General features: G+C 46.1%; 64 protein-coding genes and 2 riboswitches (2 of these 66 running past the window's edge). Of the genes, 5 read left to right on the top strand and 59 right to left on the bottom strand.

Translation table 11 applies throughout. The features are described 5' to 3' along the window. From trpD to BZ167_RS18525, 19 genes are all read right to left on the bottom strand, one after another. Positions 1-397, bottom strand: the 5' portion of a protein-coding gene (gene trpD, locus BZ167_RS18615; RefSeq protein WP_033574724.1) for an anthranilate phosphoribosyltransferase. 620 nt of this gene lie to the left of the window's left edge; the window shows 397 of its 1,017 coding nt (coding positions 1-397); its start codon is at positions 395-397; the stop codon falls past the left edge of the window. Continuing rightward, positions 369-1,916 (bottom strand): anthranilate synthase component I, encoded by a 1,548-nt coding sequence (gene trpE, locus BZ167_RS18610; RefSeq protein WP_061860672.1) that lies wholly within the window; start codon positions 1,914-1,916, stop codon positions 369-371. Before trpE ends, trpD begins: the two co-directional genes overlap by 29 nt. Before the next feature lie 223 nt (positions 1,917-2,139). Next, entirely contained in the window at positions 2,140-2,523 is a 384-nt protein-coding gene (gene aroH / locus BZ167_RS18605) for a chorismate mutase (protein WP_003153463.1), read from the bottom strand. After that, entirely contained in the window at positions 2,520-3,608 is a 1,089-nt protein-coding gene (gene aroB, locus BZ167_RS18600) for a 3-dehydroquinate synthase (protein WP_015417725.1), read from the bottom strand. Before aroB ends, aroH begins: the two co-directional genes overlap by 4 nt. Then, a complete protein-coding gene (gene aroC, locus BZ167_RS18595) occupies positions 3,608-4,780 on the bottom strand; it encodes a chorismate synthase (protein WP_003153459.1) in 1,173 nt (390 codons plus the stop codon). Before aroC ends, aroB begins: the two co-directional genes overlap by 1 nt. A 71-nt stretch (positions 4,781-4,851) precedes the next feature. After that, positions 4,852-5,622, bottom strand: a complete 771-nt coding sequence (locus BZ167_RS18590) for a protein-glutamate O-methyltransferase (RefSeq protein ID WP_007409457.1) — start codon at positions 5,620-5,622, stop codon at positions 4,852-4,854. 189 nt (positions 5,623-5,811) lie between these two features. Further along, the gene (gene ndk / locus BZ167_RS18585) at positions 5,812-6,258 is read right to left on the bottom strand and encodes a nucleoside-diphosphate kinase (protein ID WP_015417727.1); all 447 of its coding nucleotides are present in this window, start codon (positions 6,256-6,258) and stop codon (positions 5,812-5,814) included. Between the two features lie 120 nt (positions 6,259-6,378). Further along, entirely contained in the window at positions 6,379-7,341 is a 963-nt protein-coding gene (gene hepT, locus BZ167_RS18580) for a heptaprenyl diphosphate synthase component II (RefSeq protein WP_003153454.1), read from the bottom strand. A 28-nt stretch (positions 7,342-7,369) separates the two neighbouring features. After that, entirely contained in the window at positions 7,370-8,071 is a 702-nt protein-coding gene (menG, locus tag BZ167_RS18575) for a demethylmenaquinone methyltransferase (protein ID WP_003153453.1), read from the bottom strand. 5 nt (positions 8,072-8,076) lie between these two features. Then, positions 8,077-8,832 carry a heptaprenyl diphosphate synthase component 1 gene (hepS, locus tag BZ167_RS18570; protein WP_007409455.1) on the bottom strand — a complete coding sequence of 252 codons (756 nt, stop codon included), beginning with the start codon at positions 8,830-8,832 and terminating at the stop codon, positions 8,077-8,079. 156 nt (positions 8,833-8,988) lie between these two features. Next, positions 8,989-9,216 carry a trp RNA-binding attenuation protein MtrB gene (gene mtrB, locus BZ167_RS18565; RefSeq protein ID WP_003153449.1) on the bottom strand — a complete coding sequence of 76 codons (228 nt, stop codon included), beginning with the start codon at positions 9,214-9,216 and terminating at the stop codon, positions 8,989-8,991. Between the two features lie 20 nt (positions 9,217-9,236). Continuing rightward, positions 9,237-9,809, bottom strand: a complete 573-nt coding sequence (folE, locus tag BZ167_RS18560; protein ID WP_003153448.1) for a GTP cyclohydrolase I FolE — start codon at positions 9,807-9,809, stop codon at positions 9,237-9,239. 186 nt (positions 9,810-9,995) lie between these two features. Then, on the bottom strand, positions 9,996-10,274 hold the full coding sequence (gene hbs / locus BZ167_RS18555) for a non-specific DNA-binding protein Hbs (protein ID WP_003153447.1): 279 nt from the start codon (positions 10,272-10,274) through the stop codon (positions 9,996-9,998). A gap of 374 nt (positions 10,275-10,648) precedes the next feature. Continuing rightward, positions 10,649-12,127: a stage IV sporulation protein A gene (spoIVA, locus tag BZ167_RS18550; RefSeq protein WP_007409454.1), complete on the bottom strand. Its 1,479-nt coding sequence runs from the start codon at positions 12,125-12,127 to the stop codon at positions 10,649-10,651. 185 nt (positions 12,128-12,312) lie between these two features. After that, positions 12,313-13,047, bottom strand: coding sequence for a YphF family lipoprotein (locus BZ167_RS18545; protein ID WP_003153436.1), 735 nt, complete (start codon positions 13,045-13,047; stop codon positions 12,313-12,315). Positions 13,048-13,066: 19 nt separating this feature from the next. Then, entirely contained in the window at positions 13,067-13,270 is a 204-nt protein-coding gene (locus BZ167_RS18540; RefSeq protein WP_003153435.1) for a DUF2768 domain-containing protein, read from the bottom strand. Positions 13,271-13,588: 318 nt separating this feature from the next. Beyond that, positions 13,589-14,626, bottom strand: coding sequence for an NAD(P)H-dependent glycerol-3-phosphate dehydrogenase (locus tag BZ167_RS18535; protein WP_061860673.1), 1,038 nt, complete (start codon positions 14,624-14,626; stop codon positions 13,589-13,591). Positions 14,627-14,643: 17 nt separating this feature from the next. Further along, entirely contained in the window at positions 14,644-15,954 is a 1,311-nt protein-coding gene (gene der, locus BZ167_RS18530) for a ribosome biogenesis GTPase Der (protein WP_003153433.1), read from the bottom strand. Positions 15,955-16,146: 192 nt separating this feature from the next. After that, the gene (locus BZ167_RS18525) at positions 16,147-16,749 is read right to left on the bottom strand and encodes a YphA family membrane protein (protein WP_015417729.1); all 603 of its coding nucleotides are present in this window, start codon (positions 16,747-16,749) and stop codon (positions 16,147-16,149) included. Between the two features lie 76 nt (positions 16,750-16,825). On the opposite strand from BZ167_RS18525, the gene BZ167_RS18520 reads away from it, so the two are divergent. Continuing rightward, entirely contained in the window at positions 16,826-16,957 is a 132-nt protein-coding gene (locus BZ167_RS18520; protein ID WP_003153429.1) for a YpzI family protein, read from the top strand. A gap of 34 nt (positions 16,958-16,991) precedes the next feature. Here the strand turns inward: BZ167_RS18520 and fni are convergent, their stop codons facing one another. The 17 genes from fni to BZ167_RS18440 all read right to left on the bottom strand — a co-directional run bounded on the left by fni (position 16,992) and on the right by BZ167_RS18440 (position 32,844). Beyond that, positions 16,992-18,041: a type 2 isopentenyl-diphosphate Delta-isomerase gene (fni, locus tag BZ167_RS18515; protein WP_061860674.1), complete on the bottom strand. Its 1,050-nt coding sequence runs from the start codon at positions 18,039-18,041 to the stop codon at positions 16,992-16,994. Positions 18,042-18,055: 14 nt separating this feature from the next. Further along, positions 18,056-19,204, bottom strand: a complete 1,149-nt coding sequence (rpsA, locus tag BZ167_RS18510; protein ID WP_003153426.1) for a 30S ribosomal protein S1 — start codon at positions 19,202-19,204, stop codon at positions 18,056-18,058. Between the two features lie 227 nt (positions 19,205-19,431). After that, entirely contained in the window at positions 19,432-20,106 is a 675-nt protein-coding gene (gene cmk / locus BZ167_RS18505) for a (d)CMP kinase (RefSeq protein ID WP_033574730.1), read from the bottom strand. A 78-nt stretch (positions 20,107-20,184) separates the two neighbouring features. Continuing rightward, positions 20,185-20,361, bottom strand: coding sequence for a YpfB family protein (locus tag BZ167_RS20375; RefSeq protein ID WP_003153420.1), 177 nt, complete (start codon positions 20,359-20,361; stop codon positions 20,185-20,187). Between the two features lie 46 nt (positions 20,362-20,407). Continuing rightward, the gene (locus BZ167_RS18500; protein ID WP_060674342.1) at positions 20,408-21,064 is read right to left on the bottom strand and encodes a flagellar brake protein; all 657 of its coding nucleotides are present in this window, start codon (positions 21,062-21,064) and stop codon (positions 20,408-20,410) included. An 87-nt stretch (positions 21,065-21,151) separates the two neighbouring features. Further along, positions 21,152-22,501: a germination protein YpeB gene (gene ypeB / locus BZ167_RS18495; protein ID WP_007409448.1), complete on the bottom strand. Its 1,350-nt coding sequence runs from the start codon at positions 22,499-22,501 to the stop codon at positions 21,152-21,154. A 24-nt stretch (positions 22,502-22,525) separates the two neighbouring features. Next, positions 22,526-23,395 (bottom strand): spore cortex-lytic enzyme, encoded by an 870-nt coding sequence (gene sleB / locus BZ167_RS18490; RefSeq protein ID WP_007409447.1) that lies wholly within the window; start codon positions 23,393-23,395, stop codon positions 22,526-22,528. Positions 23,396-23,525: 130 nt separating this feature from the next. Beyond that, a complete protein-coding gene (gene prsW, locus BZ167_RS18485; protein ID WP_003153415.1) occupies positions 23,526-24,182 on the bottom strand; it encodes a glutamic-type intramembrane protease PrsW in 657 nt (218 codons plus the stop codon). Positions 24,183-24,278: 96 nt separating this feature from the next. Next, positions 24,279-25,262 carry a YpdA family putative bacillithiol disulfide reductase gene (locus BZ167_RS18480; protein WP_015417732.1) on the bottom strand — a complete coding sequence of 328 codons (984 nt, stop codon included), beginning with the start codon at positions 25,260-25,262 and terminating at the stop codon, positions 24,279-24,281. 105 nt (positions 25,263-25,367) lie between these two features. Then, a complete protein-coding gene (gene gudB, locus BZ167_RS18475) occupies positions 25,368-26,642 on the bottom strand; it encodes an NAD-specific glutamate dehydrogenase (protein WP_003153413.1) in 1,275 nt (424 codons plus the stop codon). Positions 26,643-26,802: 160 nt separating this feature from the next. Continuing rightward, the gene (locus BZ167_RS18470) at positions 26,803-27,387 is read right to left on the bottom strand and encodes a genetic competence negative regulator (protein WP_003153412.1); all 585 of its coding nucleotides are present in this window, start codon (positions 27,385-27,387) and stop codon (positions 26,803-26,805) included. Between the two features lie 151 nt (positions 27,388-27,538). Further along, positions 27,539-28,327 carry a metallophosphoesterase gene (locus BZ167_RS18465; protein ID WP_012117876.1) on the bottom strand — a complete coding sequence of 263 codons (789 nt, stop codon included), beginning with the start codon at positions 28,325-28,327 and terminating at the stop codon, positions 27,539-27,541. Positions 28,328-28,413: 86 nt separating this feature from the next. Then, complete coding sequence (locus BZ167_RS18460; protein WP_007409443.1) at positions 28,414-28,872, bottom strand: YpbF family protein; 459 nt, start codon at positions 28,870-28,872, stop codon at positions 28,414-28,416. Positions 28,873-28,940: 68 nt separating this feature from the next. Further along, positions 28,941-29,723 (bottom strand): LysM peptidoglycan-binding domain-containing protein, encoded by a 783-nt coding sequence (locus BZ167_RS18455; protein ID WP_060674344.1) that lies wholly within the window; start codon positions 29,721-29,723, stop codon positions 28,941-28,943. Further along, a complete protein-coding gene (locus BZ167_RS18450) occupies positions 29,701-30,288 on the bottom strand; it encodes a CPBP family intramembrane glutamic endopeptidase (protein ID WP_007409441.1) in 588 nt (195 codons plus the stop codon). Before BZ167_RS18450 ends, BZ167_RS18455 begins: the two co-directional genes overlap by 23 nt. 14 nt (positions 30,289-30,302) lie before the next feature. Then, complete coding sequence (locus BZ167_RS18445; RefSeq protein WP_060674346.1) at positions 30,303-31,793, bottom strand: RecQ family ATP-dependent DNA helicase; 1,491 nt, start codon at positions 31,791-31,793, stop codon at positions 30,303-30,305. Beyond that, entirely contained in the window at positions 31,786-32,844 is a 1,059-nt protein-coding gene (locus tag BZ167_RS18440; protein ID WP_060674349.1) for a YpbB family protein, read from the bottom strand. The genes BZ167_RS18445 and BZ167_RS18440 overlap by 8 nt, the downstream gene beginning before the upstream one ends. Positions 32,845-33,112: 268 nt before the next feature. Here BZ167_RS18440 and BZ167_RS18435 point away from each other — a divergent pair, with 268 nt between their 5' ends. Continuing rightward, positions 33,113-33,361 (top strand): ferredoxin, encoded by a 249-nt coding sequence (locus BZ167_RS18435; RefSeq protein WP_003153403.1) that lies wholly within the window; start codon positions 33,113-33,115, stop codon positions 33,359-33,361. Positions 33,362-33,502: 141 nt separating this feature from the next. Here BZ167_RS18435 and BZ167_RS18430 read toward each other — a convergent pair whose 3' ends face one another. Beyond that, positions 33,503-34,075 carry a riboflavin transporter FmnP gene (locus BZ167_RS18430; protein ID WP_015417737.1) on the bottom strand — a complete coding sequence of 191 codons (573 nt, stop codon included), beginning with the start codon at positions 34,073-34,075 and terminating at the stop codon, positions 33,503-33,505. A 147-nt stretch (positions 34,076-34,222) separates the two neighbouring features. Beyond that, positions 34,223-34,357: riboswitch (FMN riboswitch) on the bottom strand. 206 nt (positions 34,358-34,563) lie between these two features. Between BZ167_RS18430 and serA the strand changes: the two genes are divergently transcribed. Continuing rightward, a complete protein-coding gene (gene serA, locus BZ167_RS18425) occupies positions 34,564-36,141 on the top strand; it encodes a phosphoglycerate dehydrogenase (protein WP_007409437.1) in 1,578 nt (525 codons plus the stop codon). A gap of 45 nt (positions 36,142-36,186) precedes the next feature. On the opposite strand, the gene BZ167_RS18420 is transcribed toward serA, so the two are convergent. The 14 genes from BZ167_RS18420 to BZ167_RS18355 all read right to left on the bottom strand — a co-directional run bounded on the left by BZ167_RS18420 (position 36,187) and on the right by BZ167_RS18355 (position 49,147). Further along, on the bottom strand, positions 36,187-37,248 hold the full coding sequence (locus tag BZ167_RS18420; RefSeq protein ID WP_060674351.1) for a hypothetical protein: 1,062 nt from the start codon (positions 37,246-37,248) through the stop codon (positions 36,187-36,189). Beyond that, a complete protein-coding gene (sigX, locus tag BZ167_RS18415; protein WP_003153399.1) occupies positions 37,223-37,807 on the bottom strand; it encodes an RNA polymerase sigma factor SigX in 585 nt (194 codons plus the stop codon). Before sigX ends, BZ167_RS18420 begins: the two co-directional genes overlap by 26 nt. 190 nt (positions 37,808-37,997) lie before the next feature. Further along, positions 37,998-39,779: an ATP-binding protein gene (locus BZ167_RS18410; RefSeq protein WP_007409435.1), complete on the bottom strand. Its 1,782-nt coding sequence runs from the start codon at positions 39,777-39,779 to the stop codon at positions 37,998-38,000. Further along, positions 39,776-40,498 carry a DNA-binding response regulator ResD gene (resD, locus tag BZ167_RS18405; protein ID WP_003153397.1) on the bottom strand — a complete coding sequence of 241 codons (723 nt, stop codon included), beginning with the start codon at positions 40,496-40,498 and terminating at the stop codon, positions 39,776-39,778. Before resD ends, BZ167_RS18410 begins: the two co-directional genes overlap by 4 nt. A gap of 81 nt (positions 40,499-40,579) precedes the next feature. Continuing rightward, positions 40,580-41,755, bottom strand: coding sequence for a c-type cytochrome biogenesis protein CcsB (gene ccsB, locus BZ167_RS18400; protein ID WP_060674353.1), 1,176 nt, complete (start codon positions 41,753-41,755; stop codon positions 40,580-40,582). 18 nt (positions 41,756-41,773) lie between these two features. After that, positions 41,774-43,402, bottom strand: coding sequence for a cytochrome c biogenesis protein ResB (resB, locus tag BZ167_RS18395; protein ID WP_061860675.1), 1,629 nt, complete (start codon positions 43,400-43,402; stop codon positions 41,774-41,776). Continuing rightward, a complete protein-coding gene (gene resA, locus BZ167_RS18390) occupies positions 43,399-43,938 on the bottom strand; it encodes a thiol-disulfide oxidoreductase ResA (protein ID WP_003153391.1) in 540 nt (179 codons plus the stop codon). Before resA ends, resB begins: the two co-directional genes overlap by 4 nt. 84 nt (positions 43,939-44,022) lie before the next feature. Continuing rightward, positions 44,023-44,757 carry a 23S rRNA pseudouridine(2605) synthase RluB gene (gene rluB, locus BZ167_RS18385; protein WP_007409432.1) on the bottom strand — a complete coding sequence of 245 codons (735 nt, stop codon included), beginning with the start codon at positions 44,755-44,757 and terminating at the stop codon, positions 44,023-44,025. A 93-nt stretch (positions 44,758-44,850) separates the two neighbouring features. After that, complete coding sequence (locus BZ167_RS18380; protein WP_033574735.1) at positions 44,851-45,387, bottom strand: spore maturation protein; 537 nt, start codon at positions 45,385-45,387, stop codon at positions 44,851-44,853. A gap of 4 nt (positions 45,388-45,391) precedes the next feature. Then, positions 45,392-45,982 carry a nucleoside recognition domain-containing protein gene (locus tag BZ167_RS18375; RefSeq protein ID WP_003153385.1) on the bottom strand — a complete coding sequence of 197 codons (591 nt, stop codon included), beginning with the start codon at positions 45,980-45,982 and terminating at the stop codon, positions 45,392-45,394. Continuing rightward, positions 45,970-47,121 carry a D-alanyl-D-alanine carboxypeptidase family protein gene (locus tag BZ167_RS18370; protein WP_077392173.1) on the bottom strand — a complete coding sequence of 384 codons (1,152 nt, stop codon included), beginning with the start codon at positions 47,119-47,121 and terminating at the stop codon, positions 45,970-45,972. The genes BZ167_RS18375 and BZ167_RS18370 overlap by 13 nt, the downstream gene beginning before the upstream one ends. 112 nt (positions 47,122-47,233) lie before the next feature. Further along, on the bottom strand, positions 47,234-47,719 hold the full coding sequence (locus BZ167_RS18365) for a DUF3907 family protein (RefSeq protein WP_033574737.1): 486 nt from the start codon (positions 47,717-47,719) through the stop codon (positions 47,234-47,236). A gap of 89 nt (positions 47,720-47,808) precedes the next feature. Further along, a complete protein-coding gene (scpB, locus tag BZ167_RS18360) occupies positions 47,809-48,402 on the bottom strand; it encodes an SMC-Scp complex subunit ScpB (protein WP_007409428.1) in 594 nt (197 codons plus the stop codon). Further along, on the bottom strand, positions 48,392-49,147 hold the full coding sequence (locus tag BZ167_RS18355; RefSeq protein ID WP_060674357.1) for a segregation/condensation protein A: 756 nt from the start codon (positions 49,145-49,147) through the stop codon (positions 48,392-48,394). Before BZ167_RS18355 ends, scpB begins: the two co-directional genes overlap by 11 nt. A gap of 207 nt (positions 49,148-49,354) precedes the next feature. On the opposite strand from BZ167_RS18355, the gene BZ167_RS18350 reads away from it, so the two are divergent. Together BZ167_RS18350 and BZ167_RS18345 are read left to right on the top strand one after the other, a co-directional pair. Further along, on the top strand, positions 49,355-49,444 hold the full coding sequence (locus BZ167_RS18350; protein WP_003153376.1) for a YjcZ family sporulation protein: 90 nt from the start codon (positions 49,355-49,357) through the stop codon (positions 49,442-49,444). A gap of 87 nt (positions 49,445-49,531) precedes the next feature. Then, the gene (locus BZ167_RS18345) at positions 49,532-50,053 is read left to right on the top strand and encodes a DUF309 domain-containing protein (protein WP_003153375.1); all 522 of its coding nucleotides are present in this window, start codon (positions 49,532-49,534) and stop codon (positions 50,051-50,053) included. Positions 50,054-50,118: 65 nt separating this feature from the next. Here the strand turns inward: BZ167_RS18345 and ribT are convergent, their stop codons facing one another. From ribT to BZ167_RS18300, 8 genes are all read right to left on the bottom strand, one after another. Continuing rightward, complete coding sequence (gene ribT / locus BZ167_RS18335) at positions 50,119-50,493, bottom strand: GNAT family N-acetyltransferase RibT (RefSeq protein WP_003153373.1); 375 nt, start codon at positions 50,491-50,493, stop codon at positions 50,119-50,121. Positions 50,494-50,609: 116 nt separating this feature from the next. Beyond that, positions 50,610-51,074 carry a 6,7-dimethyl-8-ribityllumazine synthase gene (ribH, locus tag BZ167_RS18330; protein ID WP_003153372.1) on the bottom strand — a complete coding sequence of 155 codons (465 nt, stop codon included), beginning with the start codon at positions 51,072-51,074 and terminating at the stop codon, positions 50,610-50,612. Positions 51,075-51,106: 32 nt separating this feature from the next. Then, the gene (locus BZ167_RS18325) at positions 51,107-52,303 is read right to left on the bottom strand and encodes a bifunctional 3,4-dihydroxy-2-butanone-4-phosphate synthase/GTP cyclohydrolase II (protein ID WP_047935905.1); all 1,197 of its coding nucleotides are present in this window, start codon (positions 52,301-52,303) and stop codon (positions 51,107-51,109) included. A gap of 14 nt (positions 52,304-52,317) precedes the next feature. Next, a complete protein-coding gene (gene ribE / locus BZ167_RS18320; protein ID WP_061860676.1) occupies positions 52,318-52,965 on the bottom strand; it encodes a riboflavin synthase in 648 nt (215 codons plus the stop codon). Beyond that, positions 52,946-54,061, bottom strand: a complete 1,116-nt coding sequence (gene ribD / locus BZ167_RS18315) for a bifunctional diaminohydroxyphosphoribosylaminopyrimidine deaminase/5-amino-6-(5-phosphoribosylamino)uracil reductase RibD (RefSeq protein WP_061860677.1) — start codon at positions 54,059-54,061, stop codon at positions 52,946-52,948. Before ribD ends, ribE begins: the two co-directional genes overlap by 20 nt. A gap of 131 nt (positions 54,062-54,192) precedes the next feature. Beyond that, positions 54,193-54,339: riboswitch (FMN riboswitch) on the bottom strand. Positions 54,340-54,458: 119 nt separating this feature from the next. Further along, on the bottom strand, positions 54,459-54,803 hold the full coding sequence (locus tag BZ167_RS18310; RefSeq protein ID WP_007409423.1) for a hypothetical protein: 345 nt from the start codon (positions 54,801-54,803) through the stop codon (positions 54,459-54,461). A gap of 247 nt (positions 54,804-55,050) precedes the next feature. Next, a complete protein-coding gene (lepB, locus tag BZ167_RS18305; RefSeq protein WP_033574742.1) occupies positions 55,051-55,626 on the bottom strand; it encodes a signal peptidase I in 576 nt (191 codons plus the stop codon). Between the two features lie 80 nt (positions 55,627-55,706). After that, positions 55,707-56,095: the 3' portion of a CcdC protein domain-containing protein gene (locus BZ167_RS18300; protein WP_061860678.1), read on the bottom strand. The gene runs 103 nt beyond the window's last position; 389 of the gene's 492 nt are visible here — the last part of the coding sequence; its start codon lies off the right edge, out of view; its stop codon occupies positions 55,707-55,709.

Below are 56,095 nucleotides of genomic sequence, written 5' to 3'. Positions count from 1 at the left end.
GAGTGGCTTGAATGGAAACCCCCAGCTTTTCCAGCACATCCGCGCTGCCGCTTTTAGACGAAACGGAGCGATTTCCGTGCTTGGCAACTTTAGCTCCGGCGGCAGAAGCTGTAATCGCCGCTGCCGTGGATATGTTAAACGTAGAAATCCCGTCTCCGCCTGTTCCGCACGTATCAACGACATCCGCCAAGCCACCTGATGTCTGTGCCCGCGCCCGCATCACTTTTACAAATCCGGCAAGCTCCTCCGCCGTTTCACCTCGGTGGGCTAATACCGATAAAATCCCGCCGATCTCAGACTGCGACATGTCCCCGTTCATCATCATCTCCATCAGCTTTTCGGCTTCTCCGGTTTTCAGCGTACGGCCATTAACGCACGATTGCAGAAATTTGTTCATCCGTCTTCTCCTCCCCGCCAGAAAAGATGTCTTCTGCAATTTGAATCGTTTTTAAAAGCGCCCCCGCTTTGTTACAGCTTTCTTCATATTCGGCTTCAGGGACGGAATCGGCGACTATTCCCGCACCCGCCTGCACCGACGCCGTACCGTTTTTGACACTCATGGTGCGGATGGTAATACACGAATCAATTGACCCGTCAAATCCGATATAAGCGATACATCCGCCGTAGGTTTCTCTGGAAGTCGGTTCTAATTCATTTAAAAGCTGCATCGCGCGGATTTTCGGAGCGCCCGTGAGTGTTCCTGCCGGGAATGCCGACATCAGCGCGTCAACGGGATGGACGCCCTGCTTTAAACGGCCGGTTACAACAGAGATGATGTGCATCACATGTGAAAAAGAAACGACCTTTGTGAATTCCGGAACGGCTACGGAACCGTACTCCGCAACTCTGCCAATGTCATTGCGCGCAAGATCGACGAGCATGTAATGTTCAGCTTTTTCTTTTTCGTCATTCATCAGCTCTTTTTTCAGGCGTTCATCTTCTTTTTTTCCGGCGCCCCTTCTTCTCGTTCCGGCAATCGGATGAATTTCCAGGTGCCTGTCATGCACGCGGATCAGACGTTCAGGCGAACTACCGACAATGTCTCTGTCAGGCAGTTTGATATAGTACATATAGGGTGAAGGATTGATGATGCGGAGCACCCTGTACAGCTCAAATGAATGTCTGGATACCGGAATGTCAAACTTTTGCGAAAGCACCCCTTGAAAAATGTCTCCCGCTTTTATATATTCTTTCAGTTTATTGACGCCGGCCATAAACTCTTCTTTCGTATAATTGGATGTCACAGCGGCAAAACTTGGCGTGTCAAACGTTTCTTTAGAAAAAAACGGCTCTTTCATATCTTTCGATTCTGTCAAAATACCGATAAGCTTACGAAGCTCCGCGCAATTTTCTTTAAAAACGGCCCGCTTTTCTTCCTCCGTCTCCCGGCCGTTAAGCGCCGCATATTGAATGAAATGCACTTGTTTCGTTTCGTGGTCGTACGCGATGATTTTCCGGCAGACAAACAGCATACATTTTTCGAAATCTGTTACTTTCGCGTGGCTTGGCACGGAAGGCTCAATCAAAGGAATCATGTCATAGCTAAGATAACCGACCGCCCCTCCCGAAAATGGGATATCAAGCTCGGGTGTTTTAATGCGGAAGCTCTCATTCATCCAGTCAAGCACGGCTTTTAATTCTCCGGCTTCAAACAGCGTATGCCCGTTTGGATCAGCGGCAGTGAATGTGTTATGACTCTCTTTAATGGTGATAAAAGGATCAAGGCCGATAAAAGAGTATCTCGACCAGCTTGACGACTCATCCTTGCTTTCTAAAAGATACGTAATGTTTCTGTCCAGTTTTTCAACCATCTGAATGGGTGTGATCGTGTCGACCGTAAAAGTCTCTGCGATTGGAATGGTGCGGTGTGTCAGACTGTCCTTTAAAAATAAAGAAACATCCGATTGTAAATTCATGATTCTCCTCCTTACGGTAAGGAGAATGAGATGAAGAGTGAGAGGAGTCTTGCGTATAAGAAATAAACCCAAAAGAAAGGCTTCTTTTGGGCAGAATAAAAACGTGTTTATCTCAGCTCAGCTAAACTCATTCTCTGCTACCCTATTCTAAACTCAACTGTTCAATGTCTTACTTACCAGCTCTATACACACTCTTGTGTATTTCTAAGCTTTGTTTATCGTATTACATGTCAGTATTTTTTGTCAATGATAAATCCGGCCTTAACACAACGGCTTTTTCTAAATAGACATGCTTGATTTCATCCTGAGGCGTATCCGTCTGAACCGTCATCAGGACACGGATACACTTTTGCAGAGCGCCGGTGACATCCATTTCCTGCATGCACGTCACCGGGACGTACTGCCACCCGGAAAGGCGGCGGACCGCTTTTGCCGGAAATACGGAATGGATATCAGGCGTGGCAGATAACAGGATCTGTACAACGTCTTCCGGCTTGCATCCATTTTGTTCAATGATTTTTTCAAGCAGCTGCTGTGTTTTTTCTAAAATTTCTTGTTCGGTGTCTTGTTCCACCGTTGTTGCTCCGCGAATGCCGCGTATCATCATGCTGTTTCCTCCATTCGCCATTTGTTCAGCAAATTTTCGAGCTCATCCTTTGAAAGCATGCAGTCCCGCGCTTCGCCTAATTCCTTTAACACGATAAACTGTGTCATGCCTCCGCGCGTTTTTTTATCATTCATCATCCGGGCGGAGAGAACCGGCGTTTCAATATCTTGTCTGATGCTTCCCGGGTAGCCGAGCCCAATCAGCCATTGTGTGAGTTCTTTCCTGTTCATCTTGCAACCCGCAACCTGTTCACTCACGTAAAGGGCAAACTGCATGCCGAGGGCGACCGCATCTCCATGTGTAATCCGGCCGTAACCGTATTCCGCCTCAACGGCATGGCCGAGCGTATGGCCGAAATTCAGAAAAGCTCTTATCCCCTCTTCCTTTTCGTCCTCACGCACGACAGCCGATTTGATTGAAATTCCTTTATAAATCATTTCATTCAGCTCAGCGCTTGTCAGTCCTTGCAACGTGTCAAACGTGAGAAGTTTTTCTAAAAAAGCATGATCGGCGATAAATGCGTGTTTGATCACTTCAGCCATGCCCGATCTCAGCTCTTGTTCCGGCAGGGTTTTCAGAAGCTCCGTATCGTAAATCACCGCTTTCGGCTGATAAAACGCGCCGATTAAGTTCTTTCCGAGTTTATGGTTGACGGCCACCTTGCCGCCGACCGCGCTGTCATGGGCAAGCAGTGTCGTCGGCATTTGAATGAAATCAATTCCGCGCATAAAAGTTGCTGCGCAAAAGCCGGCCAAATCACCCGTCACGCCGCCTCCGAAGGCGATCATACATGAGGAGCGGTCCATATGGAAAGCGATCGCTTCCGTTTGAATCCGTTCATACTCTTTTAGAGACTTCGCTTCTTCTCCGCTTGGAACGATCACTTTTTTCACGGGCCATGTTTCGTTTAAAAGCCGGAACATCTCATCACCGTAAAGCCGGTCAACTTCAGCATCGATGATGAGAAGGATCTTTGTCAGCGGCCTGTTCAGTGAAGACAAAAGGGCAGCGGCCTGTTTCCTTATGCCTTCACCGATATACACGGGATATGCGGAGGAAGCTGTCCGAACCTCAAGCTCTTTCATCAGAATTCCCTCGATAGTTTTTTCATGTTTTCAACATTTTCTTTAATGCGGTCGATCTGGTCAAGCCCGAATTGTTCGACGACTGCATTTGCGATTTCCCAGGCCACTGCTGCTTCAGCCACTACGCTTGCTGCCGGAACCGCGCAGCTGTCTGAACGTTCAATGCTCGCTGTAAACGGTTCTTTCGTTTCAATGTCGACGCTTTTCAGCGGCTTGTACAAAGTAGGGATCGGTTTCATAACGCCGCGGACGACAATCGGCATTCCCGTCGTCATACCGCCTTCTAATCCTCCGAGCCTGTTTGTGGCGCGTGTATAGCCTTTCTCTTCATCCCATACGATTTCATCATGAACTTCACTGCCGTTTTTGCCGGCCGCTTCAAAACCGATGCCGAACTCTACGCCTTTAAACGCGTTAATCGACAGAACGGCAGCAGCGAGCTTGCTGTCCAGCTTACGGTCATAGTGGACATAGCTTCCGACACCGACCGGCATACCTTCGACGATCACTTCAACGATTCCGCCGATCGAGTCGCCGTTTGCCTTCGCTTCATCAATGGCTGCCATCATTTGACGGCCTGCTTCTTCATCGTAGCATCTGACCGGTGATTCTTCCGTTACCCGTTTGAGATCCTCAATGGATGTGTAATCGGTTTTCTCTGCTTTTACGCTGCCGATTTGCAGGACATGCCCGGCGACTTTAATGCCAAGCTCCGCTAAAATCTTTTTAGCGACGGCTCCGGCAGCTACGCGAACCGTTGTCTCACGCGCGGAAGATCGTTCTAACACATTTCTCATATCACGGTGATTATACTTAATAGCACCGTTCAAATCTGCGTGCCCCGGTCTCGGTCTTGAAATCTGGCGTTTCATTTCACTTTCTTCTTCTTCTGTAATCGGTGCGGCGCCCATAATTTTTGTCCAGTGGGTCCAGTCTTTATTTTCTACAACGAGCGCGATCGGTGAACCGAGTGTCCGGGCATGCCGCACGCCGCTTGTGATCTTCGCTCTGTCCGTTTCAATCTGCATGCGGCGTCCGCGGCCGTGCCCTTTTTGACGTCTGGCAAGCTCAAAATTAATGTCTTCTTCAGTTATATAAAGCCCCGCAGGCACACCTTCTATAATTGTCGTCAGCTGCGGACCGTGTGATTCTCCGGCTGTTAAGTATCTCATTTCTTTCTTCTCCCTTCATCGCATTAACGCTTTTAAGTAAAACTATACCACAAGTTTTCATTAAATGTCTTCTATCTTTTTTGATAAAAAAATGTATCAGTGCTCTCAAGGCCGAATTTTTCAGGGCTGAAAATTTGTTCTGTACTGCCTACAAACAGAATTCCGTTCTTTTTCAGACTGCCCGCCATTTTCACATACAGCTCTTCTTTTGCTTTTTCAGTAAAATAAATAAAGACGTTGCGGCAGACGATCAGATCAAAATCTTGTTCATAGCTGTCGGCAAGCAGGTTGTGCCGCTTAAACCGGATGTTTTTCTGAATCTCTTGTTTTACTTGATAACTGCTGTCAGCCTGCTTAGTGAAATAACGGCTTTTCACGGAAGCCGGCACCTCTTGCAGCGAGCGTTCCTGATAGATGCCCCGCTTGGCTTTGCTTAACGCCTTTTCATCAATATCTGTCGCCAATATATCAAATCCGGCCAGTCCCGTCTGCTGATTGAGAATCATAGCCAAAGTATAGGGCTCCTCTCCCGTTGAACAGGCCGCACTCCATATTTTTAACGGTTTTTTATGCTTTATTAACGGAAGAATTGAGGTTTCAAGAACTTCCCACCGTTTATAATTTCGGTAAAATTCAGAAACATTGATCGTCATTCTGTCCAATGTTTCGTTTAATAAAAGCTTGTCCTTTTCCAAAGCGGCGGCAAATTCCTGAAAATCTCTGAACCCCTTCTTTTCATAAAGGGACGTCAGCCGCCTTTTCATCTGTGCTTCTTTGTATAAAGATAAATCAACGCCGGTTATTTGTTTCCACTTGGTGATAAAAATGTCGTAAGGCTCCATTGCTTCTCTCCCAATCTCGCTGTCTTTTGTCCTAGTATAGCCTGTTTTCTTTCTAATTTGTACGATTTCAATAAAAAAATCAGCCCGCGGGCTGATTTGTGAGAAATGAAAAGACAGGGCAGCGCAGCCTCTGTCTTTCTTAAAATATGTAAACCTTTTCATAACAAGAGAAAAAGAAAGGCTGACGGCTTAGTACACCCAGTCGGCCATTAATTTTTGATACGGTACAAGCTCTTCCTGTTTGAAGAAAATGTCAATTTCCCGCTCAGCGCTTTCTAAGGAGTCTGAACCGTGAATGATATTTTTGCCGACAAACATGCCGTAGTCACCGCGGATCGTGCCCGGCAGTGCATCTTTCGGGTTCGTTTTTCCGATCAGCTGTCTTGTGATCTCTACTACATTTTCCCCTTCCCATACCATTGCAAATACGGGTCCTGATGTAATGAATTCCACAAGCTCGCTGAAAAACGGCTTCCCTTTATGTTCAGCATAATGGTTTTCAGCCATCTGTTCTGAAACTTGCATTAGCTTGGCTCCTGCCAATTGTAAGCCCTTACGCTCAAATCTGGATAAAATCTCTCCGATCAGCTGGCGCTGTACGCCGTCCGGTTTTACCATGATAAAAGTTTTTTCCATAAGATTCTCCACCCCATCATTATGTATAGGCTTTCAAGTTGCACACCGAAATCGTAACATCTTTCTGACAATTAATCAATCCAGGGCGGAGAATGTTCACATCTTGTTCGTAAAAGGAATTTAAAATTTCCGTTTGCCGATATATTTGGCGATGGCGGCCAATGATGAGCGCGCACGTCCTCTCGGCAGTGTATTCAGTTTTTCAAACGCTTTTTTTAAGTACCTGTCACTGACGGCCATTGATTTTTCAATCGCGTCTGTGCGTTTAATATTTTCAATAATGGGGGCGAGCTGCTCCTGTGTTGTTTCACTGTTAATTAATTTCAGCTGATTTTTCAATTCAGGCTGACGGAGCGCGTACAAAACGGGCAGAGTGACATTTCCTTGCAGCAGATCCCCTCCGACCGGTTTTCCCAGTTCCTCTTCCGTTGAAGTGAAATCAAGAATGTCGTCAATAATCTGATAGGACATGCCCACGTAATAACCGAACCAATATAATGCTTTGTGAATCTTCTCATCAGCTCCCGAAGCGATGGCGCCGAGCTGGCAGCTGACGGCAATGAGAAGAGCCGTTTTCCGTTTGATGCGGCGCAAATAGGTTCTGAGGTTTTGTTCCATATTGTATTTATCTCTGATCTGTTCAATTTCTCCGAGGCATACTTCTACGATGGTTTTGGACAGGATCCGGTGGGCTTTCGGCTCATCCAATCTCGTCATCATCTCAAGTGAGCCCGCAAGCATATAATCACCGGTATACATAGCGATGCGGTTGTCCCACTTGGCTTTGATGGTCGGTTTTCCCCTCCGCAGCTCGGCGTCATCAATGACGTCGTCATGCACGAGGGACGCCATATGAATCATTTCCAGCGTCACCGCAACATATTTTATTTTATTAATGTCATAGTCACCAAACATGCCGGAAAGCAATACGAAAACAGGACGGATCCGCTTGCCGCCCGCCTGGAGCAGGTGGAGCCCGGCTTCACTCAGCAAAGGATAGTCTGACCGCACCGTTTGCTCAAGCTCCCTTTCGATCACATCAATATCGTCATTTAAAAAAGAATAGGCCATTTTAAATTTCATATCATTCACCCAAACATCTGTATATTCATCATTTCCAACCGATATGCGTAGCGGCCACTCCGCCGGTAAACGAATGGTATTTGACATTCGTCAGGCCCGCTTCTTCAAACAGACGCGCAAGTTCTTTCATACCGGGAAATTCTCTTGCCGATTCTTGAAGCCAAGAATATTCTTTATAGCTCTTCGCAAACATTTTTCCGAAGAAAGGCATGATGTATTTAAAATAAAGAAAATACGCCTGTCTGAATCCGAACATTTCCGGCTGGGATGTTTCCAGGCATACGACCTGCCCGCCCGGTTTGACGACCCGCCGCATTTCTTTCAGCACGGTCAGATAGTCGGGAACGTTCCGCAGCCCGAAGCCGATGGTGACAAAATCAAAAGAATCATCAGCGAAAGGAAGCTCCATCGCATTTCCGTGCAAAAGCTCAATTTGGCTGTAACCGCCCTCTTTCACTTTTTTCTCACCGATGCTCAGCATATTTTTGCTGAAATCCAGTCCTTTGATTTCGCCGCTTTTTCCGGCCGCTTCTGCGAGGGCAATCGTCCAGTCAGCCGTTCCGCAGCAGACATCAAGCGCTTTTGCGCCTTCTTTTACATTCATGATCTGCATCGTTTTATCGCGCCATTTTTTATGCTGCTGAAAACTGATAACAGAGTTCATTTGGTCATAATTTTTATAGATTTTTTCAAACACGCCGTGTACGCGCTGTTCTTTTGACTCCTGCATGTTGATTACCCTTCTTCCACTTTCTGATGATATGTTTTGTCCTGGCTGATCGCTTTAAGCCGGTTCAGCATGAGGTTTTGGATTGGTGAATTGAGCGGCAGCAGCGTTTCAATGCTTTGCTTTGCCTTTCGGAAGCTATCTTCCATTATGTCAGCCTTTGATTTCCCTGACTTTACAATATTGCCGATGACATCGAGAAATATAGCATTGCCGTTCATCAGCCGCTTATATACAAAAAAATCACTCGCCAGCTCTTTCCAGCGCGGAAGATTAAAGTGGTCTGACACTCTGTGAAACAGGGCCGCTTCCACAATCGCCATGCTTTCGATCAATTGATTCAAGTCATTGACAGACCGATCGTACAGACGGATTTTATGCTCATTGATTTCTTTAATTGCCGTAGCGAGCGTCCGAATCATATAGATATCCTTCATTTCAGATAAAAGCGAATAATACAGTCCGCTGAAATAGTCGCCGGCAAGCACGGTGAGCTGCCGGTTTTTATTTTCGTCTCGCTTTAACGCTCTGGCTGTTGTCACTTCATCGTGGGTATCAAGGGCGCTTTGGACAAGCATCGCAGTTACTATGTAATTTTCTCTGTCGTTGTTCTTAATGTCCGCCTCTTCAAACAAAGCGTGAAAAAGAAGAAGCTTATCCTCATCGATTTTAGGCGCAGAAATATGTTTCGCTAAATAAGGATGAGACAGCTTTTGTTTTAATTTCGTATTTAGATTCGCTAAAGTTCCGTAGATGTCTTGCAAAAATATCACCCTTGTCCCCAAATTCACATTTATTCTAATATGTATGAGATTTACTCGTCATTATTATACGCAGGTATCATTATAGCATAAAAAAAAGAAATTGGCTGTATTCTCCCGCCGTTTGCGGGCATTTGGCAAAAGCGGGAAACAGCCGGCTTATTTTTTTTCGCTGTTCATTTCTCCGTAAGCGGTCTGGATGAGGGCGTTGCCTCTCACTTTGATGGCAGAGGTATGCTCAGTAAACTGAGCGATAATCACTTCGCCTTTGTCCAGTTTTTCGGAATGGTGAAATTTCGTATCCGTTCCTCTCGTTAAACCGATGACGTTCACGCCGTCCTCGACCGCTTTAATGACGACAAAATCACTTGAATGCTTTGAATTCATATCTGCACCCTCTATCATTATTAATCCGCACGTTTAATATGTTCTAACACTTCGGAACGCGCCGCTGCGTCATCTTTAAAAATACCTCTTACAGCGGAAGTCACTGTTTTTGCACCTGGCTTTCTTACGCCCCTCATTGTCATGCACATATGCTCAGCCTCGACGACAACCATGACGCCGTGGGGATCTAAGGTCTCTACGATGCTTTCTGCAATCGTTGAAGTGATGCGCTCCTGCAGCTGCGGGCGTTTTGAGACGGCTTCCACCGCCCGCGCCAATTTACTCAGGCCCGTCACTTTGCCGCCGCGCGGAATGTAGGCAATATGCGCTTTTCCGTAAAAAGGAACAAGGTGATGTTCACACATGGAATGAAACGCGATATCTTTTACAAGAACAAGCTCCTCATGGTCTTCTCCGAAAACGGTTTTAAAGTGTTCTTTCGGGTCTTCATTTAATCCCGAGAATACTTCCGCGTACATTTTCGCCACGCGTTTCGGCGTATCTAAAAGCCCTTCCCGGTCCGGGTCTTCTCCAATCGCCTCTAAAATCTGGCGAACCGCCTGTTCAATCTGTTCTTTATTAACTTCTTTCATTGTCTGTGTCCTCCACCATTGAATACATTTAATTTCGATTCTAGCACATTTGCCGCGCCAAAAGCAAAACGAAAGTCCTGCCCGGTGACCGAGGCTGCTTAAATATGAAAAGCCCCTTTATCAAGGGGCTTTTCTGTGAAGAAACAAAGTGTATGTATCAGATGCATACACGATCTATATTCACAATTATTTTCCTGCAACAGCGTCTTTAAGAGCTTTACCTGGTTTGAAAGCAGGTACCTTGCTTGCAGGGATTTCGATTTCTTCACCAGTTTGCGGGTTACGTCCTTTACGTGCAGAGCGCTCGCGCACCTCAAAGTTACCGAAACCGATCAGTTGGATTTTATCACCGTTTTTAAGTGCATCTAAAATCGTATCAAAAACAGAATCAACTGCTTTTGTAGCGTCTTTTTTAGACAATTCGCTTGCTTCAGCAACCGCATTGATTAGTTCTGTCTTGTTCATGCCTTTCACCTCCTCCCAAAAGGGTATCAAATCAGCAGTTTATTATCATTTCTTCACAGTTCAGCCTGATTCTAAACCTGTCTGATAAAAAATCAAAGCAGGGAAGAACAGACAAGTAAACGGCTTTTCAAAAGAAAACAGACACTTTGAGGAATGTTTGTCCAACAAAGTGAAGATTTTCTGTATGTAGAGTAACACATATAAAAAGCCATATCAAGCATTTTAAAGCCTCAATCCCTTGCTCGTCAAGGTTTTCACGTGTTTTACCGAACAAATATTCCTTTTTTTGCTTTTTTCCTCCTAATCCTTGATTGATTTCCAGTATCTAAAAAGAATAAAAAAAGACCCCCCGTTTCAGGAAGAGGTCCTTCAGCTTACAAAATAATGGCGATCAGGCCGCCTGAGCCTTCGTTAATAATTCTCTCCAGCGTTTCTTTCAATTTATATCTCGCATTTTCCGGCATGAGTGACAGTTTTGCGGAGATTCCTTCTCTTACGATAGAGCTCAATGATCTGCCGAAAATATCGGAGTTCCAGATAGAAAGCGGATCATCTTCAAAGTCCTGCATTAAGTAACGGACAAGTTCTTCACTTTGTTTTTCCGTCCCGATGATCGGCGCGAATTCACTTTCCACATCCACTTTGATCATATGAATGGACGGAGCGACCGCTTTGAGCCTTACTCCGAATCTTGATCCCTGTCTGATGATTTCCGGTTCATCAAGGCTCATATCGGCTAAGGCCGGGGCGGCAATGCCGTAGCCGGTCTGTTTCACCATTTTCAGCGCATCTGATACCTGATCATATTCTTTTTTCGCGTGGGCGAAGTCCTGCATTAATTCAAGCAGGTGGTCTTTCCCGCGGATTTCAACGCCGACCACTTCTTTTAAAATCTGGTCATATAAATGATCCGGCGCATACAAATCAATTTCTGCGACACCCTGGCCAAGTTCGATTCCGGCCAATCCGGCGCTTTCAATAAACTCAAATTCACTGAAGTGGCCGACAACCCGGTCGACATCGCGCAGGCGTTTAATATCTTTTACGGTTTCTTTCACTGATTCCTGGTAGCTCTCTCTGAGCCAGTGATTTTCTTTCAGCACCATGACCCAGCTCGGAAGGTTGACATTGACTTCCAGCACAGGGAACTCATAAAGCGCTTCTCTGAGGACGCTTAACACATCTGTTTCCCGCATGCTTTCAACACTCATGGCGAGGACGGGAATATCATATTTCGCGCTTAATTCAGCTCTGAGCGCTTCTGTTTCCGGGTGGTACGGTTTTACCGAGTTGATAACCATAATAAACGGTTTGCCGACTTCCTTCAGCTCGTCAATGACTCTTTCTTCCGCTTCCACGTAATCGCCCCGCGCAATATCGCCGATTGAGCCGTCTGTCGTAATGACGACCCCGATTGTGGAGTGTTCCTGGATGACTTTTCTCGTACCGATTTCCGCTGCCTCATGAAAGGGAATCGGTTCTTCGTACCAAGGTGTATTGATCATTCTCGGGCCGTTTTCATCCTCATATCCCTTCGCCCCGGGAACCGTATATCCCACACAATCCACAAGACGGATGTTGACATCAAGTCCTTCCGCGACATGAACGGACATGGCTTGATTCGGGACAAATTTTGGTTCTGTGGTCATTATCGTTTTTCCTGCTGCGCTTTGCGGAAGCTCATCCTGCGCCCGCGCTCGGTCGGCCTCATTGCTGATATTCGGGAGCACCACGAGCTCCATAAATTTTTTAATGAATGTAGATTTCCCTGTACGGACAGCGCCAACGACTCCTAAGTATATATCGCCCCCTGTTCGTTCAGCGATATCCTTGAAAATATCGACCTTTTCCAAGTGATCCCCTCCCGGACTTCCTATCCTTATCATTTTTCATTCACCATTCTCCAATCAAATACAGGACACTATATGTGTATGACGTTGTCCTATTTCAATATGACATCTTTAGAAAATTTTCAGGCAGTCTTTTCTATCAAAATCAAAAAAACCTTTCTCCCTATTTGTATGCGCGGGAAAAAGGTTCATTCCTGTTTCGTTTGACTTTCTAAAAAAACGGGTTCCTGTTTTTCATTTACGGTGTATGTGACTGAAAAGGCCGGGACGAAAGGAGTCTCTTTCCATAAAATATCCTGAATTTCCGCGCCCGGTTTGATTTTCTTTTTGTTTTCCTTCAGGCAGCGGGCGAGATCAACGCGATAGTCGGCATAGATTTCTCCGTCAGCGCCGATTAAAAGCGGTAGAGACGTGCCTGAAACCGGACTTTTGACTGAAGGAGAGTCTTTCATGCCGAGCTTTTTTTTATTTAAAGTGAACAGCCCTTTTGAAACGGCGTCCTCATAAGGAGGATATGTATGCTTTTCCTGATACATTTTGACGCGCAGCTTCATGTCGCGGATTGCTTCCGCCATTTGGAGATCGACCAGCTTGACGGTCGGCTTATTTTCCACATCGACAAGCACGTATTGGTACATTCCTCCGCTTTCATAAGCTGAGGCCGGCGGCTCCTCTATGTATCTGGGCGCGAGCCGCTTAAAATCTATCGGATATTTTTGATAGAGCGGTGTTTTCATATCTTTTGTCTGAATCGGCAGAAGTCCGCCGTTCGCCTTTTTAAATTCATCCACTGCCGCTTGCACCTGCTGAAGCTGATGTTTGTAAGATACTTTATTTTCAGTTTTTTTTGCTTCAGGGTACAGACAGCCGGACAGCAGAAGCACCGCCATTGCCGTTATGACGGCCATTTTTAACTTATGCATTCCGCGCCCCCTTTTTGCTTTATTCATTGACAGGCCCGCTGAAAACGACCATTAACACGATCAATCCCGAGATGACCATGCAGGCATAAGCGAGTGAAGAAACCGCTGCTTTTATCAGTTTGTTTTTCACTTTGTACCTGCTGACATAAATAGAGGCCACCGCAACAAACATTAATCCCATAGCACCAAGCGCAAACCACATTTTCATCAATGCCACACTCATGTTCGTGCCCCCCGTTCCATCATTGTAAGCGTTATATTTCATTTTAATATACAAATGTTGAAAAGATCAACAGGTTTTCCATCTATTGAAAAAACAAAAAAACTGAAGCAAAGAGGGGGACTTTGCTTCAGTCAAGTTGACTATATTCACCTGTACGTCTGAGATACACTCTCTTGGACTTCGATGCTATAGTATGCGCAGATGCATACGTCTGCATCCTCTTCTGCCTAAATCAGCAAATGTTTTAAGCGATTTCAGCCGGAGAGTTCTGCGTTTTGGACTTTCGTCACTTCAGAATATGCTGACGGCATGTTATTGTCACTTCACCCGGTTTTCGAATGTGTTGACCAAGTCTTCCATCTCATGGGTTTTCACTCTGGCCATTAAGGATTCTACGGCCGTTTCTACCTTCTGCCCGTTAAATAATACTTGGTGAAGCGCCTCTGTGATCGGCATTTTCACTTGGTATTTTTGAGACAGCTGATACGCAGCTTTCGTCGTCCGCACGCCTTCAACAACCATCCCCATCTTATCCAGGACAGCTTCCAGCTTATATCCTTTGCCGAGCAGGTTGCCGGCGCGCCAGTTTCGGGAATGAACGCTTGTACACGTCACGATTAAATCGCCTACGCCGGTCAGGCCGGAAAAGGTGAGCGGATTTCCGCCCATCTTTGTGCCGAGTCTGGCGATTTCAGCAAGACCTCGGGTGATTAAGGCCGCTTTTGCATTATCTCCGTATCCCAATCCGTCTGTAATCCCCGCTGCAAGAGCGATGATATTCTTTAACGCTCCCCCTATTTCCACACCGATCATATCCGGATTGGTATAGACGCGGAAATGCTGGTTCATAAATAAATCCTGAACCGCTTCTGCAGCCTTGATATTTTTTGAAGATGATGTAACAGTCGTCGGGTGTCTTAATCCGACTTCCTCAGCGTGGCTCGGCCCTGAAAGCACGACGATGTCTTTTCTGTACTCCTCAGGCAGCTCCTCTTCCATTAATTCTGAAATGCGGAGAAGCGAATCCGGCTCAATTCCTTTGCTGACATGAACAAAAATCGATTGTTTCGGGATGTACGGCAGAGCCTTTTTCAGCACTTCCCGAATGGCTTTTGTCGGAACTGCCACAATGATGAAGTCAGCTTCTTTTAAAGCCTCGCTTAAATCAGCTGTACCGATGATAGAACTTGATAGCTCCACCCCCGGCAGGTAATCTTTGTTTTCATGCAGTTCGTTGATTTGATCGATCAATTCGGCACGGTGTCCCCACATCATGACTTGATGTCCGTTATCAGCCAGCACTAAAGAAAGTGCAGTGCCCCAGCTTCCCGCTCCAAGCATTGCCACTTTTTTCATCTCTGTATCACACCTTTTTATTTTCTTGCTCTTGCAAATATTTTAATTGGCGTACCTTCAAATCCGAAAGCGTCCCGGATTCGGTTTTCTAAAAAGCGTTCATAAGAAAAATGCATCAGTTCCGGATCGTTGACAAAAACAACGAAGCTCGGCGGCTTAACAGCGACTTGAGTCGCATAATAAATTTTCAGACGGGAGCCGTTGTGCGTCGGAGTCGGATTCATGGCGACCGCATCCATAATGACATCATTTAAGACATTTGTCTGTACGCGGAGAGAGTGGTTTTCACTCGCTTTAATAATCGCAGGCATGAGTGTATGAATCCGCTTTGTCGTCAGTGCCGACATAAACAGCACCGGCGCGTAATCGAGAAATTGGAAATGTTCCCGAATATTCTGTTCAAATTCTTTCATCGTGCGTTCGTCTTTATCAACGGCATCCCATTTGTTTACGATAATGACGACGGCTTTCCCGGCTTCATGGGCGTATCCGGCGATCCGCTTGTCCTGCTCAAGGATGCCTTCTTCTGCATTCAGCACAACGCCGACGACGTCTGAGCGGTCAATGGCTTTTAACGCCCGAAGCACACTGTATTTTTCTGTTGTTTCATATACTTTACCCTTTTTTCTCATTCCCGCCGTGTCAACGATTACAAATTCCTGCTGATTGTAGGTGAACGCCGTATCCACAGCGTCTCTAGTCGTTCCGGCTACGTTGCTCACGATAACCCGCTCTTCGCCGAGCATCGCATTGACAAGGGATGATTTTCCGACATTCGGGCGGCCTATCAGGCAGAATTGAACGACATCATCACTGTACTTCGTCTCCGGAATGTTTTTAAAATGCTCGGCACAAGCATCGAGCAAATCTCCCAATCCTAAACCGTGTGTGCCCGAAATCGGATACGGTTCTCCAAAGCCGAGCGCATAAAAGTCATAGATGTTCGCTCTCATTTCGGTATTATCTAATTTATTTACGGCTAATACGACCGGTTTTTTCGTCCGGTACAGTATTTTTGCCACTTCTTCATCCGCAGACGTCACACCTTCGCGGCCGTTCACCATAAAGATGATCACATCAGCCTCGTCCATGGCGATTTCAGCCTGCTGGCGGATCTGTGTCAGAAACGGTTCGTCTCCGATATCAATTCCGCCCGTATCAATCAGGTTAAAATCATAATTCAGCCATTCCGCCGAACTGTATATCCGGTCCCGCGTCACTCCGGGGGTATCTTCTACTATTGAAATTCTTTCACCCGCAATCCGGTTAAAGATTGTGGATTTTCCCACATTCGGTCTTCCGACAATGGCTACGACAGGTTTACCCATAGTACCCTTCCTTTCAATCCAGCCGCTTACATTTTCACAAAAAATTGTTCAACCGGTTATTAAAAATCATCTTCGCTATGAAAAGAACCCTTCAAACAGAAGGGCTTAACTCATTTATTATATCAGTTTTCACTGAGATCACAATGTATTCTTCAAAATGTTTCGCATTCATGTAACAGTCTCCGTCTGTTTTCAAGACATTTTTGTCGCTCCTTTGCCCTGCTTTTTGCTTTTTTGGCTGATACGCGCCGCAAGCTGTTCATATGTAGTCAGCCCGACGAGAAGAATCACTCCCGCCGAACAGCCTGAAAGCCATTTATAATCACCGACGGCTGCCGCACCCGCAATGTTGCGGATGACCGCAGCATACAATAGTTCCCCCTGGCACATGCCGAGAACAAAAAGACAAAGTCTCTCAGGGAACCGCCCCTCAACGGAAAGCGTAATAACGGTAAGTAGTATAACCGCCGCCCATTCAGGTTTTATGATAAACCAAACAGGATCATATAATGCAAAAAGAAAAATAAAGCCGTACGCCGCAGACGCCGTCAGATGAATCACAATATTACGGAGCCGTTTATGCATGCCGAGGCTTCCCGCATAAACAAATGCCGCAGCAAAAAACATGACATATGCCGCATTCAGCGTAAAATAAGCCGTAATCTGATGTATGCTTGCCATCATATTAGTCAAAATAAAGACTGATACGTAAAAACGGCTTTTCGTTTTGGCAAAAATAAAAGTCGCAAGTATCCATAAAAACCACATTGACCAGTAATAATAAAACGGTTCCATAATCGCTCCTCCTCTGATCAGTATGGAGCGGGAACGCATTTTTTAAACCAATTATGCCTGAAAGGAGCGGATAAGGATGGGAAAAGACAGACAGGAGAAAAAACTGAAAGCCTCCCGCCGGGTGGAATCTGATCGCGATGATTCGATTCACCATAAAGGAGCGACAAGCCTTGAGCAAAACGGGGAATTCCGAAAAAGAAAATCGTAAAAAACAGAAAAAGGCATGCGGGTTCGCATGCCTTTTAACGTCTGCTGAAACGGGACGTGTCAATCCCCCGTTCAGAAAGCCAGTGATGTGTGTCACCTTTTATGACCAAAGGCGCCTTTTGCAATTGGGCAACCGATCGGCATCCGAGGACGGTCATAATCATTTTCAGCTCTTGCAAAAGCGCCATCATCTCGTCAAACAGGCCCTCTTCTCCTTTAGAGGTGAGAGCTTTCAGGAAAGTGCCCGCCATTCCCGCGCCGGAAGCGCCGAGGGCAATCGATTTGGCGACATCCAGGGCGCTTTGCAGCCCGCCGGATGCGATAATTGATTGATCAGCGGAGAGCGAGTGGATTTCCGCTAAGCTTGCGGCAGTGGAAATTCCCCACGTATTAAAAAAATGAAGCGCCTTCTCTCTGCGCATATTTTCAATCTTAGAGAAATTCGTACCGCCGTATCCGCCGGCATCAACTGCTGCTGCGCCAGCATCAAATAACTGCCGTGCCGATTCCCTGCTCATTCCGAAGCCGACTTCTTTGACAAAAACGGGCACTCCCGCTTCCGCCGCAATCCGCTCAATGCGGCCGAGAGCGCCGGTAAAGCTTCTGTCACCCTCTGGCATGACGATCTCCTGAATCACATTTAAATGAATCTGGAGGGCATCTGCTTGAATCATATCAACTGCCCTTTTCGCCTGCTCGGCATCCGCCTCGCTGCCTAAATTGGCAAATATCAGCCCGTCCGGATTCTCTTTTCTGACGATCTCGTAAGAACACCGTTCGGAGGGATCTTTTAAAGCTGACATTTGCGAACCGACAGCCAGCGGCATGCCGGCTTTGCGCGCGGCTCTTGCCAGCGATCTGTTAATTTCGTATGTAAGCTGTCCGCCGCCGCCTGTCATCGCATTGATAAAAATCGGCGAACTGCTTGTGAGTCCGCCGATTTTCGTTGATATATCCACTTTTTCCAATGCTAGGTTCGGTAGGCTGACATGAACAAACGTAATATCATCAAGCCCCGTTTCCCGGTTTTGGCCGGTAGACAGCGCATGATTTATATGTTCTCTTTTTCGTTCTGCTCGTGTCACGTTTTATCACCAATTTATTTTAATTTATTAAGCTTGTCTCCGATTAAATCGCCAAGCTGGAAGCCGGTGCTCGGCTCTTCTTTCGCCTGGTATTGGCGGAAGTCCTCCTGATCGGCTTTCGGCGCTTCTTCAAGCTCACGCATGCTTAAGGAAATGCGCTCTTCGCTTTCGTTGACGTCAAGCACTTTCACTTTAACAGTCTGTCCTTCTTCAAGCACTTCATGCGGCGTTCCGATATGTTTATTGGAAATTTGCGAAATGTGCACAAGTCCTTCCACGCCCGGAAGAATTTCAACGAAGGCGCCGAAGCTTACAAGGCGCTGCACTTTTCCTTCAAGCACATCTCCTTGTTTTACCTTTTCGCCGATCTGGCTCCAAGGTCCCGGCAGCGTTTCTTTAATAGATAAAGAAATACGTTCGTTATCGCGGTCTACGGACAGTACTTTCACTTTTACGTCCTGACCTTCTTCCACCACGTCAGACGGTTTTTCGACGTGTGAATGAGACAGCTGCGAAATATGAACAAGCCCGTCAATTCCGCCGATGTCGACAAATGCGCCGAAATCAGTCAGACGCTGCACTTTTCCTTCAAGCACGCTTCCAACCTCAAGCGTTTGGAGAAAATCATGCTTTTTGGCTGTCTGTTCTTTTTCCACTACAGCCCGGTGTGACAGAATCACCCGGTTTTTATCACGGTCGAGTTCAACGACGATAAGAGAGAGGGTTTTCCCTTTATAGTCAGTGAAATCCTCGACGAAATGAGCTTCGACAAGTGATGCGGGAATGAAGCCGCGAACGCCGATATCTACGACGAGACCGCCTTTCACCACATCTTTCACTTCAGCTTCAAACACTTCTTTTGTGTCGAATTTTTTTTCAAGGTCTTCCCAAGCGCGGTCAGCATCAACGGCACGTTTAGATAAAATCAAAGCATCGTCTTCCACTTTTGTTACTTTCAGGTCAAGCTCGTCGTCAACTTTTACGACATCCGATGCTTTCTCTACATGAAGACTTGATAATTCACTGATTGGAATGATTCCGGACTGTTTGACATTGACAATTTCGACATCTACATGCTTGTCCTCTACCTTTGTCACAATCCCTTTTACTACATCTCCAACCTCTGGCACTTGAACATCAATTTGATTCATTTCCTCTGTCATTTGAATAACCTCCTTGGTCCAAACCTACACAGCTTAATTAATACGGTTTGAAAGCTGAACATGTGAATGTCCGCTTTTCAGCCGAATATGTATTAAAGAATCATCCAAAAAAGATTTTGAATGATCAATAAAAAGTTTTATTAGTATTAACTTCTAATAAATGGACTGGTTTGTCAAGCAATAACATCTTGTCTTTCGAAAAAAATTATAAAGCGCTCCGCCCGAAGTTAACGTGATTTCTGTTCGACGATCTCCAGAATTTTTCCTGCGACTTCGGCAATGCTGAGTGACGTCGTATCGATTTCAATCGCGTCTTCCGCTTTGCGCAGCGGGGAAACTTCCCTCTCTGAATCGAGCTTGTCGCGTCTGGCAATTTCTTCAATGAGCGTCTCGAAATTCACGTCATAGCCTTTTTTCTTATTCTCTTCATATCGGCGCTTCGCTCTTTCCTCTACGGACGCGAGCAGAAAAATTTTCACTTCGGCGTCAGGCAGCACGTGAGTACCGATATCACGGCCGTCCATGACGACACCGCCTTTTTGTCCGAGCTGCTGCTGTCTTTTGACCATTTCTTCTCTGACGCCTTTATGCTTGGCGGCGATTGATACTTGGTTGCTGACTTCGTCTTTTCGGATTTCTTCTGTCACATCTTCTCCGTTTACCAGAACGATTTGTCCTTCCGGAGCGGATACAAGCTCAATTTCCGTACGCTTCAGCAGCTCTGTAAGCGCGGCTTCATCAGTTAAATCGGCATTCTGCTTGAGCGCCGTATATGTAATGGCACGATACATCGCTCCTGTATCAATGTACACATATGATTTTTTCTCAGCCACTATTTTAGCAACGGTGCTTTTTCCGGCAGCGGCCGGCCCGTCGATCGCAATTGATAATTTCTTGTCCATAATCTCTCTCCTTGCTCTTTACTCCTCTATGGATTGTATCATGAACTGCCGGAAAAGGGGCGAAAAAATTGAGCTGATTTACCGCTTTACCGTTTCAATCCATTCTTTTTTCTCCATTTTATCAACTCCCTCATATTTCACAGCTTTCGAAATATAAGGTTCAATAGGCTGATAATGAAGCAAAAACTGCACCGCGCCCAAAATGATAAGCTGAATGCAGACCAATTTGACCAGCAGACGTTCAAATGTTTTCATACACGCGCACCTCCATTAGGATTAGTATGGAAAAGTGCGCTGCTGTTTATTCCGACAGACTGTTTCTTCTCTGCTGCAGCTGCGCGCGCATACAATATTGGAGTAAAAGCTGCTGTGATGCGGGATCGATTTCTGCAAATTCAAGCGTCATTTTTTGTTTATCCGCCTTTTCATCATAAAAAATCCGCTGGGTAATAGCCTCGGCCGTAATATCGGCTGTATTTTCCTTGCCGGGAAGAGAAAATGAGACATAAAGCTTTTCACCTGGTTCCGCGGAAATATGCTCAGGCATCACAACAGCGATTCCGCCGGCGCTGATATTAGAGGAAACCGTTTGGAAAGCGGTTTTTTTCGCTTCCATTTTGACGGATACATCCAATACTGCGTCTGCACGGACGTATCGGCGTCTTTGAATCCGCTTCATTTCCTCCTGAGGGGGGATGTCCAATCCGATCATCGGGATGGGGTCTTTTTTCTTTCCTTTGATTATGCTTTTAAATTGATACGGCACTTGGCCATCCCCCATAAATTCCGCTGTTATTTCCACTCCTTTATGCAAAAAGACCGTCCGTCCCGAATCCAGATCGACGGGATATGAGATGTGCAGCTCGCCGTTTTCAACGCTTACTGCTTTGCTCCTCGCTTTTTTGGGCTCATTGTTCTCTATGTATTCAATCCAAATATAATCTCCGACAGCTATCATGGGCCTTCACTCTTTCATTATTTATGCTTTTATTAAAGCATGTAACGAAAAAAAGGAAAAGACTTTTAGTCCTTTCCTCCTTTATTTTTATAGGTCTTTATATATAGGTTCTGCACTTTTTAACTTTTCTATTTTTTCCTCTTTTCCGTCGTCCGCATTAATGAACATTTGATATGTGTCTTTCCCGATCGTCCCGAGCATTTCGTAGCAAAGCACTTCCTGACCGAGCTCATTCGTGATCAGCGCCTGCCGCGTCTCCCGCACTTCAACATTTTTATTCAGCTTTGCTTTCGCTTCATCAGCTGACAAAGCGGGAGCCGGAATCGTTCTCGTGCGGTGCGCCGCCAGGTAATCACGTGCGGAAAAACCGACGACTTCACCATCATCCAGCGCCACTTTCATTCGGATGGCTTCCGGATAGATGCGGACGTTTTTCTCCACGGGGATAAAAGAAAAGACGCCGATGTTATTATATTGCGCGCTTTCATCAATTTCGAGGCCTTTTGTTTCATATCCATTTTTCTTTAAAAACGCGACGGCCCGGTTAGATGCTTCATTGAGGCTGATCTTTTGTTTCTTCACGGCCCGTTTTTGAATCAAATAGACCGGATGTCCGCCTTTTTGGGTAATATCCATATAGATAAAAGACTTGTTGTCCGCGTCTTTCATGCGGATGCTGTATACGTCCCGATTCGTTTTCCTGCCGCTTTTGACCACTTTAATTGAATAATTATGATCAGGCGCAAACCGTTGTGCGATTTTGACCGCTTCTTTTTCCGTAATTTGTTTTCCTTTCAGATGCGTAAAACCTTTTCGTTCTGTATTTGCTCCCGTAAATGTGGGGCTGATGCTGTCTTCAGAAAAAGCGCCTACATTTTTTTCGACTGTTTTAAAGCTGTCGACGATCGTATTATCGCTTTGTTTTTTGTCAGAGGCGAGCGCCATCTCAACATCCATCCACCGTAAATTTTTGCTCATGACGAGATGCTGAACGCTGCGGAGCTGGTTTTGAATGTTCTCCGCCTGTTTGTACAGGCTGTTCAGTGTTGTATATTCTTTCTTATCAAGCGGTTTTTGGTCTAAATCCCGGACGGATGTTTTATAGCTGAAATCTCCTATGTTGGATAAAAACTCCTCCGTCTTATTAAAAGGCATGAGAGTCAGGGGCAGCTGGCTCACATTGTTATGAGCTTCAGATGTTATTCTCCATACATCAATGAGCGCCGGAGACAGAGATTTTTTACTGTTCATCGCAAGCGTCGTCCCGATTTTGTCGTGAAGCTGATCTACATGGTACGTCAATTCATGAAAAGCCCTCTGATAATTATTTTCCGCATGCAGAAGGACCGCATCTTTTTCCTGATGCTCTTTATATCCCCAGTATCCGGTTGCGGCGATCGCGACACCGAGAACAGCGATAATGATTCCTCTAATCATGTTAACACCTCATTTTGCGTACTTTTACTCACAGAAAATGTGTTTTCCGATTCTTTTTATTTGCGGACGTCCCCAAATCCATTTGCTTGTCGCCGTATCAGGATTGAAATAATAAATCGCGTTTTCAGAAGGATCCCAGCCGTTGATCGCATCAAGAACCGCTTCTTTTGCTCTTTCATTCGGCTGCATGTATATTTGGCCGTCGGCAACGGCGGTAAACGCGAGCGGTTCGAAAATGACGCCGGCCACCGTATTCGGAAATAACGGGCTTTTAATACGGTTTAAAATAACCGCGGCGATGGCAACCTGCCCTTCAAACGGCTCACCGCGCGCTTCCCCGTACACAGCCTGTGCCAGAAGATTGATGTCGTTGTTTGAGAAACCGCCAGGCATATTGGCCGCTGTCGTATTTTGCTTTTGATTTGACTGACCGCCTGTATTGTTTTGCGGCTTTTGAGCAGGCTTATTCGTTCCCGCCGGCTTCTGCGTTCCGGCTCTCGGTTTTGTTTGGTTTTCCAATGGGACGTTGCCATAATGAGTGAACGTATTCCCTTTTTGGATCTGCTCCATTACATATTCACGGTAATATTTTGATTTAGAAATCAGCACCTGTTTGGTTTTCGCGCCGACGAGGCCGTCAACCGGCTTCATGCCGAATTTCTCCTGAAAATTTCTCACGGCCCAGTATGTGGTCCAGCCGTAAACACCATCGATTTTCCCGTTATAAAATCCGTTATATTGAAGACGGGCCTGCAATTCTATAACATCATCACCCGTCGCGCCTCTTTGAATCACTTGATTTGAAAACGCATGAACCGTTTCATGATGATCGAAGAAAGCGGCGGCGAAAGAAAATAGAATGAGACATGCCATAAAGGCTCCTTTGCACTTCATCTCTTCAAGCCTCCTACTGCAAAATTTAAAGTGTACCCGTATTGTCTGTCACGAGGTTATTTTTATGCACGTTTCCTTCTTATCCCCTGTCAAGGCATAAAAAAGAAACCGCACGCGACGCGCGGTTTCTTCACACTTGGATCATATTGACGGAGCGTGCTTTTTTTGCCTTTCGCAGCCCGAACCACCATAAAAACAGCATAAACGGCAGCATATAATATACCCAATGATTGAGGGCGGTAAGAATAAAATCGTAAGAACCGTGCAGACATGAAGGCACGGCCAGCGAAATCACAAGCCATTTGACACGGGCTTTTTTCTGCGAAAAGCGGGCTTTTCCGAGATAAAATCCCATAATCACTCCGATCAGCGCATGGCAGGAGACCGGCAGAAGCGCCCTGATGAAAGCATGCTCAACGCCGTGGCCGAATAAATACAGAATATTTTCAAGCGTGGCAAATCCTAAAGACACACTGGCCCCGTAAACGATTCCGTCATAATGCTCATCAAAATGAGCATGCGGATACACACTGATCATCAGAACGAACCATTTCACCGATTCTTCCAGAAATCCCGAAGACAAAAACGAAACGAAAAAGCTTCCTCCCCCCACATGCTCTTTTTCAAGAACATATTGGATAAACATGGTCGGAAACACAAGGACAACCCCGAGAAAAAAAGACCTCAGCACCATATGTACGGGTTCATTGTCATACTGATCTTTTAAATAAAAATAGCTTAACAGCGCAATGCCGGGAGCAATTCCTGCAGAGATGATTGCAAACATCAGGCAACCTCTTTCCTTTATATTCCTATATCTATCGTACCATGTTGTTCACATTTTTACATCTTTCAATTTTTTTAAAAAAGAGCATATGAATGATCATATGCTCTCTGCACCCAGCCGTTTTGATATTTCATTTGCGATCAAGCCGCCGTGAAAACGTCCGTTCTCGATAAAAATTTCGTTGGCGTTATTTCCAGCCGCAATGACTCCGGCGATAAAAACACCGTCAACATTTGTTTCCATCGTTTCTTCCCGGAAAAACGGCCGGCCTGATTCCGCATCAATCCGCACACCGATTTTTTCGAGGAAACCGTGATCGGGATGGTATCCCGTCATGGCAAATACGAAATCGTTTTTCAGCCGGACCGTCTCATTTCGGCTGGAGCGGAAAATGATTTCATCTTCCGTCACTTCTTCAAGACAAGCGCCGAATTCCATCCGGATTGTGCCGTTTCTGACGAGGGCCTCAAACTCAGGCAGAATCCACGGCTTGATGCTCGGGGAGTACTCATGTCCTCTGTAGAGCACCGTGACGCGCGCACCGGACTTCACCAGTTCCAAAGCCGCGTCCACACTTGAGTTTTTCCCGCCGATCACAGCAACATCTTTATCAAAATAAGGATGGCCTTCTTTAAAGTAATGAAATACCTTAGGAAGCCCTTCACCCGGTATGTTCATATAATTCGGATGATCATAATATCCTGTCGCAATGATACAAAACGGAGTGAGGTAGCGGTCTTTTGATGTTTCTACAAGAAAACGGCCGTCTTCCTGTTTCGTTACGCGCTCCACCGTTTCAAAGGCGTTTACGCGCAGCTCTTTTCTTCTGACAACCTCTCTGTAGTAAGAGAGAGCCTGTATTCGGACCGGTTTTCTGTTTTCCGTAATAAAGGCGACATCGCCGATCTCCAATTTTTCACTTGAACTGAAAAAAGTTTGGTGGGTCGGATAGTTATAAATGCTGTTTACGACATTCCCTTTTTCGATTACAAGCGCGTTCACGCCAATTTGCTTCAGATGTATAGCCGCCGATAATCCGCAAGGACCTCCGCCTATTATAATTGCTTTTTCTTCTGTCATGTCCTTCAACTCCTGCGATTGGCATTTCCATCATAAGTTTCCACTCATATAAAAAATCTCCTATATTATCATAGGAGATTTTTTTTGTTTATGCAAACGATTGGTTTATATCCAGCCTCTGAAACGCGAAGCCTCCGCCATTTTCCGCACGCCGACCATGTAAGCCGCAAGCCTCATGTCAATCCGGCGGTTTTGGGACATTTCATAAATATTATTAAACGATTTTATCATCATATTTTCCAGTTTTTCCTCGACTTCTTCTTCACTCCAGTAGAAGCCTTGGTTGTTTTGAACCCATTCAAAATAAGAAACCGTTACACCGCCGGCGCTCGCCAGAACATCGGGAACCAGCAGCGTTCCTTTGTCTGTCAGGATTTTCGTTCCTTCCAGTGTCGTCGGTCCGTTTGCCGCTTCTACAACGATTTTCGCTTTGATGCGGTCAGCGTTCTCTTCTGTAATTTGGTTTTCGATCGCCGCCGGGACAAGTATGTCACAGTCCAGCTCAAGCAGCTCCTGATTCGTAATGGTGTCATTGAAAAGCTTCGTCACCGTTCCGAAGCTGTCTCTGCGGTCAAGCAGATAATCAATATCAAGACCGTCCGGATCGTAAAGGCCTCCGTACGCGTCAGAAATTCCGACAACTTTCGCACCGGCGTCATGCATAAACTTGGCCAGATAGCTGCCCGCGTTTCCGAAACCTTGTACGACGACGCGCGCGTTCTGAATATCGAGACCTTTTTTCTTGGCCGCTTCTTTTATGCAGATGGTGACGCCTTTTGCCGTCGCTGATTCCCTGCCGTGGGACCCGCCGAGTACAAGCGGTTTTCCCGTAATAAAGCCGGGTGAGTTAAATTCATCAATTCTTGAATATTCATCCATCATCCAAGCCATAATCTGCGAGTTTGTAAATACGTCAGGCGCCGGGACGTCTTTAGTCGGTCCGACAATCTGACTGATTGCTCTGACATATCCCCTGCTCAGCCTTTCAAGCTCTCTGAATGACATATTTCTCGGATCACAAACAATTCCGCCTTTACCACCGCCATAAGGAAGATCAATAATTCCGCATTTTAAACTCATCCAGATGGAAAGTGCTTTCACCTCTTTTTCAGTTACATTCGGGTGAAAACGAATGCCGCCTTTTGTCGGACCTACGGAATCATTGTGCTGCGCACGATAGCCTGTAAATATTTTCACAGACCCGTCATCCATCCGAACAGGAATTTTAACCGTTAATAATCTGAGCGGCTCTTTCAGCAGTTCATACACTTCTTCTGGATACCCCAATTTTTCCAGAGCTTTATGTATTACGGTTTGGGTTGATTTTAATACATCATGTTTGTCTTCTTCATTATGACCGGTGAATCGATCGGCTGCCATTTGAGTTAACCTCCTAAAATCTTCTGTTTCTCTCATGCTCCCTTTCAGTGACTAGTATACACCTTCAATATCTCCGTGCATAGAAGAAAGACAATGATTTTTCCATTATTTCGCTTAAAAAAAGACGGCCGCTGAAAACAGCTGCCGTTTCAAATCTTTTTTATGAAAAATGTTTCTGGATGGTCTCCACAGCATTGCCGTCCATGATGAGTTTTCCGTACTCATGGAGCCTGTAAATCGTAATTGTCGCCGGGTGTCCGTATTCAGCCAGCACCGCGATGACGCCTTCGGCGGAACGGGAGCCGAGGTCTTCAAGGCTTACATAGTATTGGTTCTCATAGTGGTAGACGGTGCCGCCGGTAATCCCGATTCGGTGAAGGCTTCCGGCAAGCTGAATGATATCTTCAAACGAATGGAACTGATAAATAATATCCGGACTTTCGTCAAGTTTGACCTGCATCTCGATATAATCATCGTCATATTCGTCATCTTCTGCGTCCGCGTCATGATTTTTCGTTACAATCACAACCATGCCTTGTGCCTGAAGAGAATATACTTCCACCGCGATCGGACCATTCGCTTCAAAGCCGAGCTCTGTATTTGCTTCATTCATCATATCTTTAAATAACTGGTGGACTTTAAACGAGTCCTTCCAGAGGTCTTCTTTTGTCAGTCCCCGATCAGTCAGATCGTCGAGGGTTAAAAAGATTTTAATCTTATTATAGTTCAGACGCTCAAGCCGCATAATGTTCCCTCCTGCCTCTTCTTGCACACAAATCATATAACACAGTATATGAATAAATGAGTCATAGGTTCTTAATTTGTTATCAGTTTACACCGTGTACAGCGGGAAGACAAGCAGAATGCCGTTTTTTATCACCGCGGCCGGGTTTGTTTCAGGAAGACGGCTCATCCGGTCCGCACAGCGTAATCATATGCGTCTCCGGTTTCGCCCCGAGCCTCAGCGGAACTTTTGTCGTCCCGTAGCCGTTGCTGATCAGGTAATGCGCTTTTTTTACCGTTCCCGTCCCGCCCAATTCGTACGGCCCGAACCGGCCGAAACGGATTTGGCCGCCATGCGTATGGCCGCTGAACACAGCGTCAATCCCGTCTGACTCCCTCATCTGCTCATGGATGTCCGGGTTATGGCAAAGCAGGAGGTTTACTTTGTCAGCATCCGTATATCTGATTGCAGATTCGTAATCATCCATCATCATCCTGATATCATCCACCCCGCAGATCGTAACGGTTTCCCCTTTATAAGCAAATTGAACCGATTCATTTCTCAGCGGGATCACTTTATATGCCCGTAAAAGAGAGAGCAGTTTTTGCTGGCTGACCTCGTAATCGTTATTTCCCCACACATACATGACAGGCGCGAGAGCCGTCAGACGTTTGATGTTTTCTTCAATTCTGGCGTAAGGAACTCCGCCCTCCGCCAAATCACCGCCGAGCAAAACGGCATCCGGCTTATAACCTGCCGCTTCGCGGAGAAGCTTTTCATCAATTAAACGGCGGTGCACGTCAGATATAAAAAAGATGGTGAGCGGCTTCATCCCCTTCATTTTATCAAGCGTAAATGTATGTGTTTTCAGATGGCTGCCGTTTGCCGTTTTGTACATAACGGCCGCCATAACCGCAGCCGCTCCCGCCAATGAGCCGAGAATTCCCGCTGTAAGCTTCATAAACGCACTCTCCATTCTGTCATTGTCTTATATTAGACGGACAAACAAAAAAAGACGTTTCTATCCTTTCCGGAAAACGCCTCATTTTATTTGCTTTCAAAATAAAGATTGATATCATACCGATGTTTCATCAAGTGGAAAACAGATTCTCTCGCCCTCCATTTTTCAGGCTGGGGCCATAAATCCGTGCTTTTTTGGATAATTTCACATCTCAGTTTATGAAATTCACCCTCAGCTTTTTCTTCCTTTTTTTTAAAATAATAAGAAGTGCAATACGCAAAAGCGGAAGCCATAATCCAGCACAAGTAAACCGTATGGCCTAATATTTCCTGCAGAATCAGCTGCGGAGAGGCTTGGGGGGCATTAAAGCTTTTAAACATCAGCAGTATGCACATCAGGGAAAAACAAACGAGGGACGCCCACTGCCATCTTCGGCATTGTGCGGCATAATTTTCGTATTTTAATTTCCGTTTCACCAGCGCCTGAAGCATCTGTTTCGTCGGTCCGTCAGCAAATCGGTCTAATTGCTTCCATAAAGAATCCATGCGCTTCACACCTTGTCCGTTTTCATTGGTACACTATATGAAAAACGCGGTGAAAACATGCATTTATTTTAATCAGACAGCGGAATGTTCAGAACCTGGCCGGTGTACACGTCGTTTCCGTTTAATCCGTTGTAGCTGCGGATTTTTTCTTCGCCCGCCCGGCTTTTATAGTATTTCATTGAAATACGGTAAAGCGTTTCTTTCGGCTGTACAGTATGCTGTACGGTCCGCACTTTTTTTGGGACAGTCCCGGCTTGATCACTCGCCTCAGCCGGAGCCGCTTTTTCACGGACAGCCGGCGGAGACTGCTGTTTTGTCTCCGCGTATTCGGTGTCTGTCGGCTTTACTTGTTTTTCTGAGGGCGTTTCCGTTTTTTTAGGTGTTTTTTCACTTGGTTTTTCACTTGGTTTTTCTTTCGTTTTTTCAGGTGCAGCCGCTTCTTTCTTATCTTTGTCGTCAGACTTTTTTTTCGGTTGTTCTAAAAGAGCGGTTCCTGACGTTTCTTTCTGAGCGCCTTTCGGAATAACGGCAGGCGCGCTTTCACTGTGGTCTATGAAGACATCTTCATAGTCCTTCGGGTCAAATCTGCTGCTGTTCGTCATATAAAGAAGACCGAAAAAGACACCGATTGTTACGATAATGAACAGGACGGTCAGAAAAGTGAACAGCGGCGTTTTTGTTTTGGTTTTTTCCTTCACCTGCTCTTCCTTTTTTTTACGCTCCTCTTTTACAGATTGTCTTGTCGGGAGGCTGTCTTCAAGATATTCAATTTGTTCATCCGCGGCCGCGGCAACCTGCTGCTCGGCACGCAGCTGAGCTTTTCTTCTTTCAACTCTTGACATTTCCGTCATGCAAACCCCTCCTAACATATTGAAAACGGATCTGACAGGCAAATACCGCATCAATAATAAAATGCGCTGTAACCGGAACGAATAAATTGCCGGTCCATTCATAGATAAGCCCCAGCAAAAGACTGATACCCGCAACCATCATAAACAGAAGCCACTTCGCCAAGTATCTGAAATGAAGCACGGTAAAAATGAAGCTGGCGGCCCATAAGCCGATATGTGTCTGCAGAACGCCTCTGAACAAAATCTCTTCGCTAAACGAAATGAGGAGCGTCAAAAACAAAATATGCAGCACCGGCCTGTTCTTAAAAAGCAATACATTAATGCCGCCGTCATCATATAAATGCGAAGGACACCATTTCATCACCGCCAGATCGGCAAAAATGACAAGAACGGCAAGAGTTACACCGTACCATATGATATTATCGTCACGTATATGCCACAGCTTTAAAAAATCGTGAATGTCGGTAAAAAAGAAAAAGCCGATAACAGCTGAAACCGCCAATATGAGCAATTGGGTGGCATACAGCTGCATCACAATCTCCCGGTCTGAGAGCTGCCGGATCAATTCGCTTTGCCGTCTCAGCTGAACTCACCCGCAGACTCTGATCCGAAAATCCGGCCTAATTCCAGCTTCCAATCTTCAAACCGTTCCATATTTTTACGTTCTCCTTTTTGCTCGTACGGAGCCAGATCAAGTCCGCAGCTGCTGCAGCATTGTCCGGTTTGACAATCAGGCTCATACGGTTCATCAAAATAAGACAGCAGCGCTTCTCTTATACATTCTTTCCGCTCTAATAACGCCGAAAAACGATTCATTTTACGCAGCTTCTTTTCCACGCGGTATGTCAGTTCTTCCTGCAGCTGCTCTTTTGTGGTTTTTCCTTGCAGATACAGATGGACGGCCGTTCGCGCCTGTGTTTCCTGGACGCCCTTATTGATCAGAACGTCCCGAAGCTTTCGCTCATCACTCGTACCGGCATCCCGTATGACGGCCAGAATGCCTTCCAGGTCATAATCAGACAGGCTTTCTGTCTGAATAATCTGCTGCTGAAGCTCGGTATCGCCGGGCGCCCTCAGCAAAATACTGACACTCGGGCTGCCGTCGCGTCCCGCTCTGCCGATTTCCTGCATAAAGGCCTCGGCCGTTTGGGGAGGATAAAAGTGAATGACAAAGCGGATATCTGACTTATCCACACCCATGCCGAACGCATTGGTGCAGCAAATGCAATCAAGCTGGTTATGGATAAATTGCTGCTGGATTAAAATCCTGTCGCCTGTATCCATTCCGCCGTGATAATAATCCGTCCGCTTTCCCGTTTTTTCGTTCAGCTCAGCCGCAAGCTCTTCCGCCCATTTTCTGGTCGGACAATATATGATACCCGGGCCTTCAAGCTTTTCGGCAAGCTCCGTGAGCCTGCTTATTTTTTCGGTATTATCAGCCAAATGTTCTGCCGCCAGGAGAATGTTCGGCCGGTTGACTGAATAAAGATGACGCACCGCATGCTCAAGTCCGAGCACATCCGTCACGTCTCTGAGCGTTTCTTTTGTCGCTGTTGCGGTCAGCGCCAATACAGGCGGCTTTCCGAGTGCCTGCCTGAAAGGCCCGAGCTTCGAGTAATCAGGCCTGAAATCATGTCCCCATTCTGATATGCAATGAGCCTCATCAATAACAAATAAACTGACCGGGACATTTTTCAAACGGTTCAGTACATAAGGTGAAGAAAGGGCTTCAGGAGACATATAGAGAAATTTATACCGGCTGATGTTGCTGAGGATAAAATGCCGCTCTGCGGAATTCAGCATGCTGTTTAATGCCGCAACCCGCTTTTCTCCTTTCGCTTTCAGCTGCTGCACCTGATCTTCCATTAATGAAAGGAGCGGCGAAATAATCAGCACCAGCCCGTCCATCATGTAACCCGGGAGCTGATAGCATAATGATTTTCCCCCGCCGGTCGGAAGCATGGCGATCGTATCTTTTTTTTGGAGCACGCTAGTCATAATCTCTTCCTGCCCTTTTTTAAAGGAATGCAAACCAAAATACCTGGATAAAGCTTTATGCAGCTCAGTCATGCTGATTCACCGTCTTTGCCAGCGCCAGCCTGATCTGAAAATAGCTGAAGCGCATCTGCATTCCTTCGCGAATCCGTTTAATTTTATTCGTCTGATGCTGTTTTGCAAATGCCGTTATCATACGCTGTTCCTCTTCAGAAAGATACTGTTCTGTAAAAAATGCAGGCTGATGCAATGATATTTCTACGATATGATCTTCGATTGTGGCGGTTTTTAAATTTCTGACCGCGGCGATCCGTTCAATCGGAAACCCTTTTTCCAACAGCTCAAAGGTTTTTCTGGCAGACTGTGTCAGCGCGCTTTCCGCCTGCAGATCGGACAACAGCTCGCGCAGAGCGGGATATGCACATTGCGGAAGCGATTGAATAACATAATGTACCGCTCCCCAAAACTGGACGGACACATACCATTCATCTTCGTTCAGCTGGAGAGCGAGCTGCTTATTCGTTTTGCCGATTCTGTTGAATGAAGTTAAAGAATAGACAAAAATAAGCGCCTGCCGTTCACTTACGCCTTGCAGAAGGTGAAACAGCGTCTCATGCATTTGGACGGAGAGCTCTTTAGCGCCTCTGTTTTTCCGCATGAACCGTTTGACCCATCTCAGCGTCTGCACATCGTTTGTAACCGGGATATATTGACTGCATTGATGCTCTTTGTTTGACAGGACTTGAATGAGCAGGGAAAGCCGCCTCCACAGGGTGACAGCAGGCGTTTGATAATTCGCGCCGTGGCAGTGCTTCGGCCAAGGCCGCTCGGCAAACGCCCGTTCAAGCTTTTGAACGCCGCGCGCAGTCACTTTCCACGTTCCCTCTTCTTTTCCGGCTGTAATGTATGAGTTCTCGGTGAGTTCATGCAAAGAAGCCGCAATATCGCCGCGTTCACAATGTGAAGCCATGCCGAAATATTTAGCGATCTGAAATAAGCCGGCATCCTGAATGGTTTGAGACGACTTTTTTCCTTTTAATAAATGAAACACAGCACTCGGAGTCCGTTCGCCGTCTATTTTGTCCAGACAGTCGAGAACCACGGTATCAAAGTAGTTTATCGCCAATCTAAACACACCTACATTTCTTCTGTGACAAGTTTCGTTTTTTGGTTCTTTTTATTTTAACAGATTTTCATATAAATTTGACGTTTAAAGTCATCTTTTAGGGGGAAGTGCTAAAGAGAATCCCTTATGTGATAAGCATTCTCAATCATTTTTCTGTTGAAATTTGACACTAACATCATTACAATAAGTAAGAGGAATAGGTGTTATATTTAAAAATATATAAGGTAAACCATTTGTTCCAACACGAACAATCTGGGAGGTTTTATTCATGGCAAAGTACACAATTGTAGATAAAGATACGTGTATTGCATGCGGCGCCTGCGGAGCTGCGGCACCAGACATTTATGATTATGATGATGAAGGCATTGCGTTCGTTACGCTTGACGAAAATAAAGGCGTCGTCGAAGTTCCGGAAGTTCTGGAAGAAGATATGATTGACGCATTTGAAGGATGCCCTACTGATTCAATCAAAGTTGCGGATGAACCGTTCGAAGGCGACCCGCTGAAATACGAATAAAAAAGCCCTCCCCGTGAGAGGAGCTTTTTCGTCCTGAATAAGACTCCGGCTGTTATCGGCCGGAGTCTTATTTTTTTTGCGTGATCAAACAATCAAAAAAGCGCCCGGTCTGTGTTTTACAGAGCGGGCGCTTTGGAGTGGTTATTGTGTCTGGATGCTGCGTTTTTGTTCAATCCAAGGTTTCAGCTTCGTAAAGATGAACGTAAAGACGATGGTGATGATAACGCCTTTTACAATGTTAAACGGCAGGATTCCTGCCACAACCGCCGTTTTTAACTGGCTGTTTGACAGTGCCGGTGAATGTAAAAACCAAGTATACGCGGGCAGGATAAGAATATAGTTCAAAATGCTCATCAATACGGTCATCGCCGCGGTTCCGGCCAGCAGGCTCACTGCAAGCCCTTTTGTCGAATTGAGCTTTTTAAACATAAACGCCGTCGGCAGAATAAACAGCGTTCCCGCGATAAAATTGGCTGCCTGCCCGACAGGCACGCCGGCCATGCTTCCTTGAATGATATACTGCAGAATATTTTTAATCGCTTCAACCGCAATTCCCGCCGCAGGCCCGTAAACCAAAATGGCGATAATTGCAGGAACGTCACTGAAATCAATTTTCAAATAATCCGGCAGACCCGGAAACGGGAAATTTAACAGCATAAGCACAAAAGCAATACTGCTAAGCATACTGATGACAACTAATTTTTTTACTTTCACAATGCTCTCTCCTTTTCGATCAAATCTCTCGAAAAGAGGAAAGGTTCTTTTGCGCCCCAATAAAAAAACCGCTTTTGTTAAAAAGCGGGAGCTTACTAAGGCTTGGCAAAGAAACGTTTGATATAAGCATCAAAACGTCTGCTGAACCTCCATCTTCTCCCATCCAGACTATACTGTCGGCTCCGGAATTTCACCGGATCCTGCCGCCGAAGCAGCTCGCGGGCTTAGAGCATGATGCTCATCACCGCCGGTAGGGAATTTCACCCTGCCCCGAAGATTGATCTTATGAATTTATTCACATTATATATGATCAAGTTGCAATTGTATAGAGAACTGCTCAAATTTAAATAAAATATTGGGGAAGCCCAATTTAAGCTGATTCAGCGGTTTCCTTTTCTCCTTTACTGCGTCAATACACATTGACACTCTATTGAGAATATGATAAATTATCAGATATTTAGTCAGCTAAACTAGGAGGAAATCTAACAATGTTTCGAGTTTTGGTCTCAGATAAGATGAGCAATGACGGCTTAAAGCCGCTGATGGAATCAGACTTTATAGAAATTGTTCAAAAAAACGTCGCGGATGCAGAAGATGAATTACATACCTTTGATGCCCTGTTAGTCCGCAGTGCCACGAAAGTAACCGAAGAATTGTTTAAAAAAATGACCTCTTTAAAAATCGTCGGCAGAGCCGGTGTCGGCGTAGACAACATCGACATCGATGAGGCCACAAAACATGGGGTTATCGTGATAAACGCGCCGAATGGAAACACCATTTCAACGGCAGAGCATACATTCGCGATGATTTCTTCATTAATGAGACACATTCCGCAAGCCAATATCTCAGTAAAATCAAGAGAATGGAACCGGACGGCTTTTGTCGGGGCGGAGCTCTACGGAAAGACTTTAGGCATTGTCGGTCTGGGCCGGATCGGAAGCGAGATTGCCCAGCGCGCCAGAGCGTTCGGTATGACGGTTCATGTATTCGATCCTTTCTTAACCGAAGAGAGAGCCGGCAAAATCGGCGTAAACAGCCGGACATTCGAAGAAGTGCTTGAAAGCGCGGATATCATTACCGTCCACACGCCTTTAACAAAGGAAACAAAAGGACTGCTTAACAGAGAAACCATTGCCAAAACGAAAAAAGGCGTCCGTCTTATCAACTGCGCAAGAGGCGGCATTATTGATGAAGCGGCGCTTTTGGAAGCGCTGGAAAGCGGCCATGTCGCAGGCGCTGCCCTTGACGTATTTGAAGTGGAACCGCCAGTTGAATCAAAGCTTCCCGACCATCCGCTGGTGATCGCCACACCTCACTTAGGCGCTTCAACGAAAGAAGCACAGCTGAATGTCGCGGCACAGGTTTCTGAAGAAGTGCTGCAGTTTGCAAAAGGTCTGCCTGTCATGTCAGCGATCAACCTGCCTGCGATGACGAAAGATGAATTCAAAAAAATCCAGCCTTATCACCAAATTGCCGATAAAATCGGAAGTCTCGTGTCACAATGTATGAAGGAACCCGTCAAAGATGTTGCGATTCAATATGAAGGCACCATCGCCAAACTTGAAACATCATTTATTACAAAAAGCCTGCTGTCCGGTTTCTTAAAACCGCGTGTAGACTCAACGGTCAATGAAGTGAACGCCGGCGGTGTAGCAAAAGAACGCGGAATCAGCTTCAGCGAGAAGATTTCCTCCAATGAATCAGGATATGATAACTGCATCAGCGTAAAAGTAACCGGAGACCGGAGCACATTTACGTTAACGGCTACGTATATCCCTCACTTCGGTGAACGAATCGTTGAACTGAACGGCTTTAATATTGACTTAAATCCTGCCGGCCACCTCGTTTATATCCAGCACCAGGATACGACCGGTGTAATCGGACGCGTAGGACGCATCCTCGGCGATAACGATATCAATATCGCTACCATGCAGGTAGGCCGTAAAGAAAAAGGCGGAGAAGCCATTATGATGCTTTCTTTTGATAAACATTTAGATGATAAAGTCGTCAATGAGCTGACTTCAATTCAGGATATTGTTTCCGTTAAACTGATTGACCTTCCGTAACCAACAAAAAACCCAAAACATTCATATGTTTTGGGTTTTTTTACGTTAATGGCTTGGAAGCGGATTAGGCGCGGCAGGCACAGCGATAGGTTTTGTCACATCATAATTACCGATTTTCTTTGTATGCGCATGTGTGAACAGCACCTCAGAATAACCGAATTCCTTCGCAGTTAACAGAAGCCCTTCGATCATTAAAATCCCTTCCAGCGAATCTTCAACCTTATGTTTTTCGGACAATTGAATCCGCAGCTGCTCGCCGTCTTCCCTTTCCGATACCGATGCAATCGCATCGGCTTCTATAATGCTCGCGGTCTGTGAGCCTCCGTCTGTTGTCTTCATCCCGTCAATAGCCTGATATACTGAATAATAGGTTTGTTCAGACGGGATGAGATACTCTTGTCCCAGACTGTCGCTGTAAGAAAAATACGCCCGGTTTGTCTGTTTATGTACGGACATCTCAGCGGAAATGCCGTAAGATTTATAAAAATCCTGTCCGGCTCCGTTTTGAACCTTTTTCAATTTAATCCGCTCGTAAGGACTCCATGTCAAAGTCTCTTTCAGCATCTTTTTCAATAAGTCAGCATCGGCAACTGATTCGATAGAGAGCCGCCCGTTTACCTGCACAAGCAAATCCTTCTTATCCGCCGTTACCTGCACACCGTCCAAAAGGTTCGGCACAGACAGGAAGGATTCGGGCACTTCTAGGTTTTCTGCTTCGGATAAAGCCTCTGATACCGATTCATCCGGCTTCTTTTTTTCAAAACTGACCGGTATGACGGCGGATGTATCTGAATCGGCAAACGCCAAAGTAATGTAATTGTTTTTGTTTTCGTTAGAAACGACAAACGTCTTCTGATCCGGCTTGACAGCAGCTGACTGACTGGCTTTTTCAGCTTGACCGCTGTCAGCTGTAAGATCACCGGCAGATTTGTTTGTCATCAGGTGAGGAGATATAATCAGAGCGATGCACAATGCGCAGACGCCGGCTGCGGCGGGGCCGATCCAGCTTCGAGCCGGTTTTTTCCTGTACGGTTTACCCGTTTCAATATTCCGGTAAATGGCCTCGGGTGAACGATGATCTCTAACCGCCGGAAGTTGTCTTAACAACTCCTCTACTCTTTCTTCGTTCCAATATGACTTCATCATCCATTAGCTCCTCCCTCAAAAGCTCCATCTGTTTCCGAAGTATTTTGAGCCCTCTATGTTGGGTCGTTTTGACTTTGCTTTCCGAGAAGCGGAGAGCGGCGGCTGTTTCCTGAATGGAATATCCCTGAATAAATCTCAAGATAATAACAGCTCTTTGATCAATGGTGCAATGATCAAGCGCGGTATATATTTCCCGGACGTTTTCATGCTGTACGGCGAGTTCATCCGGAAGCAAATGCTGATCTCTGACATCTTGTGTATCCCAATCAAACGTACCCATAATACGCTGTCTGATCGTCTGCTGCTTGCGGAACCAGTCAATCGCCACATGGCGTGCGATGGATAACAGCCATGTTTTTTCACTGCTTCTTCCTTCAAATGTATGATAGGAATTCAAGACGCGGATATACACTTCCTGCGTCAAATCTTCAGCCTGCGACTTATCTTTTACCATATAAAATAAAAATTGATATAAATCTTGATGGTATGCATCATATAATATCTGAAAGGTTTCTTCCATGGGAAACCCCTCCGTTCACTTTTTTGTCGTAAAAATGCGTTGAAAAGTTACATTACAACTATATTACGAGAAACTGGAATTTGGAAGGGAATTTATATTAACATATTCTTAAATTTTTAAAGGAGAAACAAATAAAAAACACCCGCAGAACATGCGGGTGTTTCGTATGGAACAAGATTGTTCGTCAATTTCAGACGTCATCCTGCACTTTTGTCGGAATATAAAATGTAAACGTCGTCCCTTTGTCGATGCTGCTGTGAACCGCAATTGAGCCGCCGTGGGCTTCCACGATATTTTTTACGATGGCGAGCCCGAGTCCGGTTCCCGCCCTGCCTCTTGTTCTTGCTTTGTCCGCTTTATAAAAACGTTCAAAAATAAAAGGCAGGTCCTCTTCCGGTATACCAGAGCCGGAATCTTTGATATCGATCTTCAGTCCGTCTTTTACGGTCTGAGCCGCGATATGAACGCTTCCGCCTGACTCCGTATGGCGCAGCGCATTATCTATAAGGTTGGTAAACACCTGTTCCATTTTGTCTTCATCAAAGACACACTCCGGCTGAGACACTGAGATGTCCTCTGTGAGCGAAACGCCTTTTTCCTTCGCTACCCCGGAAAATTTGCGGGAGATCTTCTCCAGAAATTCATGCAGGTTTACCGTTTCATAGTGCAGGCCCGTATGTCCGGATTCCATTCTGGCCAAATCCAGCAAATCATTAACGAGCCGGCCCATGCGAAGAGATTCATCATAAATGATCTGTGCGATTTCTTTTTTCTCCTCTTCGGTGCTTGCAATGTCGTCCACTATTGCTTCGCTGTATCCCTGCAGCATAGAAATCGGGGTTCTGAGCTCATGACTGACATTGGCAATGAAGTCTTCACGCAATTTATCCAGCCTGCGCTCTTCGGTCATATCACGGAGCACGGCCACGGCGCCGCGGACGTGTGATTCCGCATAAAGAGGCGACATCAATAAAACCCATGACCTTCCTTGAAGCGTCATTTCAATCATTTGCTCTTTTTCCGTGTTCACTGCATTTTGAAATAGCTCTTTTGCTTCAGGGGGAAGGTTGTCTCCTTCTTTAATGTTCATGTTCTGCTCATAATACCATGCCTGCAGAAAACGTTCGGCCGGCGGGTTGGTCACCAAAATGGTGCCGTCGATATTAATGGTGATGACCCCGTCTGCCATACTGCTTAAAATATTGGACAGCTGTTCTTTTTCCTGATTCAGCGCGTTAATATGAAAATTGAGCTGCCGTCCCATCTGATTAAAGGCAATGGCCAGTTCCCCGATTTCATCTTGGGTCAGAATCGGAATTTTTGTATCAAACTTTCCTTTCGCCAAGTCTTGGGCGCCTTCCCGCATTTTCCGAAGGGGATATGTCACCCTGCTGGATAAAAAGAACGCGAAAAACGTTGTCAAGACGATGGCAATGCCCGCCGCAAGAAAAATATAGCGTGTCGTATGTTTCGTCGTATCTTTGACGGCAAGCAGCGATTGGGATAAAAAGACCATGCCTTTTTTGCCGTCTTTTTCATACGGCACTCCGACGATCAGCCGTTCGTTATCCGAACCGGCATTGTTGGGGACCGCGCGTTTGCTTACTTTTTTGCGGTCTGTCAGCGCCTTGTGCAGATCCCGGTCATGTTTGATCTGCTCTAATGTAATAGAGGATAAATGATTATCGTCATTGGGCGAATACCAGACATGTTTATCATCCTGAATGATCGCGATGCTCGTTAAATTGTCCGCCAGTTCCCACGTGATGGATCTGGCAAGCGGCTGGTCTTCATGATTTTCTATTATGACCGCAATTTTGTCGGCAAGCTGCGTTAAATCTTTTTCCGCTTCTTCAACGTGGTAATTTTCTATAAATTCCAGAAGCAGCACCGTTAAAATAAATAAAACAATTAACACGAGTGAAAGAATGGTAAACCAAAGCTTACCTACTACGCTTTTCCAAAACTTCATTCAGCGCCTACCTCAAATTTGTATCCGACTCCCCATACGGTAACGATTTTTTTCGCCGCTCCCGGGGACACTTTATTTAATTTTTCACGGAGCCGTTTGACATGGGTGTCCACCGTTCTGAGGTCTCCGAAAAATTCATACTGCCACACTTCTTTTAAAAGCTTTTCCCTGTCGTACACTTTGTCCGGTGTTTTCGCCAGGAAGTACAGCAGTTCATATTCCTTCGGCGTCAGGCTCACCTCCGTGCCGTCCGCAGTCACCCTGTGAGCATCGTGATCAATGGATAGATGCGAAAAGACGAGCACATTTTTTGTCGGGGTATTTGCTGTCAGATAAGATGTTTGGGAAGCCCTTCTTAAAAGCGCCTTTACCCGAAGCACCACTTCTCTCGGGCTGAAAGGCTTGACGATATAATCGTCCGTACCCGCTTCAAACCCCTGGACGCGGTTGGCTTCTTCCCCTTTTGCCGTCAGCATGATAATCGGCGTCGCTTTTTTTTCTCTGAGCTGCCGGCATACTTCGATTCCGTCCGTTCCCGGCATCATTAAATCCAAGAGCACCAGATCATAATCTGATGCCAGCCCCATTTTAATGGCCTCGTCGCCGTTTTCCGCTTCTTCAATCACATAGTTTTCCCGTTCAAGGTACATTCTTAAAAGGCGTCGAATTCTGGCTTCATCATCTACTACTAATATTTTAGTTTCATTTGTTTGATCCATCGTTTTCCCCCTGCTTTCCTTCTGTTACTTTCATTTTAACAAACTGTGCGGCAGCTTGAGAACTGTATCGGCTTTTTGCATCTATGCGTACGAATGAAGTCCGGCAAGCACGAGATTCACAAAAATTAAGTTAAACATAATAATGGCGAAGCCGATGACGGCAAGCCACGCGGACTTTTCGCCATGCCAGCCTCTTGACAGCCGCAAGTGCAAATACGCTGCGTAAAATAAAAAGGTGATCAGCGCCCATACTTCCTTCGGGTCCCAGCCCCAAAAACGCGTCCATGCAAGCTGCGCCCAAATCATCGCAAACACAAGCGCGCCGAGTGTGAATACCGGAAAACCGATGGAAACAGCGCGGTAGCCGACTTCATCGACCAAGTCCAGATTCACATTTTTGACGAGCGGGCTGATAAGAGCGCTGATTCTCTTTCTGAATATCAGCCTGAGCGCACCGTATAAAACGAGGCCTGCGCCAAACGACCAGATCACCGTATTGACCTTTCTGCCTGAAAAAATGGCCGGAAGCTCAATAAGCGGCTTCATTGCGCCTTCCGTAAGCAGTTCTCCCTCATGCGGGCCGACAAGCGCAGGCATATCATATATCATGACGCTTTTGGCTTCTTTTTTATCCACCCAATTAAATTCAGCTTTGTAGTCCGCCAGCCGGAATGCCGACGTGACGGCGATAAATGCCACGGTCGTCACGAGTATAAACATGATGACTTCGAGCCAGAACGTTTTTTTACCCGGTCTGGATTGGTCGACGTGCTTTAACAGGAAAATGACGCCGGCTACAAAACTGATCGCAAGAATCGCCTGCCCGAGCGCCGCCGTCGTGACGTGAATGTACAGCCAATTGCTCTGCAGTGACGGAATAAGCGGCGTGATGTCTGTCGGAAACATGCTTGCATATGCGATAAGCAAAAGCGCGATAGACAATGTGAACATGCCTAATGAAGGCAGTCTGTAAATAAAGTAAATAATAATAAAAGCGAGAACAAGCATCATGCCGAATGACGTCGTAAATTCAAACATATTGCTGACAGGCGCATGTCCGCTTGCCGACCATCTCGCAATGAAGTAGGCGAGATGACAAAGAAATCCGAAAATGGTTAACGTGATTCCGATAGCCGACCAGCGGCCCTTACCGTCCTTAGCACCTTTTGTTCCCCGGATGGCGCCGCCGAAAATCGGGACGGCAATTAAATAAATCAAAAAGGCAGCATAAAGAAAATTTGCGCTCAGCTCCGCCATGACACCACTCCTTTTTCACTAGGCCTGATTTTTGGCCAATTCTTTTTGATCGGCCGGCTCTTGAATCCCGGTCCCGCTAAGAACAAATTCGATATCTTTTTTCAGACCGAACCAGTTTTTGTTCGTATGTCCCGCCACAAGCACTTCATGATCACCTGTTTTGATCCAGATCCTTCTGTGCTGCCAGTACATTCCTTGAATGACGCCGATCATAAAGATCGCGCCGCCGACGGCAAGCACCCATAAGGTTAAGTCTTTTCTGACGGTGAGTCCTGTAATGTTTTTCGTTTCCACATGGTCGAATTTTAATTTGTACTTGTTACTGTCGGAACCTTCAACAGTCTGCTGAATCGCAACAAAACTTTTCTCCCCTTTCGGCTTGTCAGGAGCCGTGATTTTAAAGACAAAAGCCGGATTGTTAGGAACCTTCGTTTTCGTGCTCGGTTCTCCGTCCTTGTTAAAATAAAAATCAGGAAGATAACTGGCGATCTGCACTTTGTAACCGTTACCAAGATCATAGTCCGTGTCGGGATCGAGAAGATTGATCTTCAGTTTGCCGAATGACTGTTTTGTTTTTTGGTCGATCAGCTGAAATACCATCTGATCGAGCTGGTTTTCTTTATAGTCCACCTGATACACAGAATAGGAGTCAAAGCGAAGCGGTTCATTGACGCGGATATTGTTTTCTTTGACTCTTTTAAGCTTCGGCTTTTCACCGAATACAATGTCGCCTTCCCTCTTGTACAAAACCGCGTCCGTTGTGAAGGATTTGGCGACTTTGCCGTTTCCGGCTCTGTCAATGGCGTCGGCGAATACTTTTTTCTCAGTGTCTTTGTTATATGTCTGCATCGTGAACCGGTTGTTTTTTAAGTAATATTTGCCGTCAGTACCTGGGATCTGGGCGGTTTCGCCTTCACGGACCCAGAGCGTTTCATCGACATACATACCGGGTACAAATCTCAGCATGGCTCCGATCAGAAAAATGATCAGGCCGATATGATTGACGTAGGGCCCCCACCTTGAAAAACGGCCTTTTTCCGCCAGAATGCTTCCCTCTTGTTCTCGCACTCTATAATGCTTTTTTTTCAATCGTGTTCTGAGGCTATCAGCCGCATCCCCGCTCAGCTCGGTTTCTGTCCGGCTGTATAGACGCTGTCTCTTCAAAAAGACCGGATTCCGCCGAACTCCTTGATTTTTCAGCGCCCTGTACAAAGGAATCACCCGGTCCAGGCTGCAGATGACCAGTGATATGCCAATGGATGCGATCAGGAGCATATACCACCATGAGCCGTACAGGTGATGAAATCCCAGCAGATAATACAGTTGGCCGATTATGCCGTACTGCTGTTCATAATATGTATCCGGCTGGGCGCCCGGCGGCAGATAAGCTTCCTGCGGAAAAACCGTGCCGAAAGCAGACGCCGCCAGAGTAATGACGATCAGCCATATTCCGACTTTTACGGAAGAAAAGAAGTTCCATACCTTATCTACGATTGTTTTGTTATATGTTTGCGAACGCCTTGCGCTGCCGTCGTACCGCATATCGGCAAGCGGCGATTTTTGATCATCAAGCGGCTTCCCGCACGACTCGCACAAAACCGTCCCGGCTGGATTCACGTGCCCGCATTCACATTTGACCTTTTTCATGAAGACGCCTCCGGCTTAATTAAATTCATATAGTCATGAACCATGCGTTCTGTCATCGTGCCGGTCACCACTTTCACGACTTTTCCGTCGGGATTGATCAAAAATGTCGTCGGAATAGGTGATACGCCGTACGCGTCCAGCACTTGCCGGTCAGTATCGAGCGCAACCGGGAAATTGACGCCGTATGTTTTCATAAAATTATGTACTGCAATTTTTGATTCGCCGACATTTACCGCAACCACCTCGACACCGAGGTCTTTAAAATGCTTGTATTGATTCTCCATGTAGGGAAATTCCTGCTTGCACGGCTCACACCACGTTCCCCAGAAATTCAGAAAAACACCTTTTCCTTTTAACTGACTCAGTTCTATGAGTCTGCCCTCTGTATCTTTCAGCGCGAAATTCGGGGCTTTGGACCCCTCAGATATACGCTCACCGTTTGTGTATACGGCATTATAGATGGTATATCCGAGCGCGCAGAGTAAGATGAGAAGGATGCCGGTCCGAATGAATAAACGCCGCCGTTTTTTGTTCATTGTACACTGCTCCCCTCCCCTGCCTGCAAATCCATTCAATTATATCATCAACACGTTTTGTAATTTTTGAAGGTTATGTGAAAATTAGAAAGCGTTTTTACCGTGTTCAGCTAAAGCCCGAAGCCTTTTCACCTCATGCGGCGACAATTCTCTTGCGTCTCCTGTGCGCAGGCCTCTTAAATCTAAAAATGCGTATTCTTCACGTTTGAGTTTCAGCACGTCATGACCGATCGCCTCGAACATGCGGCGGACCTGTCTGTTCCGTCCTTCATGAATCGTCAGCTGAATGATGCTCGTCTGCTTTCTTTTGTCCAGGGAAAGCAATTTCGCTCTGGCCGGCGCCGTCTTGCCTTCTTCAAGCTGAATGCCGCGCTCAAGCTTTCTCAGAAGTTCCTTGGAAGGAATCCCCTTCACTTTGGCGACGTACGTCTTATCAATTTCGTATTTCGGATGCATGAGTTTGTTGGCAAACTCGCCGTCATTTGTCAGCAATAAAAGTCCGCTCGTATCATAATCAAGCCTGCCGATCGGATAAATGCGCTGCGGCACTTCTTTGAAAAAGTCGGTCACCACTTTCCGCCCTTTGTCGTCATCAGCTGCTGAGATCACTCCTCTCGGTTTATAAAGCAGAAAGTACACGGGTTCTTCCCGCTCCACCTTTAATCCGTTTACTTCAATCTGATCAGAACCGGTCACTTTTACGCCGAGCTCTGTTATTACTTTTCCATTCACCTTTACTTTTCCTTCTTTTATCAGCTCTTCCGCCTTTCTGCGTGATGCCACGCCGGCATGAGCAATAACTTTTTGCAGTCTTTCCATGTCGTTCACCTCAAGTATAATCTTACTTTTTTCCCCTTGAACAAACAAGCTTTTTCAAGGAGAGTTATTCTGATATATAAAAAGCGCCTGATTTCAGGCGCTTCCAAATAATAACGTAACTATGATGATTGATGCAACCACCCCGATCAAATCAGCAAGAAGACCAACCTTTAAAGCATCCCCCATTTTTTTGATGCCTACCGCCCCGAAATACACCGTCAGGACATACAGCGTCGTGTCAGTCGATCCCTGCATGACCGAGGCCAGTCTGCCGATAAATGAATCAGGCCCGTACACGGCGATCAGATCAGTCGTCATGCCGAGCGCCGCCGTCCCCGAAATCGGGCGGATCAGAGCAAGCGGCACGACTTCTGCGGGAATGCCGAGCGTTGTAAAGAAAGGCTTGCACAGCCCCATGACAAAATCCAGCGCGCCCGAGGCCCGGAATACGGTAATCGCCACCAGCATCCCGACCAAATACGGAATGATGGAAAACGCAATCTCAATTCCTTCTTTTCCGCCTTCAACGAACGATTCATACGTCGGCACTTTTTTGATCGTGCCGTATATCAATATACCGGCGATAATAATCGGAATCATGGCTAAAGACAGCCAATTCACCATTTCCATTCGCTTACCTCCCTTTTCTTTTGCGGCGGTACCAGAAGTAGCGGTCAATGAAAATCGCGCCGATTCCCGAAATTAAAGTCGCTAAGATGGTCGGCCCGACGATATCGGTCGGTGATTTCGCCGAGTAAGCCATGCGCACGGCAATGACGGTTGTCGGTATCAATGTAATACTCGAAGTATTTACCGCCAAAAAGGTAATCATGGAACGGCTGGCCTCAGACTTACCTCCATTCAGCTTTTTCATCTGCTCCATGGCTTTAATGCCGAGCGGTGTCGCCGCATTTCCCAGTCCGAAAAAGTTTGCCATGAGATTTGATAAGATGTATCCCATCGCCGGATGATCAGGGGGAATATCGGGAAACAGCTTAGAAATAAACGGGCGGCACATTCTGCTGAATATATCCAAAAGGCCGGACTGCTCGGCTATTTTCATCAGGCCGAGCCAGAACACGAGAACGCTCATTAATCCGAACGAGATCGTAACCGCTTCTTTCGCTCCTTTAAAAACGGCTTCATTCACATCCTGCAAGGTACCGTTAAACATCGCAAAGACAAGTCCGATTACCGTCAGACATACCCAGATTAAATTGACCATGACGAACCGCCCGCCGCGCTCATAAACAGGCTCGTAAACGTCTCAATGAAATGCTTTTTCGGTTTTTTATGGCGCTCATTTTCATAATAGACGGGGATCCTGGCGATCACTTTCCCATCATGCATAACAGTCATCCGGCCGACGACATCAGGAATGAGAGAGGCGTCCTTTTTCCAGGCTTTTTTCGGTTTTATTAAGGTTGTGCTGATTTTTACATCGTCGATTTCATCTTTTTTTAACAAATATTTGACATCCCGGGCAATAAAAGCGCGCTTTCCGTAAAACGTCTTTTTCAGCTTCGGAATGCCGCCTTTTTTGGCGATGACATAGGTTTTATAGTGATCAAAGACATAATTAAACATATTCATATGATCATCCCAATCATCCGGATCATTTATGGTGACCGCGATGAGATCCGTACCGTCTTTTGAGGCCGTCGAGACGAGCGTCCGTTTCGCGATTTTTGTGTAACCCGTTTTTCCGCCTGTGCTGTAACGGTAGAGCCCGGTCAGAAGCTTGTTTTTATTTTTCCATACCCGGTCCATCGTTTCCGCCTTATACACTTTTGTGCCTGAAACGGTCCGGTATTCCTTGATTTTCATCGCGTATTTAGTCAAAAGCGCCATGTCAAACGCCGTTGAATATAAATTTTCATGGTCGTCCAGCCCGTGCGGATTTTGAAATTTTGTATTTTCCATCCCGATTTGCTCGGCTTTTTTGTTCATCAAAAATACAAAACCGTCAAGGCTTCCGCCGACATATTCCGCTATTGCCGCAGCGGCGTCATTTCCTGATCTCAGCATAAGCCCGTATACGAGATCTTTCAGCTTTACTTTTTGTCCCGGCTGAAGATAAATGGCTGAGCCTTCCGTTTTTACGGCATTCGGGGAAACCGTCACGGTCTCTTCCATCTTCCCTGATTCAATCGCCAGCACCGCCGTCATGATTTTCGTAATGCTTGCAATCCGCCGCTTATGATGTTCATCCTTGGCGAATAACACCCTGCCAGATGCTCCGTCGATTATAATCGCGCTTTTTGCGCTGACATGTATTTGGGCATGTGCCGTATTGCCGTCTGTAATGGAAAAAAGAATAACAAAAGTCAAAAGAAATACGGCAGCTTTTTTGAGAAAGCGCATGAATGCTCACGTCCTTGTTGTGGGTTTGTACAAGTTTATGCGCATGTCCATGACTTATGAATACCAATTGCATCACTTTCACATAAAAAAACTCTCCCAAAAGGAAGAGTTTTTATCTGACTGGTGCCATATTTGAGCCTGATGCTTCATATTGCGCCAATTCTTCCCGCATGCGCAGAAATTCACTGCTGAGCGAAAGCAGAAGGCTCCGCAGCGAGTCCGGCACTTGCTGGTAGAATTCAATCGCGCTTTGGCCTGTATAAGCGGCGCGGCTGTTTTCGTACCATGTATCCTTTTTCGGCATGAAAAACTCTTCCACGCACTGATGATATACTTTATACAGTGTTTTTTCCGCTCTCGCCTCATGAAACGGCTCCTGCATTAAAAGCCGCCTGCAGGCTTCCTGGGCGCCTTCGCAAAAGACGGTCATCCTCCTCAGCACACTGAGCACGTCGCGGCAGTATGCCTCATCCGCCTCTCCTTGAGCCCGCATCTCCGGCAAAGTTGTATGATTTAAATAGCTGCTGACCATCGTGACAACCTCGGCTAAAAATTCACCAGTTTCTTCAGTATGGGCCCTCACAATCGAATTTCCCATTTCCGTCCGTTTCCTTCCTCTCTTGTACATCGTCATTTGCGTCATTCATCAATGGCCTTTCCCTACTATCGTATGATGAAAAACGATTATTATTTAATATCCTCAAAAGTTTGGTTGAAGTTTTCAAAGAATAAATCGGCTTCCTCCTGGAGAACGTCTTCCTCCGCATTTTCAGGAAGCGGCGGGAGCTCCTCCAATGTTTTTAAGCCGAATTGTTCAAGAAATACCGGTGTAGTGCCGTATAAAATCGCCCGGCCGGGACCGTCGGCGCGGCCCACCTCACACAGCAGCGCTTTTGACACGAGGCTGTGCAGAATCCGCTCAGACTTCACGCCCCGGATATCTTCAATTTCCGCCCGTGTGATCGGCTGCTTGTACGAAACGATCGCCAGCACTTCCAAAGAAGCCTGTGACAGCCCTTTTGACGGCACTTCGATTAGTTTTTTCAAATAAGGCACGAATTCTTTTTTCGTTCCAAGCATATACGTATCCGCATATTCGGTAAGCTCGATGCCTCTGTCGTCTTCCTTGTACTGAGCGGCCACTTCTTCCATGATTCCGGCCAGTTCCGCTTCTTCTATTTCAAGCACCGTCACCAATTGCTTTTTGGTCAGCCCTTCATCCCCCGCCGCATACAGCAGGGCTTCCACAATCGCTTTCCAATTCACGATATCAAGCGCCATGAATGGATTCACTCCCCATAATGTATATATCCGAAAAGTTTTCTTCCTGTTCAATGATAATCTGCTGATTTTTCATCAGTTCCAGGACTGCTAAAAACGTCACGACGAGATGGTCCTTTTGCCGAGAAGGAAAAAGCTCCGTGAAGTTTATTCTTCTCCCCGCCGTTTTTAAGCTTTTTACGATTTCGTTCATTCTGTCTTCAATCGGTATTTCCTGTCTTGTAATGGTCGTTTCTTTCGGCCGCGTGATTTTTTTACGCTGAAGCACCTTTTGAAACGCGCCGATCATGTCATAAACGGTCACCGACAGCTTCTGCTCCGTCTGTTTGATTTCTTTTGCATACTCACTTAAATCACTCGGCGGCTTTGTAAATGACTTTTGTCTTTCTTCTTCCCGCTCTTTTAAATCCTTCGCAGCGGTTTTATACTTTCTATACTCAATCAGCTTTTCAATCAGCTCGTCCCGAGGGTCTTCTTCTTCAAGCATTTCGTCTTCAAACAGCTCTTCCTCTTGTTTCGGAAGCAGCATTCTGCTTTTAATGCTGAGAAGCGTCGCCGCCATGACCAGATATTCACTGGCGACATCAAGTTCAAGCTCTTGCATTGTATGTACATATAATAAATATTGTTCAGTAATGGTTGCCACGGGTATGTCGTATATGTCGATTTCAAGACGGTTAATCAGATGAAGCAGCAGGTCCAATGGGCCTTCAAACGTATCAATTTTCACTTGATATTCTACCATTATCTCACCATTTTCAATATCACTCTCATTGCCGGAAAAACTGGCTACCCTTTAGTATAATCCACCGAAATGCTCTCGTCCAATACTTTTATACACGTCATCCGTTATTTAGAAAATACTGAAAAAGAAGATATACGCCTATACCTTTAAAGGCGGATGCACATATGATAGCCGTGTAAACTTGAAACAAAGGGAGGCTGATTTCACATGAGCGGAGCTTGTTTCGGCGGAGGTTTTGCATTAATTGTCGTTCTGTTTATTTTGCTCGTTGTCGTAGGAGCATCTTACATCTGCTAGTTCCTCAGGCTTCAGGCACCAAGCCGCTCTTTTTTCCTTTTCATAGCGCTGTGGTACACTGGTTTTAGCATAAAAGGAGGAAGCGGCTTGTATCCTAAAGCTTATATCGGCTTTTTGGCCGAATTTCACGCATCAAGAGATTATTTTGAGTGTCATGAACTGTTAGAGGAATATTGGAAAGAAAGCCCGGCTGAAAAGCGGAGCATTCATTGGGTCGGCCTGATTCAGCTTGCCGTCGCTCTGTATCACCAGCGCAGGGGAAATGAAGCCGGGGCGAAACGGCTGATTGCCAACAGCTTACGTATTCTCCGGTCTGAAAAGCAGGCGGTCTGTTCTCTCGGTCTCAGCCACCCGAAGCTGATTGAGCTGATAGAAACGCTGTCAGACGATATAGAAGCGGGCCTGCCTTACAGAAGTGTTATGCTGCCGATTACAGATGAAGCCCTGAAAGAAGCATGTCTTGCCGAATGCCGCCGAAAGGGCTATACATGGGGGCAAGACGGCGTATCAGATACCTTTCTTATTCATAAACACCGCCTGCGGGACAGGACGGATGTCATTAAGGAACGCGAACGGGAAATTGAGAGAAGAAAAAAAAGCAGAGGCTGACGGTCAGCCCTGCTTTTTCTATATCAAAACAGCTCCCGAAACCGTGAAGATTCCGGGAGCATTTGTCAGTTATTATATGAGATATCCTGATCTTTTTGATGTTGACAGCGTTCAAAAAAGCTTTGCGTTAATTCATTCGGAACGAGTGCCTCCGTTTTGAACAGACGTTTTAAGGCGTCCATCATTTGCTTTCCGATTCCTTGATGGCGGTGAGAAGGATTCACGCTGATATGCCGGATTTCAACTTCTGAGTCCTTTTTTTCGACTCCGATCGCTCCGACGATATCTTCATCCTCTTTCCAAAGAAAGAGCTGGCGGCCAGTATCCGTTTCATAGTCCTTTATTGTCTGCTGAAGCTGCTTGAGATCTTTTTCATTCGGCATAAATGACAGAAGACCCATCGCAATCTTTTCAAACGATTTTTTATAACGAATTAACATAAAAACCCCTCTATATCCAAAATGTCCATTCATGTCCTATCAAACGGATACATAAAGGCGATCCGTTTCCTCACATTATATCATTTTCGCCGCTGTTTTAAACGCTTTTCAACAAATTATTCAAATGAACGGTTTAAATTTGCCATTTCAATGGCAGATACTGCGCAATCCGCTCCCTTATTTCCGGCTTTTGTTCCGGCTCGTTCGATGGCCTGCTCAATGGTTTCAGTCGTCACGATGCCGAAGATAACCGGGACGCCCGTCGCCGTTCCCGCCTGGGCAATGCCTTTTGCCGCTTCATTGCAGACATAGTCATAATGCGTTGTCGCTCCTCTGATAACCGTGCCGAGCGTAATGACGGCATCGTATTTTTTCGTTTCCGCCATTTTCTTTGCCGCAAACGGGATTTCAAACGCTCCCGGCACCCAAGCGACGTCAATGTCGTTTGATTCTACACCGTGGCGAAGCAACGTGTCTTCCGCTCCGCTTAACAGCTTGCTCGTAATAAATTCATTAAATCTGCCGACGACGATTCCGATTTTAAGTCCTGTTCCTACTAGGTTTCCTTGTATGATATTCATATGTTATCCATCCTTTTTTGTGAGATTTGTTTTTAGAAATGAAGCAGATGTCCAAGTTTTTTCATTTTGGTCTTTAAATATTGCTTGTTATGCTCACTCGCTTCCATTTGAAGCGGCACCCGTTCTGAAATGCTGAGACCGTATCCTTCGAGGCCGGCGATCTTCCGGGGGTTATTGGTTAAAAGTTTCATATGCTGAACCCCTAAGTCGCGGAGAATCTGGGCGCCGATGCCGTAGTTGCGCAGATCAGGCAGAAAGCCGAGCGCTTCGTTCGCTTCAACCGTGTCGTACCCTTGTTCCTGCAATCGGTACGCCTTCAGCTTATTGATTAAACCGATTCCTCTGCCTTCCTGGCGCAAATACAATAGAACGCCGCGGCCTTCTTCAGCAATTTGCGCAAGCGCGGCATGAAGCTGAGGTCCGCAATCACAGCGATGGGATGCAAACACATCGCCCGTCAGGCATTCTGAGTGCACTCTGACAAGAACGGGTTCGCTGTTAAACGGGACATCCCCCATGACAAAGGCGAGATGTTCTTTTCCGTCAACCTCGTTTGTATATCCGTAAACTCTAAACGTGCCGAAGTCAGTCGGCAGCGTAATATCAACTTCTCTGTTCACAAGTGTCGTAATGTTGTAACGGTACTCTATTAAGTCTTTTATCGTAATCATTTTCAGCTGGTGGCGTTCGGCGATTTCGGCTAACTCCGGCACTCTGGCCATTGTGCCGTCTTCATTCATAATTTCACAAATGACGCCCGCTCCCTGAGATCCGCAGGCTTTTGCAAGGTCAACGGCTGCTTCCGTATGGCCGGCCCGCTTCAGGACGCCTCCTTTTTTTGCAATTAAGGGGAAAATGTGGCCCGGACGCTGAAAATCGTCAGACACAGATTCTTCGTTCAACAGCGCCTGAATGGTAAAGGATCGTTCCTGCGCGCTGATGCCCGTTTTTGTCAGCCTGTGGTCAATACTGACCGTAAACGCTGTCTCATGTGAGTCCGTATTATGATCGACCATCGGGTGAAGATCCAGCCGGCCGGCGATGTCTTCAGACAGCGGCGTGCAGATCAGGCCTCTCCCATGGGTCGCCATAAAATTAACCACTTCAGGCGTGGCATGCTCAGCCAGCGCTACGAAATCTCCTTCGTTTTCTCTGTCTTCATCATCGACAACAATGATGACTTCACCTTTTTTCAGCGCCTCTAACGCCTCTTCTATCGGATGAAACATATCGATCTTCCTTTCTAAAAGCCGTTCTCGCTTAAAAAGGCTTCCGTGATAGTTTGATTGCTTTTCGTTTGTTCTGTTTTGTGCAAAAAGCGGTATAAGTATTTGCCGATCATGTCACACTCAATATTTACGATCGATCCGACTGTTTTCGTCTGAAAAATCGTTTCTGAGATGGTATGCGGAATGATGGATACCGTCACGCTTTCGTCTGATAAACCGAAAATCGTCAGGCTCACGCCGTCTACCGTAATTGAACCTTTCAATACGAGCGTTTTTGTCAATTCCGGCGAAAGTTTTAAATCGTAATAGACCGCGTTGCTTTTTTTCTCGATCCGCGTAATTTCCGCCGTTCCGTCCACGTGCCCTGATACAAAGTGGCCGCCGAACCGTCCGTTGGCGGACATCGCTCTTTCCAAGTTTACTTTACTGCCTTTTGACAAGCCGTTCAGCGAAGTGGCTTTCACTGTTTCCGGCATGACATCAACCGTAAATTGATTGTCAGAAAATCCGGTTACGGTCAGGCAGATGCCGGTTACCGCAATGCTGTCGCCAAGCTTCACGTCACTTGTCACTTTTGAAGCGGCGATGGTTAATGCCATGGAAAGGCCTGTCTTTTTGATTGCTTGGATCGTGCCTGTTTCTTCAACGATTCCTGTAAACATCTTCACCATCCTTTCCATCTTTAGGTATGGCCGTCAGTTTTATATCCGGCCCGATTTGGGTGATTTGTGTGAATTGTAAATGGGGGACATCTTTCATTGATTGAAAACCTTCACCGGAGATCAAGCTGGGAGCAAGCGTTCCTCCGATTAATTTAGGGGCGAAATAGAAATGAAGCTCTTGGAAACAGCCTTCCTTGACAAAACTTCCGTGTACGGATTCTCCGCCTTCCACATAAACGGACATTATGCCGTTTTCAGCGAGAATACCGAGCACCTCAGGGACGTGAATGCGGTCTGTTTCCAGCGGAATAACTTTTATTCCGAGTGCGGTCAGCCGGTCTTTCTTTTGCACGTCTGCACCTTTGGCCGTAAATATCCATGTCGGCGCAGCGCCGTCAGTGAGCACATTTGCCGTTTCAGGAATGGTCAGCTTTGTATCGAGAATCACTCTGACCGGCTGCTTCACCGCATCAGGAAGCCTGCAGGTCAGGCTCGGATTATCGGCTTTGACTGTGCCTGCTCCGACAAGAATGCTTTGATGCGATTTCCTGTATTGCTGGGCATCAAGCCTTGCCGCCTCTGATGTAATCCATTTGCTGTCACCGGTTTCAGTCGCTGTTTTCCCGTCAAGGCTCGCGGCCGCTTTCAAGGTGACATACGGAAGTCCGGTCCGCATGAAGTGAAGAAACATTTTATTCAGCTCTTCTGCCTGCTGCCTGAGAAGTCCGGTTTTCACTTCGATGCCCGCTGCTTCCAGCATTCCGATGCCTTTTCCGGCTACAAGCGGATTCGGATCTTTCACAGCGATAAACACCCTTTTTATCCCCGACTTTATTATCAGCTCAGCGCATGGCGGTGTTTTTCCGTAATGGCTGCAAGGCTCCAGCGTCACATACAAATCGGCGCCTTTTGCGTGTCTGCCGGCCATATGAATCGCGTGAACCTCGGCATGCGATTCTCCGTATTGCAAATGGGCGCCCATTCCGACGATCTGTCCGTTTTTGACGACGACAGCGCCGACAAGGGGATTGGACTGCGTCTGCCCTTCACCGCGTCTGGCAAGCTCTATTGCCGTATTCATATAATATTCTTCCATCGTTATCCCTCCCTTCTTCCACGCAATTTGGCGTCAAAAAAGCCCCGAATGTTTACACAGTTCGGGGCTTTACCAGTTTTAATCCATAGGAAATAAGACTATACAGTAAGTTTATTTTTTGCATAGCTTCTCTCATCCTTCTCCCATCCAGACTTTCACTGTCGGCTTCAGCTTTTCACTGAATCCACCGTATACAAATGCATACGGGTCACGGGCTGTAAAGCGCAAAACGCCTTATTACCGCCGGTCGGGATTTTCACCCAGCCCCGAAGGATACAATCAATATTTTTTTGTCCTTATCCGCTATTATAACATCCTTTGCGGCAGGCGCAATGAATTTGCACCTAATTATTCAGAAAAATAAAAAGCGCCCTTTTCCCATAAAAGGCGCCTTTATTTATTCGTTTACTTTGACGACCTTCAATAAGCCGTCAATCCGGTTTGATTTGCTGAAATACGCTTTAATCTTATCTCCCTTTTTCACATCGGAGAGATCCTGCTTCAGCTTGTCGCCGTTAAAAATAATTTTTGTGCCGTTTTCTGCCGTACCGTGGTACTCAGTTCCTTCGATTTTCGTAATTTTATATGTTTTGACTGTATATTCTTCTTTTTCCTGGGACAGGGTTTGTCCGATTGCAGTCGGCACGTCTTTCAGTTCAATATCGTTTATGACCATATAACCGCCCGCTAATAACAGCAGCAGTACAAGTAAAATGGCTGCTTTTGTTTTAATTCTTCCCATTTTTCTACCTCCAGCCCGTATCAATCTATTCATTACTATGTCATTTTCCTTTTTTTCATGAATAGAAAACCGTTCTTCCCTGCGTGAGTTATTCATATAACGTTTCATAAAGGGAAGATGTTTCATGTATCTGTAAAACTTTCTATCTATTAAATAGATATACGAATTTATGTTCTGTTTTTGAGGGTGGAAAGATAAATTTATATAAAAAAGCAGTTTTCCTCATGAAGAAAACTGCCTGTACGGTTTATTTCGTCTTGCGAATTTCATTAAACGGGAAGAAGACGAATTTTGATGTGCCCGCTATTTGTTTTTTCGTAAAGAGACCGAGGCCGTTGCGGCTGTCCATAGATTCTCTGCGGTTATCACCCATGACGAAATATTTGTCGTCCGGCACCTTCACCGGGCCGAAGTCTTCTGTCAGCCGGTCATAGCCTTCTTGCTTCGCCTTGTGCTTGTTTGCCGCTAAATACGGTTCGGACACTTTTTTGCCGTTGATGTACAGCTGATCGTTTTTCATTTGCACCGTGTCGCCGGGAAGTCCGATAATCCGTTTGACATAGTGCTCATTTTCTCCGTTCAGCACGACGATCTGGCCGCGTTTGAAGTCGCTTATGTATTTGACCGTCATATTGACAAAGATTCTCTCGCGGTCATGCAGCGTCGGATCCATTGATCTTCCATCAACGAGATAAGGGGCAAATAAAAAGTTTCGGATGAGCAGTGCCAGAACGACAGCGATGATAATGGCTTTCGCCCAATCAAGTACGGCGCTTTTTTTAGAAGTTTTTTCTTTTTCTGATTTCAAGTGATTTCCTCCCATTAGCCATGGTCGTTTTTATTTTACCATGAATCCCTGCACAGAGGGCAAATAAGCCCCGCACCTCATCCATTTTTTTCATTTTATAAGCCGGATCTGCTGATTTTACGGTATTTCACGAAGCTTCCGATCCGCCAAATGCACAAATACACAAAAGCAAGTTCCATCGTTAAAACGGCGAATTCCGCCGCGTCAATGTTTTTGAAATATTGGCTGAGCACGATACGGATCGCAATAATCGCGAGAATGACATATTTAAAGTTTTTATTCCGCTTGGAGTAGACAAAGCCGTCTTCCCGGATTTCATAGGCGGTTTGCGACAGCATGATGACGCCGAATACCGCGCCTAACAGTCCGGCGATGGCGAGCTCCCAAAGAGCGGGAAAATGAAACGGCTTTCCCGGGATATTCATGAGCTGGCTGATGCTGAATGTAAAAATGACGGCGATAATCAATAGCGGGAGAATGATGC

It is taken from the genome of Bacillus sp. 275, assembly GCF_001999205.1.
GTDB classification, from domain to species: Bacteria; Bacillota; Bacilli; order Bacillales; family Bacillaceae; genus Bacillus; species Bacillus velezensis.
Note: the sequence above shows the minus strand (reverse complement) of the source record. Positions and strands in the feature narration are given on the sequence as shown.

What these genes read in the sequence shown, in the direction of transcription:
- trpE (WP_061860672.1), bottom strand. Translation starts at nt 1,916, where the DNA reads ATGAATTTACAATCGGATGTTTCTTTATTTTTAAAGGACAGTCTGACA.
- aroH (WP_003153463.1), bottom strand. Translation starts at nt 2,523, where the DNA reads ATGATGATACGCGGCATTCGCGGAGCAACAACGGTGGAACAAGACACC.
- aroB (WP_015417725.1), bottom strand. Translation starts at nt 3,608, where the DNA reads ATGAAAGAGCTTGAGGTTCGGACAGCTTCCTCCGCATATCCCGTGTAT.
- aroC (WP_003153459.1), bottom strand. Translation starts at nt 4,780, where the DNA reads ATGAGATACTTAACAGCCGGAGAATCACACGGTCCGCAGCTGACGACA.
- BZ167_RS18590 (WP_007409457.1), bottom strand. Translation starts at nt 5,622, where the DNA reads ATGGAGCCTTACGACATTTTTATCACCAAGTGGAAACAAATAACCGGC.
- ndk (WP_015417727.1), bottom strand. Translation starts at nt 6,258, where the DNA reads ATGGAAAAAACTTTTATCATGGTAAAACCGGACGGCGTACAGCGCCAG.
- hepT (WP_003153454.1), bottom strand. Translation starts at nt 7,341, where the DNA reads ATGAAATTTAAAATGGCCTATTCTTTTTTAAATGACGATATTGATGTG.
- menG (WP_003153453.1), bottom strand. Translation starts at nt 8,071, where the DNA reads ATGCAGGAGTCAAAAGAACAGCGCGTACACGGCGTGTTTGAAAAAATC.
- mtrB (WP_003153449.1), bottom strand. Translation starts at nt 9,216, where the DNA reads ATGAATTCAAAGCATTCAAGTGATTTTGTCGTCATTAAAGCGGTCGAG.
- folE (WP_003153448.1), bottom strand. Translation starts at nt 9,809, where the DNA reads ATGAAAGAAGTTAATAAAGAACAGATTGAACAGGCGGTTCGCCAGATT.
- hbs (WP_003153447.1), bottom strand. Translation starts at nt 10,274, where the DNA reads ATGAACAAGACAGAACTAATCAATGCGGTTGCTGAAGCAAGCGAATTG.
- BZ167_RS18545 (WP_003153436.1), bottom strand. Translation starts at nt 13,047, where the DNA reads ATGCATAAGTTAAAAATGGCCGTCATAACGGCAATGGCGGTGCTTCTG.
- BZ167_RS18540 (WP_003153435.1), bottom strand. Translation starts at nt 13,270, where the DNA reads ATGAGTGTGGCATTGATGAAAATGTGGTTTGCGCTTGGTGCTATGGGA.
- BZ167_RS18535 (WP_061860673.1), bottom strand. Translation starts at nt 14,626, where the DNA reads ATGAAAAAAGTGGCAATGCTTGGAGCGGGAAGCTGGGGCACTGCACTT.
- der (WP_003153433.1), bottom strand. Translation starts at nt 15,954, where the DNA reads ATGGGTAAACCTGTCGTAGCCATTGTCGGAAGACCGAATGTGGGAAAA.
- BZ167_RS18525 (WP_015417729.1), bottom strand. Translation starts at nt 16,749, where the DNA reads ATGGAACCGTTTTATTATTACTGGTCAATGTGGTTTTTATGGATACTT.
- BZ167_RS18520 (WP_003153429.1), top strand. Translation starts at nt 16,826, where the DNA reads ATGGGAAAAGACAGACAGGAGAAAAAACTGAAAGCCTCCCGCCGGGTG.
- rpsA (WP_003153426.1), bottom strand. Translation starts at nt 19,204, where the DNA reads ATGACAGAGGAAATGAATCAAATTGATGTTCAAGTGCCAGAGGTTGGA.
- cmk (WP_033574730.1), bottom strand. Translation starts at nt 20,106, where the DNA reads ATGGACAAGAAATTATCAATTGCGATCGACGGGCCGGCCGCTGCCGGA.
- BZ167_RS20375 (WP_003153420.1), bottom strand. Translation starts at nt 20,361, where the DNA reads ATGAAAACATTTGAACGTCTGCTGGTCAAATTGGTCTGCATTCAGCTT.
- BZ167_RS18500 (WP_060674342.1), bottom strand. Translation starts at nt 21,064, where the DNA reads ATGATAGCTGTCGGAGATTATATTTGGATTGAATACATAGAGAACAAT.
- ypeB (WP_007409448.1), bottom strand. Translation starts at nt 22,501, where the DNA reads ATGATTAGAGGAATCATTATCGCTGTTCTCGGTGTCGCGATCGCCGCA.
- sleB (WP_007409447.1), bottom strand. Translation starts at nt 23,395, where the DNA reads ATGAAGTGCAAAGGAGCCTTTATGGCATGTCTCATTCTATTTTCTTTC.
- prsW (WP_003153415.1), bottom strand. Translation starts at nt 24,182, where the DNA reads ATGTTTGCAATCATCTCTGCAGGAATTGCTCCCGGCATTGCGCTGTTA.
- BZ167_RS18480 (WP_015417732.1), bottom strand. Translation starts at nt 25,262, where the DNA reads ATGACAGAAGAAAAAGCAATTATAATAGGCGGAGGTCCTTGCGGATTA.
- gudB (WP_003153413.1), bottom strand. Translation starts at nt 26,642, where the DNA reads ATGGCAGCCGATCGATTCACCGGTCATAATGAAGAAGACAAACATGAT.
- BZ167_RS18470 (WP_003153412.1), bottom strand. Translation starts at nt 27,387, where the DNA reads ATGCGGCTTGAGCGTCTGAACTATAATAAGATTAAAATCTTTTTAACC.
- BZ167_RS18465 (WP_012117876.1), bottom strand. Translation starts at nt 28,327, where the DNA reads ATGAAGCTTACAGCGGGAATTCTCGGCTCATTGGCGGGAGCGGCTGCG.
- BZ167_RS18460 (WP_007409443.1), bottom strand. Translation starts at nt 28,872, where the DNA reads ATGGATTCTTTATGGAAGCAATTAGACCGATTTGCTGACGGACCGACG.
- BZ167_RS18455 (WP_060674344.1), bottom strand. Translation starts at nt 29,723, where the DNA reads ATGACGGAAATGTCAAGAGTTGAAAGAAGAAAAGCTCAGCTGCGTGCC.
- BZ167_RS18445 (WP_060674346.1), bottom strand. Translation starts at nt 31,793, where the DNA reads ATGACTGAGCTGCATAAAGCTTTATCCAGGTATTTTGGTTTGCATTCC.
- BZ167_RS18435 (WP_003153403.1), top strand. Translation starts at nt 33,113, where the DNA reads ATGGCAAAGTACACAATTGTAGATAAAGATACGTGTATTGCATGCGGC.
- serA (WP_007409437.1), top strand. Translation starts at nt 34,564, where the DNA reads ATGTTTCGAGTTTTGGTCTCAGATAAGATGAGCAATGACGGCTTAAAG.
- sigX (WP_003153399.1), bottom strand. Translation starts at nt 37,807, where the DNA reads ATGGAAGAAACCTTTCAGATATTATATGATGCATACCATCAAGATTTA.
- BZ167_RS18410 (WP_007409435.1), bottom strand. Translation starts at nt 39,779, where the DNA reads ATGAAGTTTTGGAAAAGCGTAGTAGGTAAGCTTTGGTTTACCATTCTT.
- resD (WP_003153397.1), bottom strand. Translation starts at nt 40,498, where the DNA reads ATGGATCAAACAAATGAAACTAAAATATTAGTAGTAGATGATGAAGCC.
- ccsB (WP_060674353.1), bottom strand. Translation starts at nt 41,755, where the DNA reads ATGGCGGAGCTGAGCGCAAATTTTCTTTATGCTGCCTTTTTGATTTAT.
- resB (WP_061860675.1), bottom strand. Translation starts at nt 43,402, where the DNA reads ATGAAAAAGGTCAAATGTGAATGCGGGCACGTGAATCCAGCCGGGACG.
- resA (WP_003153391.1), bottom strand. Translation starts at nt 43,938, where the DNA reads ATGAACAAAAAACGGCGGCGTTTATTCATTCGGACCGGCATCCTTCTC.
- rluB (WP_007409432.1), bottom strand. Translation starts at nt 44,757, where the DNA reads ATGGAAAGACTGCAAAAAGTTATTGCTCATGCCGGCGTGGCATCACGC.
- BZ167_RS18380 (WP_033574735.1), bottom strand. Translation starts at nt 45,387, where the DNA reads ATGGAAATGGTGAATTGGCTGTCTTTAGCCATGATTCCGATTATTATC.
- BZ167_RS18375 (WP_003153385.1), bottom strand. Translation starts at nt 45,982, where the DNA reads ATGGTCAATTTAATCTGGGTATGTCTGACGGTAATCGGACTTGTCTTT.
- BZ167_RS18370 (WP_077392173.1), bottom strand. Translation starts at nt 47,121, where the DNA reads ATGCGCTTTCTCAAAAAAGCTGCCGTATTTCTTTTGACTTTTGTTATT.
- BZ167_RS18365 (WP_033574737.1), bottom strand. Translation starts at nt 47,719, where the DNA reads ATGGGAAATTCGATTGTGAGGGCCCATACTGAAGAAACTGGTGAATTT.
- scpB (WP_007409428.1), bottom strand. Translation starts at nt 48,402, where the DNA reads ATGGCGCTTGATATCGTGAATTGGAAAGCGATTGTGGAAGCCCTGCTG.
- BZ167_RS18355 (WP_060674357.1), bottom strand. Translation starts at nt 49,147, where the DNA reads ATGGTAGAATATCAAGTGAAAATTGATACGTTTGAAGGCCCATTGGAC.
- BZ167_RS18350 (WP_003153376.1), top strand. Translation starts at nt 49,355, where the DNA reads ATGAGCGGAGCTTGTTTCGGCGGAGGTTTTGCATTAATTGTCGTTCTG.
- ribT (WP_003153373.1), bottom strand. Translation starts at nt 50,493, where the DNA reads ATGTTAATTCGTTATAAAAAATCGTTTGAAAAGATTGCGATGGGTCTT.
- ribH (WP_003153372.1), bottom strand. Translation starts at nt 51,074, where the DNA reads ATGAATATCATACAAGGAAACCTAGTAGGAACAGGACTTAAAATCGGA.
- BZ167_RS18325 (WP_047935905.1), bottom strand. Translation starts at nt 52,303, where the DNA reads ATGTTTCATCCGATAGAAGAGGCGTTAGAGGCGCTGAAAAAAGGTGAA.
- ribE (WP_061860676.1), bottom strand. Translation starts at nt 52,965, where the DNA reads ATGTTTACAGGAATCGTTGAAGAAACAGGCACGATCCAAGCAATCAAA.
- ribD (WP_061860677.1), bottom strand. Translation starts at nt 54,061, where the DNA reads ATGGAAGAATATTATATGAATACGGCAATAGAGCTTGCCAGACGCGGT.
- BZ167_RS18310 (WP_007409423.1), bottom strand. Translation starts at nt 54,803, where the DNA reads ATGGGAAGAATTAAAACAAAAGCAGCCATTTTACTTGTACTGCTGCTG.
- lepB (WP_033574742.1), bottom strand. Translation starts at nt 55,626, where the DNA reads ATGGGAGGAAATCACTTGAAATCAGAAAAAGAAAAAACTTCTAAAAAA.